Raw genomic sequence first — 57671 nt, 5'->3', positions numbered from 1 at the left:
CAGAGTGAACTCTCCAGCCGGTCTCGACCCGAGCCAGCAGCAGTAGAGGCCAACCACCTTGCTCATCGGCAGCGCTTCAGGTCCGGCAAGGTCAAGCGCAATGCTCGATGCGCTATCGGGCCGGAGAAAATGCAGGACAGTGGCGATCACGTCGTCCAACTGTACGACCTGAAGCCGACCCGTGCTGGGCATCACCGGCAACAGCGGCAATGCGGCCAGTCCGCGAAACAGCGCACTGGCGCCGAACGCCGGCCGGCCCAGCACGACCGACGGGCGCAGGATGACCCAGTCCAAATCGCGCGCCATCAACGCCTGGTCGCCAGCCAGCTTGGTGGCCGAGAAGGCGGACGGCTGCAGCCGATCGACCCCGATTGCCGAGAAGTGAATGACTTTTCTCACGCCCGCCTGCTCACAGGCGGCAAAGAGTGCCGATGCGCCGCCCGCATGCACACCGCCAGTGCTTTCTTGCGTGCTGTCCTGCAGCACGCCGGCGCAGTTAACGACCGCATCGATACCTATCAGATGCGGGCTCCAGTCCTGCGTCCGCGCCTTTGCCATGTCGAGCAAGACAGGCGGCAAGCCTGTGAAGGGCGCGGTGCCGGCACGATGCAGCACGCGAACGATTTCATATCCATCGGCGGCCAGGCGCGCGCAAAGCGAAGTTCCGATCAGACCCGACGCGCCGGTGACGAGAACCCTCATCCCGCGTGCCCTAACTGGGACGGCAGGCGCGCCTCGACCTGTCTGGACGCGGAGCCGGACGACGCCACAAAGCTGTCTTCGCAGCCCGGCCACTCGATCGGGCGGTCCGAGACCTGGTCGCCCAGGTGAGGGCTGATTGAAGCAAGCGTCCGCGCGGCGCTGGAAGCAACTGCGCCCAGAGCTCCCATCATTGTTCGCGCGGCCTTGTCCTGGAGCAAAGGCGCCGAGCGCGGACTCGGGTTGGTTGTTCCTCTGGTGCCCATCATCGGGTGCTCATCCTAAGCTGCCACGCTGTTCCTGCAAAACTTTGCTCGGCAAGTCTGAAAACTGTCAAGTCTGAAGGGTGGCAAGTCCGAGTTGGCAAAGCCAAACGGTTCGGGCTTTGCACAACCGACCAATCGGCCTAGCCAAGCACTTCGGCGACGAGCCCCAACCGACACGCGTCCTCGGCATGGATATAGCAATTGTTGGTGGCGCGTTGGTAGAGTTCTTCGGCGGTCAGCGAGCTTCCGTTGACCAGTTCCCTGAAGCCTTCCATTTCGAGCTGCTCGGCGGTTTCGAGCAAGGCGAGTTCTTCGCGCACGATCTGGATGCAGGACCGCATCGGGCCGTTGAGCGCCAGGCTTGTGTCCATGCGCCGCTCATGCACGAGCAGAACCGCGTCTTCCGTCAGGAAGCGGCAATGCCGGTCGAACGCCGCAAAGATGGTCACTCCCGCCGAGTAGACCTGCGTCTTGCCGACACAATAGGCGCGTCGCCCTGAATGCAGGCGGAACAGGCGGATTTCGAGCGCGATGCGACGCGCGGCATCGGCATCGCCGCCGCTGGTGTTCAACTCCATCAGCATGTCCTGGCCGCTGCGACGAACTTCTTCCAGCCGGCCGAGGAAGAAAGTCACCGTATCCTGGCCAATGGGCCCGTTGATGGAGATGTTCGGCTCGAAGAGCAGCCGTGCCAGCTCAGGAGCCGGGTCGGTGGGTGTGGTGCCGCCCGAGGGCGGCACGTTTCCGGCGATGTTCATGGACTGGGTCTCCCAGCAGACTGAAACGGGTCCAGCTAGGCGGCTTCCTGCAGCGCCCTTTCGTTTACGCCGGCTTGTCCGAGTTGAGTCAGCGCCTCGTCAGTTGCCTTCTCTTCCTCGAGCGTCTGCTGAAGCAGTTGGACGGCGTCATTCAAGCCGAGCAGCCCTGCCCAGGTCACAAGCGTGCCATAGCGGGCAATTTCATAATGCTCAACGGCCTGGGCCGCGGCGACAAGTCCGGCGTCGAGGGCCGGCGCCTCCTGGAACTCCTCCAGAATCTCCTGGCCTTCCTCAAGAATGCCGTCGATGGCCGGACAGGTCTTGCCCTGCGCGCGCTTGCCGAAAATTTCGAACACCTGCTGCAGCCGCTCGACCTGGCCCTCAGTCTCGTCGCGGTGCTTCTCGAACGCGGCGGTCAACTCTTGCGATTCGGCACCCCTGGCCATTTTCTTGAGGGCACTTAAGATCTTACGCTCGGCGTAGTATATGTCCTTCAAGGCTTCGTAAAAGAGATCTTCCAAGCCCTTTGTGCTGCTCTGGGCGCTTTTTTTCGTCGCCATCTCCATCTCCCACTTCGAGTTCAATGCGTCGCGGCATATGGGCTCTAACAACCAAGGCCATCCGTTGTTCCTCGCCCTCAAAGACATCGTGGGAAGCACGAGCAAGGACCCGTGGGCATCTCGCTCCGTTATGGTCGGCACAACCGGCGCCAAACGGCGCCATGTCGCCTCTGCGCCAGCCTAGCCTCGCGGCCGCTTGTTAAGCCGCCTGCCGCGCCTTAACGGCGTTCTCGCCTGGACGATCGAAGTCGATTGCAGGCCACGCTTTCGGCGATCATGTTGACAAGACGGTAGTCGGGGGGCCGCGGCGCCGGAACGACCTGCTCAGAGCTTTGTGGGCAACTGTTGTGAGAACCAGATCGCGCGGCTTTTCGGCACATATTGCATGCCGCAATGGTCGCTCGGCTGCCTCTGCCGGTCTAAACGGGACCCCGGCCTGCGCATCCGGATCGTTGAAGCGGATTGTCGAAAAGGTGTGTCGGGGGTGAAGTAGATCATGCGCTGCCATCGGTTGCGACGATCGAGCGACGATTTCTTCTACTGGTCGCCTGACCGCCGTTTCGCTTGTTCATCGATCCTGCGACACGCGTTCTTGAGAATCTTGAGTGCCTCGTCCTTGGTGAGGCCGCACTTTCGGGCAAAGTAGTTCGCTTCGATGGCCCGTTCGCGATCCGCCCGAGACCCGGTGTTCTGCTTGGCCTTCTTGCCCATCGAGCTATCGTCCCGATTATATCGCCTGCTGGTGATCGAGCGCCGGCGCCGTGGGAGGGCCACGCGCGATCGGGTCACAAATCTTGCAGCTCCACTGCCTGGCTGGAACTGTGGTTTGGCGCGATTGTTCCGAGATCGCAAAACTTCAAGAGATGCCTGGCGCCGGACTTAGCTGTGGCCATTCGGGATCTGTCATCCCATCGCTGTGACCTGCAGACGAATGCAGAGCCTCAGCAGTTTTTCGCCGCTTTCATCCCTGACCTCGACGAATAATTGCTGCCTAATCGCGCTCCTTCAGCGCCGCTCTCGCCAGATCTTTTCAAGCCTTCCAGGCCGGCGCGGCTCGCCTCCTCCAGGCCCGTGCAATCTGTCTTGCTGCTCCGATTGGAACCAACACATCGGGCGTGGATTAGCTCAGACAACATGTTCGTTCCAGCACCCGGAGGAAAAACGTGCGCGCCCAGTCTTTTTCCTATCTGGAGGCGCTCATTGCGACGCCTTCCCCAAGCGGATTCGAACAGCTCGTCGCCAAGCTCTATCGGGACAATGTCCGCGAGTTTGCAGATAAGGTGACGACCGATGTGCTGGGCAATGTGAGCGCAATCCTGAACCCGGAAGCCGGCTTTCGCGTCATGTACGCTGGGCACATGGATGAAATCGGCTTCATCGTTCATTACATCGATGAAAATGGCTTCCTGTTCTTCAACACGATTGGTGGCACCGACGTCGCTACAGAGATCGGGCAGCGGGTCTGGATACACGGTGCTGAGCGGGTTGCGGGCGGGATTGGTCGCAAGGCCATACAGGCATTCAAGCCGTCCGACTACATCGGCGACAGGCCAGTCGTTCTCGGCGCAGCCGCGGATCGAGGCCACAGCTGGAGGTATTGCCGGCCGATCCGCGCCCCCGGCAGATCGAACGGATCGATGGCGGCTGTGGCGCTGGCCTCGCTCTCTCAGTTCTCCGCGTGACTAAAGACGACGGCGCCGTTGTCTTTACGAACTTCAACTGAAACGATCCCATCGTCACCCTTACGGGTCGGGAACATCGCGATGGCATGGTCTTTTGCCGCCTTCTCCGCGTCGAAGGACACTTTGTCGACGATGCCGCGTCTTCCATACCAGATGACAGTGAAGGGCATTGGCACTCACATGCTTTCCGCTAAGCATATAGGAGATCGGCCCGTCGTGCGACAGATAGGGCGGATAAACTTCAACCGAGACAGTGCCCGGCCTAGCAGGCGGGGTGCTTGTTGAGCGATATGTTACCGGCAGACGTCTCGCTACCAATAGCATCCCCAGCTCTTTTGCGCTTCACGCCTCATATCCAAGCGTGCCTCAAGCGGAGAAGGTATTTCCCCCATGGACGAACTCCACACCAATGCGCGTGAGCGAATTTTCCGCTATCCGTATCCTCGCATCGTCTCCCGACAGCATTCAAACCGATGGATGTTGTTCCAGAAGCAGAATCCTCGTCCGCACCGGCTGCCTCGTAATCGACGAACCCCTCATGCCCAAGGAAGTCGACGATATCGATCCGGATGAGTTCGTCGTCCTCGACAACGAGCACCGGAATGGGCTGCGCCATATGGTTATACGAACAACTTCATCAACTCCACGTGCAGACTAGAGATACGCTCCGAGTGCGGGCGTCATTTCGTTGCCATTTGAAGTTTTTTTCAGACGGGCTATTTAGGTGTCGATTTCCTCTGGTCTGAAGACATGTACGTTCTGAAGCGCAACAATGTTCTGGCTCATGGCACGGGACCTAAAACGATGGTGTTTGCCCACGGCTTCGGCTGTGATCAAAACATGTGGCGTTTCGTCGAGCCTGCATTCCGCCACGATTTTCGCACCGTACTTTTCGACCAGGTAGGGGCTGGGAAGTCCGACCTGTCTGCGTACGACAGCGCTAAATACGCCTCGCTGGACGGCTACGCGGATGACCTCATTGAAATCGGTCGGGCTCTCGAATTGCGGAAAACGGTATTCGTCGGGCATTCCGTCAGCGCAATGATCGGGGTGCTCGCATCCTTGAAGGCACCCGAAATATTCGAGACCCTTGTTTTGGTTGGTCCGTCTCCGCGCTATATAAACGATGACGGCTATGTCGGCGGCTTTTCAGAGGCTGATGTCGAGGGCCTGCTTTCATCTCTAGCCGACAACCACATGGGCTGGTCGGCCGCGATGGCGCCAGCAATTATGGGGAACGCGGATCGGCCGGAACTTGCTGAGGAGCTCACCAACAGCTTTTGTCGAACTGATCCCGACATCGCTCGTGAATTCGCGCGGGCCACATTCACATCCGACAACAGAGCCGACCTGCCGAAAGTCACCGCGCGGACGCTAGTGCTGCAGTGTTCCGACGACATCATTGCCGGCGATCAAGTCGGTGAGTACGTCCGCGACCACATCGCGGGCAGTAAATTGGTTCACCTCGACGCGGTCGGCCACTGCCCAAATCTCAGCTCGCCGCAGGAAGTTGTTGCGGCGATACGGTCGTTCGTCTGACTACACAATGAACGCTGGTAACAGATACCTCGACCTTTTTGAGAACGCGCCTTGTGGCTACCTCGTTGTAGCTGCCGATGGGCGCATCGACGACGCAAACACTACTTTCTACAAATGGACCGGGTTTTCTAGGGAGGCAGTTGTCGGGAAACGCTTTCGTGACATCCTCAATATCGCCGGAAGAATGTTCTATGAGACACATTTCGCTCCCCTGTTGAGGATGCAGGGCTCCTTTGATGAGGTTGCGTTGGACGTGATGAAGTCGGATGGCGAGAGCCTGTCAGTCCTAGCCAACGCCTGGGAAAAGAGGACGCCCACTGGAGAATTAATTGAGACACGCGTGGCGCTCTTTCGCGCGACGCAGCGTCGACGCTACGAGCGAGAGCTGAGTGAGGCCAGACGCGAGCTGCAGATCGGCCTGAATTCCGCACAACAGACTGCGGAACTGCGCGAGCAGTTCATAGCGGTGCTTGGCCACGACCTACGAAATCCCCTGGCTTCGATTTCTGCTGGCGTCCACATGCTGGCCCGAAGCTCTGACACCAGCGACGAAAAAACCTCCCAAGTCCTGCGCCTCATGCTGGCGAGCGTTTCCCGGATGAGCGGCTTGATCGACAATGTCTTGGATTTCGCGAGAGGTCGACTTGGAGGGGGTCTCGGACTATCGAGGGACCGCGACAACCCGATCCAGCCCGCATTGCAGCAGGTGCTTGACGAGATAAGATCAAGCTACCCGGAGCGTCAGATCGAGGTGTCGTTCAATCTGGACGGATGCATGATCGATGCTGATCATGCGAGGATCGCGCAGCTTTTCTCGAACCTAATGGGAAACGCCATCGCCCATGGCGACCCTGAAACTCCGATCAAGGTAGCCGCGCAGGTTCAGGACGGCCTCTTTAGCCTGTCGGTTGCGAACAGCGGTAAGCCTATTCCGGAATCGGCGCTGCAACGCCTCTTTCAGCCATTTTATCGAGGAGAGGCAAAGAGCCGCCAACAGGGCCTGGGATTGGGGCTCTTCATCGCGTCAGAAATTGCCCGCGCCCATGGTGGAAGCTTGGACGTAGTCTCCGATGTGGAGCAAACGCGCTTTAGTCTCCGTATCCCCGCAAATTGATCGCACAACTATCTCATGGCTGCTCTCCACCCCTGCTGCCGGAAGGTGACGGGCTCTTTTGTGCGTTAGCGGAACTTGATAGTCGGAACAGGTTCGAAACGGCGGCAGCGTCCCCGCTGCCGGTCGAGGTCCCCAAGCCTCGGCCGAGTCCGCCTCTGCCTGCCAGTGGGGCGGACCCACTTTCGATTCAAGGCAACCTTGCTCCCAGGATGGAAGTTTGGATCGCGCTTGGTTTTCCTAGCCGAGCAGGACACCGGAAGGCCGTCACCCTCCTTCCTCACTGGCGGCCGCGAAGTCAGTCTACGATTGATGGGGAATTTTTTACCAAACTGTAAATTCAACGGTATTCTGGTAGGAGGCCAAACTGTCCAGGCGCGGATCCGCAAATATCGCCCTTGGCGTGCTACCATCCGAGGATTGGGCTGACTGGTCACTACAACCCGAGCCGCTGGCGAAGGCCATCATTGAGACCGTGGAGCGTCTGACGAGTAGACCCTGAAGGCACGACTAGAGGGGGCCTTGGCTTTGAGACCTGCCCGAAGCCGAGCTGCAAACGGGTTCCAGCCTTACGAAAAGGTTGCATGGGTTTCTCCAGGTTGGCCCGCCGCTGAGGTCACAGCGACGGGCCCTGCACCAGAGCTTGGACTTGAGGGAGGGAGTTCTCACACCAAGCACGTTCCCAACTTAGATTCCGGATGCATGTTCCTAAGGCCGGCGCAAAAACTTTATGACCCACCAAATACAACAATGCCCCTGCCAGACTCCTGGCGATTCTGCGAAAGGCCGGCATCTCGATTGAGACGTCCGCGCAGGCGGCTAGGACTCGCCGTCACACGGCGCGATGTTATCTGAGCGCGTCAAGAATCGCCGGGAAACGCGGAGCTTCAGTTCGATGCGATGGGCCCGACACGAACGTCAGGGATCTGTAAGCCAGGTCCGAATACAGGGTGGCTGCGGCATATGCCCCAAGCGAGGGCTGGATGGGGTGACAGCGAGCCGTTCCGATAAAAGCGGTAACCAAAGCGGCATACAGAATTGTGGCGGCGATGCCGACCATGCCGAAGCGTGCCAGCAGCTTGAGCGCGTCGTCGCCGGCAGACCGATGCTCAGGCACGCGCACTAGACACATACTCTCTACGCGGATGAAGGACCCTTATCGTTATGCTTGTCTCTGCCGGCGGCGCCACATTCTATTGGTGGTGGCGAGACCGCTATGACCTTCAGGGCGGGCTAGCGACTGAGCGCCTTCGAAGGTGAAAGTAATTCCCGCGTCCTCAAACGCTTGGCGCATGGCCGCGATCTTGTGGGGACGCGGATTTCGAATACCGTTCTCAAAATCTCTGATCGCCATTTCGCTGAGACTGGCTTTTGCGGCAAGGCGCACCCGCGACCAGTTCAGCAGGGCGCGTGCTGTTCTCGATTGAGCTGCTGAGAGTTGGGTTCGGCTGTCCATAGGATGTGAACATTCGATAACTCTAAAATGTTCCTTCGATCTGTGCGACGATCGGATGATCGATCTTCCCCGCGAGGGGGACGGTCGTTACGAGCGATGTCTCAGCGATGCATGTGACAGGCTACAGGCGGCGCCGGGACGAGAGTGTGGGGCAAGCAGCGGGCGGGTGAAACGAGGGCTGCGGCTTGGCGGCGTCCGCCCGCTATCGGGACCAACCCTGTCGCGGCTTGTTGACCTATGCTGGTTGGTCCCAGCACACTCCAGAACCTGCCCGCCATCTTCCGGTGGGCTTTTTGTGAATCAGCGGAACCTGATATGCTGCGGCAGGTTGAACAAGCGGCAGCGTCCCCCGCTGCCGGTCGAGGCCCCCAAGCCTCGGTCGGGTCCGCCTCTACCCGCAAGTGGGGGGCGGACCCACTGAGTCTTGCGGACCAGGCAACCTGGTTTCCGAAATCCATCATTGCTGGTCAGTGACGGGGCCTTCGCGCTGGCGCTGCTACACACCCTTGCAGGCACTCTATCGTGTCTGGGCCCGACTGAAGCCCGACATGGACTCGCAAAGGTCCGACCCTGAAACAACGGAGCCTTTTCTACATTTGGAAATGTGACCGTCGATCATCATCCCTTCGTCGGCGGTTGGCTGAGTACCCGCCACGGCTCGGTGGCGTGGTGGGTACTCATTCATGGAGAGCGCATGTGAGGTGCAGCGTGGTGAAGGCTGATGAGCCGCCTACCTTATCTAGATCGCCTGGACGATCTCGTTCAAGCAATTTCCCATCGAAGGGGAGATCCTGCGTGCGGAGTGCCAATTATTCGCTATGTCTTGGCGAAAATCGAAGAAGATCTACGGGAATGGTTGGCGGGGCCTGGGAGTTCCGAGTAGCGCGGCTTCGACTTATACTGTTTCCGGGATCCGGAAACTGGACTATCCTCCCACGGGTCTTGCGACTCCAGCCGCTCGGGCCAAGCCGTTCCTGTCCGAGGCAGCTAGTTTTCATGGCGACGAAAAATCACCGCAGCATAACAAGTACCCGCTTCAGCAAAAGCTAACGGAGCAATCTTCAGCAGCCAAGGTTCGGAACGCTGGAAGCCTCGTACTAGGTGGAAGCTTCCGCAGCCCCTCTCGCGGCATCGGCAAATGAGTGCGAGACGGCTGTTTCGCGTTCGATTTGAGCGCCCTGGGACCTGCGGCCCGCCGCCTATTGAGGCGCCGGCGGCGGACCCTGTATAAGCGGTCCATAGGGGATCGACCGCTCAGAGGGTCAATGTGCCAGATCGCTTAGCGAAGCTCTCGCATTGTCTGCTCACCGCACGTCAGGCAGGTTAGAGCTATCCTGCATGCCGCTTGCCGGGATTACGGGCCCACGATCGGGTAGCTTCGTCCTCTCCATCGAACTTTCATCGTCTAGAAGCGTTCGGTCCGCTCGGTCAACAGTGTAACGATCAGGGAAGCGCAGAGGAAAGCACGTGCGGTAACGGTTGATTCAACCATTGCTGGTAAATTAGGTGTGAGTGGCGGCTCCGGCATTCGGGCGGGCGCTTCAGTGCCGGAGCCGCCTGCGCAGTCCGGTTGGGTTTTGACCGCGCCGTCCTATAATGGGACAGCGCGGTCAATGACCCGTTAAAATGCTACGAGACTAATTAAGCGTGTGCTAAATTGAATCGCAGTTTGCGAGTCAGTTCATGCGTTTGAAGTTCATCAAGCCGCAGGAGCCTGTCCTGGCGCTGAAGCCGCCGGTTAGCAACGGCTGGCTGTGCGAAATCAAAGATGATGGCTGTTGCACCCAGATCATTCTCGATTGGGCCGGCGCGCTCACCTTCACCCGCATGGGGATAGACCGGTTGAAACGTCACCGGCCTGTCGTCACTGCCGCCGAGCAGCTGAAAGCGAAATCCTTCATTCCCGGCGGCGAGATGATCGCGCCGCAGCCGGGCGGCCGGCCGAACTTTCACGCGATGCATTCGCGCATGGCGTGGAATGCCGAGCTGCTCGCCTTCGTCGCCTTCGATATCCTGCACAAAAGTGGCGAAGATCTGCGCTGGCGGCCAGCAGTCGAGCGCAAGGCAATCCTGCGGGAGCTCATCCAGCCGGCCGAAGGCATCGTCCAGTGCAGCCAGCATGTCGAAGGCGGTGTCGAGATCTACGAAGCGGCCGATCGGATGAGCCTCAAAGGTATCGTCTCGAAGCGCAAGGTCACCCCTTACCGCAGCGGGGCAAAGGATGCAGTCTGGCTGAAGTGCTGGGACATTGATTTTGAACTTATTGGGATCAAGCGGCAGCCCGGCGAGTGGACAGAGAGGCTGTTCGCACGACACGTCAAGAATGTCGGCAAGGCGGTGATCGCCAAAACCGATGCAATCAAGAACTGGCTCTGGACACGCGAGCAGAAGGCCAAGGCCGGGCCACCGAATGGCGTTCCCACGGCGCAGGTCACGCCTGAGGTCGAATGGGTGAAGCCGGACATCAACGCTCGCGTCCGGACGCTACGCGGCGAGCCCAAGCTGCGCAATGCTCCCGTGCAGGATCTGTGGGAGATCAACAGTGGTGGCGCTGGCTGAGGAAGACAGATCGGAAAAGTTGCCCAGTTATGCCGCATCCGCGGCCGGGCTCCTCGCGGCCATGGGCAACGAGAAGCGACTTCTGTCTCTGTTCATAATGGCCAAAGGCGAAATACGGGTCCGCGATCTGGCATTTCGGGTTGGACTGAGCCAACCCGCTCTCTCTCAGCATCTTGTCATGTTGCGGAAATTTGATTTGGTTGCCAAGAGACGCGAAAGGAACACAACCTTTTATTCGTGCACCGACCGGGCTCTGAAGCTCATTCAGCTTTTGGAAAGATGGGTAGAAAACGACATGCTTTCTGACCTCAATCCGTGACAGCCAGTCGGTTTGGTGATGGCCTGTGGCAAGGGAGTTCGACTGTTCGTTTGCAAGTAGTTGGACCGCGCATTACGGCAGCGTATCAGTTTGAAATTTGACGCCGCGCTTATCGCGAACCGGGGCAGATCGTGGGCGCCCCGTCGCGACGACGTGTGCGCTCAACAGTGCACATTTTGACAGCGACGGATCGTAGGGGAGGCGCTATCGCGGAATGGCCGACGGGCTACCTAGACCATCAGGTTTAATTGCTGGATTCCTATTGTGCCGGTAGCGTAACTGAGCTGGGGCGTCCAGCACTGGCCGGCACGGCGTGGTCCACCCCCAAATTCGCAACCGTGCCGGCCTTCGTTAGGTCAGACGCTACCCCATGGCAGGGTGGCCGGTCAGCTTCCCGGCCTAGACTGAAGTGCGTTGTCGATATGTCTTGCTGCGGTGGCGGCATGACCAAACGCAACGGCAATTTGATTGAGGCCCTCGGCCACGTCTCCAATGGCATAGAGGCCCGCAGTCGACGTTTCGAGGTGTCGGCTGACCAGAACATATCCTTTGCGCGTCACACTCTGCACCGAGTGCGACGGCAAGTTTCAGAGCGCACATCAGAGCCCATTGCGGGGTACACCACATCCACGTCCCGCATTGGCGCACCGTCGGCCATGACAACGTCGAACCCGGTTGCCCGAGCGACCAGATACTCGACGGTGTCCCAGATTCGATGACGCCTGCCGAGGCCATGCCGCGAGCGTCCTCGGAAATATCCTCCGGATAGCTGGCGAGCAAGGTGACCTGACCGCTGTACTCCTTCAAGAACAGGGCCTCCTTGAGTGCCAGATGCACTGGGCCTACGACGCCGATGCGCTTGCCCACGGGCTCGTAGGCGTCGCAGACCGGACACAGTCGGACGGTGCCGGCCGCCACCGCCTCCTCCAGCTCTTCTATTGCCGGGGCCTTGTCCACAATCCCGGTTGCAAGAACCATGCGCTGTGCTCGGATGGTCCCGAAGGTGGTCGTCAGCAGAAAGGTCCCGTCGCGCTTCTCGGCGCCCGCTACACGACCGTCCACAACGCCTGCACCGTGCCTGGGCTTTGAGACGGCCGAGCAACTCTGGCCCGCCTACGCCGTCCGGGAAGCCAGGACAGTTATGCGATTTTGGAATGAGCTTGGCTCGTGCGTCGCCAGCGTCGACCAAGATCACCGAACGCAAGAATCTCGCCAGATACATGCCTGCCGCAAGTCCTGCGGGGCCGCCGCCGACAATCGCCACGTCAAACACATGACCGGAGGAAGAACTTGGCATTGCGCCTAACATTGCCCAAAGGATCTTGTTCCCTGCTTTGGCAGGGGGATGAGTAGCTGACGGTCAGGCCTTCAAGGTGGATTTTCGAGGCAACTCGTCGAGGTGTCTCTCACCGGGCGGCGGTGCGCGCCTCGATTTGATTTGCGCGGTCTGCGACACCGAGGGGTTCCAGCTTTTGCAAGGCTTCAATTCGAGGTGCCCGAAAATGCCGACATGGCATTTCACCGGCCAACTTGCCATTAGACGAGCGACCGTTCGCATTACCCGGGCCCACGCGATTGGACCGAATCGACCTAACGGGAAAACCTAGCCTGATAGTTCTGTCCTTCCGACTCGGAGTGGCGCGATGCCCACCGTCTGAAGGCCGCTCAGATTTTCTGACCAGTCGAGGTGCAGACTATCATAGTTGATTGTTGCTGCCGGTGACCTAGCGTAATCAAAGGCTCACGTAGCTTTCCAACAGAGGACGGTATGTTGTATCCAGGTGATTTTTAGAACCGAGCGATATTGTGATGCTTGCCCGTGTTTGTGAGACGGTCTGCAAAGAGCGCGGCGTACCTGTTGCTTCGCGGGCGGGAGAGCGCACGGCTGCGCACGTACTCAGGCTGTTCATGAACGGTTTGAGTGGGGAGAATGAGCTGCTCGATGCTGAGAGGAACTGGGCTCGACGGAGTGATCTGGCTTTCGAGAAGGCTGCTGTCAGCTACGATGACACAAGAGAGGCCGCGTGATTAGCTTCCTGAGAATCGAAGTAGCGAAGAAAACCGCTCGCTCCACGCGACGAGCCCCAGAGGCACCCTCTGTATAGAGCGGGGTGTTGCTGCGGCACTCTTAAGGTGAGGTAAAGCTTCCGCACGCAGCCCGATTCGTGGGCGATCGGCTCTGTTGGAAATTTGGTGGTGAGACTAAGGACAATCGACGCGTAGTGTGTTCCGGGCGATCTTCCAGGCGGACTCGACATGCCGCCGCGCTGCTGCTTCCGCCGCTTCCGGCTTGTGTGCGCGGATCGCATCCATGATCTCGTTCATCTCGGCGATCGCCGCTTCGCGCCGGTTGGTCGAGACGATTGTCATCGAACGAAGCTGGTTGATGCGGACATTCAGCCCGGAGACGATTTCCCAGGCGACACGCTTGTCGGCGGCCTCGAACAGTGCCTCGTAGAATTTGGTCGTCGCCCGCATCACCGCAGGCGGCGTCGCCGACGCCCACGCATCGAACAAATCCGCCAGCGCCCCTTCGAGCGTTGCCAACTGCTCGCCGGTGGCCGACAGGGCACAGGCTCGGGCCGCGATGCCTTCAAGCAGAGCCCGAAGCTCGTAGATCTCGTCGGTACGGCCGAGGTCCGGCCTGGCGACGGCCGGCCCATGCCCAGGGATCATCTGCACGAGCCCCTCTGCCTCCAGCTGCCGCAGGACCTCACGCACGACGGAACGGCTGACGCCGAGCTGGTCGCAAAGCGGCCGTTCGACAAGCCTTTCGCCAGGCTGGAAATGGAAATCCATGATCGCTTCGCGCATGCGCTCCAGCGCCAGCGTCCTCAAGGTCTTGGAGCTGCGGTCGATGCGAAGCGTGTCGTCTGGCATGTATGCCTCCTGCGCCGCTACGAAAACAGATTCGATGCCCGGTTGACAAGGTACTTGGCGCTCCATAGCATGGTATACCATAAGATGATAGCGGGATTGGATGTCCCGAGGCACCACCTACCGAGGAATTCCATGCAGCCCGCCATTCGTAAGATCGTTACCTATACCGAGAACACGCTGATCGAAGGCGGCAAGGCCGCCCCCCGGCCGCTGCGCCTTATCGGCGTCGCAGCGGTGTTGACCAATCCCTGGGCCGGTCGCGGCTTCACCGACGATCTGTCGCCCCAAATCCGAGCCTGTGCGCCGGTGCTGGGAGAGATCCTGACCCACGAGATCGTTGCCGCCGCCGGTTCCGGCGAGGCTATCGAGGGCTATGGCAAGGCCGCCATCTGCGGTACGTCGGGCGAGATCGAGCATGCGTCGGCGTTGATCCATACGCTGCACTTCGGCAACCACTATCGGCGTGCCGTAAGCGCCAAGACCTACCTTGCCTTCACCAATCTGCGCGGCGGGCCGAACACCCCGATCATCATTCCGCTGATGGACAAAAATGACGAAGGGCGGCGCTCGCATTACCTCACCGTGCATTTCCAGATCGGCGATGCACCGGCGCCCGACGAGCTGGTTGTGGCGCTCGGCGCCTCGATCGGCGGCCGCCCGCATCATCGAATCGGCGACCGCTACCAGGACCTCAAAGAGCTTGGGGACGTGCATGGCTGACGCTTCCGCATCGGCATGGGTTCGACGGGGTGCGGCGCCCGACGGCACCGGCTTCATCCGTGTCGGCGCGGGCGCACCGGTGCTTTTTATTCATGGCGTTGGTATGAACGCCGCGATCTGGCAGCCGCAGATCGAGCGGATGTCCGATAGCTTCGACGTCATCGCCATCGACATGCTCGGCCACGGTCAGTCGCCGCTGCCGCCGCAGAACCCAGAACTCGCCGACTATGCTGATCAGGCCATTCGCCTGCTCGACCATCTCGGCCTCGACAAAGTATCCGTCATCGGCCACTCGATGGGCGCGCTCGTTGCCCAGGAACTCGCGCTACGCGCAGCCGAGCGCGTCCGCCGCATCGTCTCGCTGAATGCCGTGTTCCGGCGGCCACCTGAACTGGCCGAAGCTGTTCGCCAGCGCGCGGTGGCGCTTACCGGCAAGAGTGACGTGACCGGCACGGCACAGACCATTGCCCGCTGGTTCGGAGATCCGGTGCCGGTCGAGCTCGAGGCGGCTGCACGGAAGACGGCCGCCGTACTGGGTGCCGTCGACCCGGAAGGTTATGCTCGCACCTATCGCCTGTTCGCTCGTGCCGACAGCGACCACGCTGACCGCCTGCCGAGGCTAGCCGTACCGGCCCTGTTCATGACCGGTTCCGAGGACAGGAATTCTTCGCCGGCAATGTCGGCCGCGATGGCGCGGCTGGCGCCGCATGGCCGCTGCACAGTGCTCTCAGGCGAGCGGCATATGATGGCGGTGGCGGATCCCGGCCTGACGACGCGCCATATCGTCGACTTCCTCAAAGAAGGCGAAGCGATCGAGCAAGACAGCGCTGCCGCGGCGAACACCGGGTTCGACGGCAGCGAGTTCCGCCGTGCGCTGGGTTCCTTCCTCACCGGCGTCACCATCGTCACCACCATCGGGCCCGAAGGCGAGCCGCGCGGCTTCACCGCCAACTCCTTCACCTCGGTGTCGCTTGATCCACCTTTGGTGCTGGTCTGCATCGCTCATAAGGCGGTTGGCCATCCTGTCTTTGCGACATCGAAAAGCTTCGCCATCAACGTCCTCAACGAGGATCAGAAGGCAGCGTCCGGCATATTCGCCTCGAAAGCGGCCGACAAGTTCGCCGCCGTTGCCTGGCGACCGGGACGAACGGGCAGCCCCGTGCTGGACGGCTCCGTCGCATCCTTCGACTGCGACATGGAGCGGCTGGTCGATGCCGGTGATCATTCGATCCTCATTGGCCGCGTCCGCGATTTCGAGCACAATTCCGCGCAGCCGCTCGGCTATTGCCGCGGCGCGTATGTCGCGCCCGGCCTCAGCCAGGACGCGCTGGCAGCCACCCAGCCCGGCACCGATGTCGGCGCCATCCTCGAGAATGGCGGCCGGATCCTGTTCCTGGACACGGCGGATGGTTTTGAACTGCCGCGCGGTCGGGGTCTGGGTGCGGCTGGCGATGGGAAAAGCCTGCGAGGGGTGCTTGCCGCGAGGGCCATCGAGGCCAAGCTGGGCTTCCTTTTCGCCGTCTGGGACGATGCCAGAGATGTTTCGCGCACACATGTCTACTATCGCGGCACGTTCGACGTGCCCGCTTCCAGCGATCGCGGCATCAGGCTGGTCGAGATCCACGCGATCGAGGAGTTGAAAATCGCCGATCCGGCGATCCGCTCGATGCTCGCACGCTATGTCAAGGAATGCTCAGTGGATGCATTCGGCGTCTATGTCGGCAACGATGTCGAAGGCGAGGTCCGGCCGCTCGCCAGGACCGCCGGTTCCACAGCACCCAACACAGGTGACCAGCGATGAAATTCTCGCTCTTCGTGCATATGGAACGGTCGGACCTCGCCAAGCCGCATTCCGAGCTCGTGACCGAGCTCGAGGAGTTGGTCCTGATGGCCGAACAGGCCGGATTCGAGACCGCCTGGATCGGCGAGCATCACGGCATGGAATTCACCATTTCGCCCAATCCTTTTATCAATATCGCTTATCTCGCGGCCAAAACCAGCCGGATCCGTCTCGGTACCGGAACCGTGATCGCGCCCTTCTGGCATCCGATCAAACTTGCCGGCGAAGCGGCGATGGCCGACGTCATTAGCGGTGGTCGGCTCGACATCGGCATCGCGCGCGGCGCCTACAGTTATGAATATCAGCGTATTTTTCCAGGCCTCGACGCCTGGGGCGCCGGCCAGCGCATGCGTGAGATCATACCGGCGATCCGCGGCCTCTGGGAAGGCGACTTCGAGCTCTCAGGCGAGTTCTGGCAGTTCCCGCCCACCACCTCCTCGCCCAAGCCGCTGCAGAAACCCTACCCCCCGATCTGGGTGGCGGCGCGCGATCCGAACTCGCACGATTTTGCCGTTTCCCATGGATGCAAGGTGCAGGTGACGCCGCTGGCTTCTGGCGACGACGAGGTGGCGACCCTGATGCAGCGCTTCAACGGAGCCTGCGCCGCGCATCCCGAGATCGAACGGCCGGAGATTATGCTTTTGATGCACACCTTCGTCGCCGAGGACGCAGCCGATGCCGATCGCCTCACCCAGGACCTGTCGGCCTTTTACTGCCAGTTCGGCGCCTGGTTCCAAAACAAGAAGCCGGTGCACCAAGGCATATTGGAACCGCTGACGGAGGACGAGATCGCGGCCATGCCGCAATACGCGCCGGACAGGATCAGGCAGAATCTGGTGATCGGCGAAGCCGACGAAGTCCTCGCTCGACTGAAGGCTTATGAGGCGCTCGGCTACGACCAGTATTCGATCTGGATCGACAGCGGGCTTTCGCATGAGCGCAAAACGAAATCGCTGAAACTGTTCATCGACCGGGTAATGCCGGCTTTCCTCTGATCGCGAGCCCATGACCGACGCTGTTTTCAGGAACTTCATCGACGGCCGCTTCGACGAGCCATCAGCCACGTTCGACAGCGTCGACCCGTCGACCGGCGCGGCCTGGGCCAGGATGCCGGTGGCGAGCGAAGCCGATGTCGACCGCGCCGTCGAGGCGGCGCACCGCGCATTGCGCTCAGACCCATGGCGAAGGATGACAGCGACAGAGCGTGGAAAGCTGCTTGTCAAGCTCGGTGACCTCGTCGCCGCCAATGCCGCGAGCCTTGCCCAACTCGAGACACGCGACACCGGCAAGATCATCCGCGAAACGCGCGCCCAGATCGCCTATGTCGGCGACTACTACCGCTATTATGGCGGGCTCGCCGACAAGCACGAAGGCGCGCATGTGCCGATCGACAAGCCGGATCTCGACGTCACCATTCGTCGCGAGCCGATCGGCGTCGTTGCCGCCGTCGTGCCGTGGAATTCGCAGCTGTTCCTTTCGGCCGTCAAGCTCGGCCCGGCGCTGGCCGCGGGCTGCACAATCGTGCTCAAGGCCTCCGAGGATGGTCCGGCGCCGCTGCTCGCTTTTGCCGAACTCGTCGAGGAAGCCGACTTTCCCTCCGGCGTCGTCAACATCCTCACCGGCTTCGGCCATGAGTGCGGCCAGCGCCTGACCAGCCACAAACTGGTCTCGCGCGTCGCCTTCACCGGCGGCCCCTCGACGGCGCGCGCCATTGTCAGGAATACGGCGGAGAACCTTGCCTACACGACGCTGGAGCTCGGCGGCAAAAGCCCGATCGTCGTCTTTGCCGACGCCGACCTCGACAGCGCCGCCAATGCGGTTGTCGCCGGCATTTTCGCCGCGACCGGCCAGAGCTGCGTCGCCGGGTCACGGTTGCTGATCGAGCGTTCGGTAAAAGATGAGTTCCTCGTCCGGCTGAAGCGCAAGGCCGAAGCGATCCGCATCGGCGACCCACAGGATCCGGCCACAGAAATGGGGCCGCTCGCCACGCTGCGCCAGCGAGACTGGATCGAGAAGGTCGTCGCGGAGAGCCTTGCCGCGGGCGGCAGACTGGTCACCGGTGGAACGCGGCCAACCGGCGACGGCTTCTACTACGCGCCGACTATCATCGACGCCGGCGGCAGCGACCTGCCTTGCGTGCGCGAGGAATTGTTCGGGCCGGTGCTCAGCGTGCTTGCCTTCGACAGCGAGGCGCAGGCACTGGCGCTCGCCAACGATACGTCCTTTGGCCTGGCTTCGGGCGTGTTCACCAGCAATCTCGGCAAGGCGCATCGCATGGCGCGTGACATCCATGCCGGTGTTGTCTGGGTCAACACCTATCGCGCCGTATCGCCGCTCGTTCCCTTTGGCGGTTACGGCCTGTCGGGTCTCGGCCGCGAAGGCGGGCTCGACGCCATCAGAGATTACACGCGCTCGAAATCCGTCTGGATCAAGACGTCGGACGAGCCGATCCCGGATCCCTTCGTCATGCGCTGAGGGGTGTGGGGCGCAGGTGCATTGAGAAAAACAAGAACAGACCAACAGAGGAGAATATCATGAAATTGTTTCTGACCGGCTTGCTGGCCGGACTGCTCGCCGCCACCGCTGGCAAGGCCGATGAAATGGCCTTCACAAGTTGGGGTGGCACCACGCAAGAGGCGCAGACGAAATCCTGGGCAGCCCCCTTCGAGGCCAACTCCGGCATCAAGGTCCTGCAAGACGGACCAACCGATTACGGCAAGCTCAAGGCCATGGTCGATGCCGGCAACGTTACCTGGGATGTCGTCGACGTGGAGATGGACTTCGCCATCAAGGCCGCCAAGGACGGGCTGCTGGAACCGATCGACTATTCCCTGGTGCCCAGGGCCGATCTCGACCCGCGCTTCAGCAATGAGCATGCCGTCGGCAGCTTCTATTATTCCTTCGTGCTCGCGTGGAACAAGAGTGCCGTAACGGGCGAACCGACCGGCTGGGCCGACATGTTCGACACCAAGAAGTTTCCCGGCAAGCGGACCTTCTACAAATGGTCGGCGCCCGGCGTCATCGAGATCGCGCTGCTCGCCGACGGCGTGCCGGCGGACAAGCTCTATCCGCTTGACCTCGACCGTGCCTTCAAGAAACTCGACACCATCAAGTCCGACATCGTCTGGTGGGGCGGCGGTGCTGAGTCACAGCAGCTGATCGCTTCCGGGGAGGCCGCCTTCGGGCAACTGTGGAACGGGCGCGTCTTTGCCCTTCAGCAGGATGGCACCGATGTCGGAGTCTCCTGGAACCAGAACCTCACCGCCGCCGACGTGCTCGTCGTGCCGAAAGGCGCCAAGAACAAGGGCAGTGCGATGAAGTTCCTTGCCGCTGCGTCCAGCCCGACCGGCCAGGCGAAATTCGCCGAGGCAAGCGGCTATGCGCCGATCAATACCAAGGCCAAGGCTGAGATGCCCGCCGATGCCGTCAAAGCACTCCCCGATGCCCATGTTGAGGGACAGATCAACCTCGACATGAACTACTGGGCCGAGCATCGAGATGAGATCGCCACGCGCTGGTATGCCTGGCAGACCAAGTAACGCCGTTGCAGGTGACGGGCGCGCGGCTTGCGCGCCCCGTTTCGGGACAGGACCGCTCGATGCAAGGAATTTCTTTCAGACGCAGCTCAGTCGCCGGCCTGCCGGCCGGCAGCGGCAGCGCCTTGCCGGCTCTGCTGCTGGTCGGCCTGTTCTTCATCATGCCGGTGGTGGCCCTGCTGCTGCGCAGCGTAACCGATCCTGAACCGGGCCTGCAGAACTACGCGACCCTGTTCGGCAGCGGCACCTATGTGCGGGTGTTCCTCAACACTTTCCTGGTCGCATCGGTCGTAACCGCCGTCACCATCCTGGTGGCCTTTCCCGTTGCCTGGATGCTGGCGATCATGCCGCCGGCCATGGGATCGATCGTCTTCGGCATCATCGTGCTGTCGATGTGGACCAACCTTCTCACCCGCACCTATGCATGGATGGTGCTGCTGCAGCGTACGGGGGTGATCAACCGGGCACTGATGGGGCTCGGCATCATCCACGAGCCGCTGCCGCTTATCAACAATCTGGCCGGGGTCACCATTGGCATGGTCTACATCATGCTGCCCTTCATGATCCTGCCGCTGGTGGGCACTTTGCGCGCCATCGACCCTATGACGCTGCGCGCCGCCGCCCTTTGCGGCGCAAGCCCGTTCGAGGCCTTCCGCCGCATCCTCTTACCGCTGTCTCTTCCGGGCGTCGCCGCCGGCGGTCTGATGGTCTTCGTCATGTCGCTCGGCTACTTCGTCACACCGGCCCTGCTCGGCGGCACATCGAACATGATGCTGGCAGAGATGATCGCCCAGACGGTGCAGTCGCTACTCAACTGGGGGCTCGGCAGTGCGGCCGCCTTCGTCCTGCTTGTCGTCACCATGGCGCTCTACGCGATCCAGCTTCGCCTGGTTGGTGCCAGGCGCGCCGGGGGAGGGATCTGACATGCTGCTCGACTATGAACGGCTCGGATGGCTGCGGGTGGCGCTTGTCGGCTTCACGGCGGCCGTCGCGGCATTCCTGCTGCTGCCGGTGGTCTTCATCGTGCTCCTGTCGTTCGGTTCGTCGCGCTGGCTGGCCTTTCCGCCACCCGGCTGGACGCTGAGATGGTATCAGCAATTGCTGGGCGACCCGACCTGGATCGATGCCGCGCTGACCAGTGCCCGAATTGCCGCCATGGCCGCTATGCTGGCCGTCATCATCGGCCTGTTCGCTGCCTTCAGCCTGGTCAGGGGTGAGTTCCGCGGACGCCAGGTCCTGCGCGGATTGCTGTTGACGCCGATGGTGCTGCCGGTCGTCGTTTTCGCCATCGCCATCTACGCTTTCTTCCTGCGCATCGGCCTCGCCGGCACCACGGTCGGCTTCGTCGTCGCCCACACCATCCTGGCGCTTCCCTTCGCCATCATCCCGATCACCGCTGCGCTCGAAGGTTTCGACAAATCCATCGAGGATGCAGCCATCGTCTGCGGCGCAAGTCCGTTTCAGGCGCGGCTGAGGATCACCTTGCCGTCGATCAGGATCGGCATCTTCTCGGCGGCGATCTTCTCGTTCCTGGCCTCGTGGGATGAGGTCGTGGTGGCGATTTTCATGGCAAGTCCGACCTTGCAGACCTTGCCGGTTAAGATCTGGGGCAGCCTGCGCGCAGACCTCAGCCCGGTGGTCGCCGCCGCCTCCAGCCTGCTCGTTGGCCTGACGTTTTGCCTGATGATTGTGACCGCACTCCTTCGCAGAAAATTGTCCAGATGACCCGGTCCTTCCTGTCCATACGCGCGCTAAGAAAGACGTTCGGCGCCTTCGTCGCCGTCCACGACGTGACCATCGATGTGCCCAAAGGTGAATTCCTGACATTCCTCGGCCCGTCCGGCTCCGGCAAGTCGACGACGCTCTACGCCATTGCCGGTTTCCAGGATCCGAGCTCAGGCGATGTGCTTTTGGAGGACATGTCGCTGCTTTCGGTGCCGTCGCACAAGCGCAATATCGGCATGGTGTTCCAGCGCTACACGCTGTTTCCGCATCTGAGCGTCGCCGAGAATATCGCCTTTCCGCTGCGCGTGCGCCGCCGGCCCGATGCTGAGATCAAGCGCAAGGTTGCCGACATGCTGGCGCTGGTGCGTCTCGAAAACTTCGCCGACCGCCATCCGGGCGCGCTGTCTGGCGGCCAGCAGCAGCGCGTGGCGCTTGCCCGCGCGCTCGCCTACGACCCGCCGATCCTTTTGATGGACGAGCCGCTATCGGCGCTTGATAAGAAGCTGCGCCAGGAAATCCAGGCCGAGATCCGCCGCATCCACCGGGAGACAGGCGTCACCATCCTCTATGTCACCCACGACCAGGAGGAGGCGCTGCACCTATCCGATCGGATCGCGCTGTTCAGGGAAGGCCGCATCGAACAGATCGGCACCGGCGAGGATCTTTACCTCCGGCCGGCGAGCGAATTTGTTGCGGGCTTCATCGGCAACTCGAATTTTCTGCCGGCTGAGCATTTGCAAACCGCGCGTGGCGCATCCACGATCCGCCTGGCCGACGGCTCAATCGTGACCGGTATCAAAACGACAACATCGTTCGGCCAGGGTCAGAGGGTCCGGCTGATGGTGCGCCCGGAAGCCTTCCGCCTCAAGCCTGGAGCCACGAGCGCGGCGCTCGCCGTCGAGATCATCGACACGGCCTTCTTTGGCGACCGCCGGCGCGTCATGGCGCGCACGGCCGCCGGCGACGAAATTGATGTCAGGCCAGCCTCTGACGCGGAGGGAGCAGACAGCGCCACAACATCAGGCAAGCGTATCTTTTTTGATCCCGGATCGGCCTTCTTGTTTCCGGCCTGAAGGGCCGGATTGGTCAGGTCACGTCGATGTCTGTGAAGGCCCGAAGAACCGCTTCTTAAAATCCGTGTCTGAACGCTGCCGATCCGCTCCTGGCCCAACGCCGCCGGACTGCTTTGCGCCTCATGGTCGTAAGGTCGCTTTTGCCATCGCCTGAAAGCTGACGATCGCAGGCGACTGCGCTGGAAGCCGTGGGACAGTGGCCATCGCCCGATGGCGTTCAGGATCGTGCTGGCAAAGCCGCAATCAGCGAAGCAACAAAAGGGGCGGTTTGGCCGTTCTGATGAGTCGCATTGGCGGCTGGGGCATTCGAAGACATGACGACGCAGCAAATTTTGTCATTTGCCGTAACCTTCGTGATGATGGCAGCGTTCGTGTGGGGTCGCTATCGTTATGATCTGGTCGCGGCCGCGGCACTGTTGCTTGCTCTCGCGGTTGGCATTGTGCCTCTTGACGAAGCCTTCAGCGGGTTCAGCGACGATATCGTGGTTATTGTTGGCAGCGCTCTGCTGGTGAGCGCAGGGATATCGCGCTCGGGTATCATGGAGGCCGCCATCAAGCGCTTTGCTCCGAAATTATCGGGAGTTCGGTCGCAACTGGCGCTGCTGGTGATCGTGGTCACGATCCTCTCTGCCTTTGTAAAGAATATCGGGGCGCTCGCTATCATGATTCCGATCGCCTTCCAGTTCGCGCGCCGGTCTAACATTTCACCCTCGATATTTCTGATGCCTATGGCGTTCGGGTCACTGCTCGGCGGTCTCATGACGCAGGTGGGAACATCTCCCAACATCGTTGTGTCCCGAGTACGAGAGGAACTGACCGGAACCGCCTTCACAATGTTCGACTTCACACCTGTTGGAGTTGCCATAGCCGCTGCCGGAACGATCTTCCTTCTGTTTTTCTATTGGTTGTTGCCGGTGCGCGAAAAGCTTGGCGGATCACTGAACGAAGCCCTCGACATCAAGAACTACCTTACGGAGGCTCGAATTGTCGCCGACTCCACGGTGCTTGGGAAAACCGTCGCAGACCTCATGAAGCTCGCCGGCGGCGATGCAATCGTGACGTCGATTCTGCGCAATCGCACGATGCGGATGACGCCACTGCCCGACGCGATCCTCAAGGTGAATGACATCCTGTTGCTCGAGGGCGACCCAGAAGCGCTGGATCGCCTTGTCTCACAGGGCAGGCTCAGCGTGACCGGGGATAGGGTTGGTGGTGACGACACCACCAACGAAATGGTCGCTATCGAAGCCGTAATCGGTGAAAGCTCCTCTTTGATCGGCTGGACCGCCCAGCGCCTTGCCCTTTACGATCGCTTCAATGTCAACCTCCTGGCTGTCAGCCGTCGCGGGGAGCGCCTCGACCGCAGGCTGGCCGAAGTCGAGCTGAGGCTCGGGGACGTTGTCGTTTTGCGGGGCATTGCAGCCAGGATGCCTGAGATACTTCGTGAACTCGGCTGCTTACCACTGGCAGAAAGGGCAATCCTTCTTGGTAGCGTCCGCAAGGGTATCGTGCCGGTAGTAATCCTTGCTCTCGCCATGGTGGCGACGGCGTTTGGGCTGCTGCCAGTCTCCGTCGCTTTCTTCGCGGCCGCTGTCGCGGTTGTGCTTTTCAAGGTCATTCCGCTCCGCGACGTCTACCAATCGCTCGATGGGCCTATCCTCGTGATGCTGGCCGTTATCATTCCAGTAAGCGATTCGCTACGCAGTACAGGGGCGACGGGAGTAGTTGCCGGCGAGCTCGCCAAACTAGGGACCATTCTTCCGGCGTCCGGCGCACTGATGCTCATCCTTGTCGCCGCCATGGCCGTTACGCCATTCCTCAACAATGCCGCCACCGTCCTTGTCATGGCGCCTATCGCCGCCGAATTTGCTAGTGATCTGGGCTACCGGCCGGAAGCATTTTTGATGGCTGTCGCCATTGGCGCCGGCTGTGACTTTCTCACCCCGATCGGACATCAGTGCAACACGCTTGTCATGGGGCCGGGTGGCTACCGCTTCAGCGACTATCCCCGTCTGGGACTGCCCCTATCTTTTCTCGTAGTCATTGTTGCCGTGCCGATGCTTATGATCGTTTGGCCAGTGGACTGACATCGATATTCGGATGCCCTCCTTGGAAATCCCACATGACACTACATTCCGGTTGGTGTCGCCAACGGTGGCCCTCTCGTCCCGCCCGCGGCGATAGACACTTTGTTCCAGCCGTTTATCGGGGCGAAGGGAAAGCAAGCAAAAGTCGGCACAAGGCGTGTTTTGCGCAGCGGCAGGGCCATGGTGAACGGCAAGCCGTCACAACGACATTCGATCTTGCCGCTAACCTGAGATACGAGCGTTGCACATCGCGCAGGGCGGACGAGGGCGGCCTGTTAGCCGCCCAGTCATTTCATCTCACACGTTGCGACGCCCTCTGGCCCCCTCCAGGTCATCACCTGTGTAGACATCAGCCGTTGGATCGAAGCCGGTCCAACCGCCTGCTTCGTATTCGTTTCGACGGCGGGCGATGTCGACGGAATTATATTGCTTCAGTATCTCTTCCGCGTCGGGGACTAGGTCGTCTTCGACCCTGGCTGTGACCATTGTTCCCCCACGCCGAACGCCTTCGGCATAAACATGTGCGTCGTTTTCCGGCACACCGGACTCTGTCATCGCGCCGATGATGCCACCAGCTGCGCCACCGACCACGGCACCGCCGACAGCGCCGACCGCAGTCGCTGCCAGCCAGCCCGCGGCAACCACGGGGCCGACACCAGGTATGGCCATCAGGCCGAGGCCGGTGAGCAGGCCGCCGGCCCCTCCGATAACGGCGCCGACACCAGCCCCCGCCGCCGCATCCTCGCCAGCCTCCGACGCTTCGCCCGTAAGCCGGCCGCTCGAATTGCTCGCCACGATGCTAATATCGTCGTGCGGAACGCCGGTGGCTTCAAGCTCACCCACAGCGTCGCTTGCTTGATCGTAATTGTCGAAGAGTCCTGTTACGGTTTTCATCTGATTTTTCCTTGCTTGGTGATCAATTCTTGCCGGCAACGACGTTGCCTTGAAAGTCGAGGGCGATGGGCGCTGCTTTGCCGTCCTTGCTGGCGGTTCCACGCCAGATCCCCTTGTCGTCCTTCGTCAGGGCGGAGACGTCCGAGTAACCCGCCTTCTCGATGGCGCTCTTGGCCTGGTCCTCGGTGAAGCTGTTGGCACCAGGCACCGGCGCCGCAGAATTTGTGGTGTCTGCATCGGAGGCGGCTGGCGCGGAACTGTCGGGGGCAGGAGCGGCAGCCGCGACCTTGCCGATCATCTCCTGATGCATCTTAAGTGTCGGCAACGTCTCGCTTGCAAACGACTTGAGAGCGGAATTGTCGCCATCCTTGGCGTAACTTTCAAACATGCTCACAGCGTCGGCATGCGCCGTCCTCTGCATGTCGGCATAGGGTGCATCGACTGGCGCCGCAGCTGAGTGCAACTTGTCGACGTCGCTCTTGTGGGCAGCGTCGAGGTCGGCGGGCACCTGCAATTTCTGTTCGCCGGCAATACTCTCGAGCTTGGCGTTCGCAGTGCCATGGTCGGAGATCATCCTCTGGGCGAAATCCTTAAGGGTCGGATCTTGGAGCTTGTCTTGAGCGACCTTGCTGGACTGCACTTCGAACATCCCGCCGATCGCGGCCTTCGTGACGAAGTCCTGTGCCCTCTCTGCTGACAAGGCAGGCAGTACAGCGGTCATTACGGTCGCGATCGAGAGCGATGCCATGCGTAGTTTGGTTCTCATGCTGAGGTTCCTTGGTTGAGGAGGACGATGAACCCCAATCTCCTGGCGCTACCTTTGTTCCGGACGTTGACAAATGTCGGACATTTCGGGGCGCCGTTCCCGTCGTCGTGAAGCTGGCGGAGCGTCACCGATCCCATTGTCCGGGACCTCAGACCGATCGAAGAGTTGCCATTGCGCGCAGAGGGAGCCTGATGGCGAAAAATCCAACGGTGAAAAGTTCGGTGTGCGATCCGGCAAGAGCCTGAAGCAGACGCGCCCGGTCAGAAAAGCACCACAAAGGCGGAAAGACGTCGGTCGCGCCCCAGACTCCGCCTAACCGGCATGCCGGCGGGTAGGCAGGTCGACATGCGTGACCTCCGCCAAGTGATCGCGCGAACGGCCAAGGCACCCGCCGCTGCTCGTTTCTGATTATGAAAGCCCGCCGCCCCATTTGCGAAGCGGCGGGCTTCATCCGCCCCAACTTGTCAATGCAACTTTGATGCCAAACCTTTTTGGCTCTCTATAGGACAATGGGCCTGTCCGACAGCGATCAAACAGACATCCAAAATGCCAGCAGCAGGGCGCATATGGATGAGACGAAAGCAGCGGTGGCAAAAAGCACGCCCTGCCAATCTGGCGGTGGATCGGACACCAACTTGTCGGGGGGCGGATGATTGTCATTCATGATAAGCAATTTTGCGATGCCAAGTTTGGTCCCGCTAATCCTTCAGGTTGTCGGCGGAAATGGCCGCCCTACCGAAGGCCAAAGAACTCAAAATCGCCAAGACGACGACCACCGGACCGACTAGCCAAATGATATTGTTCATGATCTCTCTCCTGTTGCTTTCGAAAGTTCGCGCCTGGCAGCGCCGATCGTTCGGGACGCCTCTGCTTCGAGTTCTACAAGCTTGTCCCGGATCTCCTCCGGCTCGGCGTGCTCCAATCCGACAACGTCATTTCTGGTTTCATTCAGTGAAACGATGATCTCATCGAGTTTGGCGTGAATGGCGGCGGTGTCGCGATAGCCTTGTAGAAGGACAACACCAGTGATCACGATGGCGGCAACCGACAGGGCGTAGGCAGAGTTTTCCGCTCAGCAAGCCAGTCCAGGAGTTCAAGGACCTTCAGGGCACGATCTGTGCACGAGTAATACGCTTTTTGACGCTCCTGCTTCCGCGTGACCAGCCCAAATTCTCGCATTATGCTAAGGTGTTGGGAGAGTGCGGAGTTGCTAAGCCCTAATCGCGACGCCAGATCAGAAACGGATATTTCTGCGTCGGCAAGAATGACTAGAGCGAGAAGGCGCTTTTCATTAGCCATGGCAGCGAGCAGCTCCGCGGACGGCGCATAAATGCTGTGGTTTTCGGGATCCATGATGTCTCCCTCACTCACGCGTCGAGCGGGCCTTGCGCAGGCCGAAATGTAAAGAACTCTGAACTCGCCTCCCATTTACCGCAGCGGCGGGCCAAGGATGACGTGCCGGGATCGTCGGGCGCTCCGGCGCGTTAGAACTATTAGCGTAGCGTAATGTTCCATCAGAAGGGCGTCGCTGTCTGACGGCCGGCGTCGGCGGCTAAGCGCCTTAGCTCCTGGATCGACCCTTCTTCGAAGCCTGGGAACCTTTGGCTTCGGCAGCAAGGCGTTGTTCTCGAAGTCGCGCAGTTTTTAAAAAACGCGCCTCTCTCTCGGCCGCGTTAGCAACTTTTGCCTCGCGGTCTGCGCGATCCAATCGGTCTTTGTCGATGCTTCGCTGGGACACTTTGGCCTCCTACCAGAAGACCGTTGAATTTACTTTTCGCTAAATTGTTCCCGTCAATTCGGCGACTGCCTTCCTGACGCTTGCGGCACCAACAAAGCAAAACACCGCCACCGGCGTAGCGGGCTCTTGAAGAGGCAGGCAATTGGAGGGTACTGACAAACTAGGTACCGCCACAGTGCTTCCGGCATCAAAGGTGCCGGATGCAACGCCGCATGCCGACAGCATCGATGGGCCGGAGATGAACGGCAAGGACGCCTGTGCAGTTCGCCAAGCACCTTCGGGTCCGGAGAGCCTGCACTGCAGCCTAGCAAGCTCTTCGAAACAGGCCGCGAGATCGTCATCAGCATTCGCCGGCTCTGAACATTGGTGATGTTGTGGAACCCACGGTGATGTTGTGGAACCCAGCGCAAGCCTCACATCGCTGCTTCCTGCTCCATCTCTTTCATGTCCTGAAAGCGGTCCGCAATCCGTGGGTGAACCCGGCCGCCGTCCGCAGCACCGATGGCAACGACAATCTCGTCGGCAGCCGGGCCGTCGGCGATCTGGAAGTTGGCGGTGATGAAATGCGAGCGGCGACCGTTCTCGATCTTGTGCATCATCGGCAGCGATAGCAGCGCGCCCGGCGCGTTGCGGGTGTTACAGAATTCGAGATAGGTCGTGCCGCCGACGGCGTCGCGGAAGACATTGCCGAAGCGCAGCGTATGGATCATGGCGGAGGCATGCTCGATCTCGCCGGCGGTTCCGACGGCGGCCGCCTTGCCGTAGCTTTCGATGCGTTCCGCCTGCATCAATCCAATCAGGCGGCTCGTGAGTTCCTGCCCCAGCCGGGGCGCTATGGCGACAATCTCCGGCTGCAAATCCTCGACGAAGCCGCGCCCGGCCCATGGGTTGCGCAGGACGGCTGCCACCACGATCGACGTTACCGGCCTTGCACCCGCTTTGCCGCCTTCGATGTGCACTTCCTCGATGAAGGTGCTGACTTTTCGCAATTCCATGATTTGGCCTCTCCAGGTGGAAGCTCAAGCTAATGCACGCCAACCGTCGGGTATTCCTCCGGTTCGTAGGAAGAAACGGCGTGCGTCCCGCTTGGAAGCGGTGTAGCGTTCGTATATCCGCGACGGCTTAAATTCGCCCTTCGCGAGCGGCGGAAGATCAGGCGTGGACCACGAGTCGCAAATTCTCTCCTTGCGGGATGCCGCCAGCCTCATCAATTCGGGCGGCGATCTCCAGTCCGTGCTGCGCCATCTCGTGCTGGCGGCCTGTCGTCATGCCCAATGGACTCTAGGCTCGATCATGGGCATCGACGCCCCCCACGGCCACGCCTATGTCATCGTGCGCCACGACCCGACGCTCATTCACCGCACGTTGCCGGACCGTTGGGAGCTGGCCACCAGTCCCTCGATCGTCGCGCTCAACCGCAACGAGCCGGTCTACATCAGGGACGCGCGCGTATCGGAGGAGTTCCCGGGCTACCGCCGAGAAGCCTTCGAGCGCGACTACCGCAGTGTTCTGGTCATGCCGATGAACTGCGTCGACGAAGACGGCCGGCCGATGGTGCTGACCGTCGTTTCCCGCGAGATCACCGAAGTGACGGCGCAGGATATCGCCTTCATCGGCATGATCGTGCATCTGGGTGAGATCGCGGTCGAGAAGCAGCATCGGCTGCGCCAGGAGAAGCAGGCCGGCGAGCGTCTGCAGCGCGCCCTCTCGGCGCACACCTCGCTTCTCCAGCAAGCCTTGTCGGACGGATCGGTGGCCTCGCTCGCCGAAAAAGTCAGCGAGCTGCTACCCAATCCTGTGGTGGTGATCGATTTCCATGCCAATCTGGTTGTCGCCGGCCGTTCCCCGAGCGAGGCGCATTTCGACACCGCCTCCTGGCAGCAGGCGGTGAGCGGAACGCTCAGCCGGCAAATCTTCAAGATAGCTCGCGGCGCGTCCGACGGGCGTCACACCGACACGCTGTTCGTCGATGACGGCAAGCGACAGCTCAAGCTTTCGGTGCGCATCGAGCCGCTTAGCATCGACGCCGAAGTGGTTGGCGCACTGATGATTTTCCCGACGCCTCACGAGTCTGGTCAACTCGATCAGATGCTGCTCGACAGCACCAAATTCGCCCTCAGTGTGCAGATGATGCGCAGCTTCGTGCGCTTCCGTTTCGAGACGCGCTCGCTGACCGAGCTTTTCCTGGAGGTGGCGGAGCGCCGCTGGCGCGACGAGGCCGATATCGTCAATCGCGCCCGCCGGCTGGGGCTCGACTTGACCGTTGCACAGAAGATGATCGTCGTCGACCTCGCCGAACAGGACGGTGCCATCGGCCTTGCCGATCCGCATCATGAGGTCATGCGTCTGCTGCAGCAGGCCGGCATTGCCGGCACGGCAATCGCGGTGGAGGATGGGCTTGTCTGTCTTGTCCCGGCCGATACCGGGCAGGATGGCGCGCGCTTCGCGAAATTGCCGCACAAGATTGCGGCCGGGCTTGGCCGCTATTTCGAAGGTGAGCCGGTGGTTGTGCTTTCCGAGGCCTGTGCCGCGCTGGTCGATTATCCCATCGCCTGGGAGCGGTGCCGCCGCATGATCCGGATCGGCCGTTCCTTCGGACGCACCGGCGTTTTTGCCGGCCAGGATTTCGGTCCGTTGCCGATATTGGTCGCCGCTGCCGACGCTCCGGACGTGCGCGGCTTCGTCGACGAAAGTGTCGGCGCCCTGATCGCGCATGACCGCGAGCACGGCACGCCCTATCTGGAGACGTTATTTGCCTATCTGCGCGAGGGCTGCCGCAGCCAGGCCTGCGCCGACGCCATCGGCCTGCATGTCACCACCTTACGCTATCGCCTGTCGCGCATGGAGGACCTGTTCGGCATCCGTCTCGACACGCCCGAACAGCGCTTCGCGGTTGAACTCGCGATCCGTCTCAGCGGCATCATCGACAGCCGCACGCCGACAGCCCGTTAGACTCTGTTGACCTCGCCACCACTGTTTCGACGCGGCAGCCGCCGCAAGTGCAGGCGCGCTGCGCCTGCACTTGCTCGGGATGGCAGCAGCACGCCCCGACATCTTTCCTACAGACCGGAGGAAGAAGGCCGGCCGTCTCTTGCCTAGCTTTCATCCGACACTATGGGAGGAAAGCAATGGCGGACGCGGTGGTACACAGGACGATCGACCCGATCGCCTTGCGTCGTGCCTTCGGCACCTTCGTCACCGGCGTGACCGTCATCACCACGCGCGACTGCGACGGCAATCCGCGCGGCATGACCGCGAACTCCTTTACCTCGGTCTCGCTTGACCCGCCGTTGCTCCTGGTCTGCGTCGCCAAGGCGGCGGCGAGCTTTCCCGCATTCAACGAAACACGGTCCTTCGCGGTCAATTTCCTCCATGAAGGCCAGGTCGACGTTTCTTCGGTGTTCGCATCCAAAGCGGCGGACAAATTCCAGTCGGTCAACTATGACCGCGCCCACACCGGCGCGCCGATCCTCACCGACAGCCTGACATGGTTCGACTGCACCGTTCACAACCGCATCGAGGCCGGCGACCACATCATCCTGATCGGCCAGGTCCAGGCTTTCGGAACCAGCCCATCGGCGCCGCTCGGGTTTTGCCGCGGCCGTTACGCCAGCGTAAAGGATCCGCTGCCTGCCGGCTGGCTGGCCTCGCAGGACATGATCATCGGCTATCTTGTCGAAGCCGGCGACCGCATCCTCTTGCGCACCGATGGCAAGGGAAGTTGGGTGCTGCCGACGGCGCGGCGCCGCAAGGCCGACAGTCAGCTCGTCCTCGATGGCGGCGAGGCGCTGACCCTCGTCCCTGAAAACACCTTCCTCTATTCGGTCTTCGACGTCGCCGACAGCGACCCGGGCTATCTCATCTACCGCGCCGAACTGAGCCGTGAGAGCGCTGAAGCAGCACTTCCGGATGGCCACGCCTTCTTTTCCGTCGACGCGCTGCCCTATGAGCGGGTCGCCACCCATGAATTGCGCGCCATGCTGCGCCGCTATGCGCGGGAGCGCCAGGACAATCGCTTCGGCATTTACATCGACACCGGCGACGGCGGCCGCGTCGCCATGATCGACGGCCAGTCGCAATCGTGGACGCAAGCCGCATCCGAATGATGCTTCACCCAGGACAGACAGCATGAAAACGACGGTCGAATCGCTCGAAGGCTCACGCCAGAACCTGTTCATCAACGGCGCGTTCGTGGCGCCGAAAGGTGGCCAATACATCGACAGTTTCGATCCGACCACCGGCAAGCCCTGGTACCAATTCGCAGAGGCCAATGCCGAGGATGTCGGCGCGGCCGTGGAGGCGGCGCGCCTAGCTTTTGCCAATCCAGTCTGGCGACGCATGACCCAGACCGACCGCGGCACGCTGGTGCGCCGTTTGGGGGAACTGGTGCTGGAGCACGCCGACGAGTTGGCGCTGATCGAGACCCGTGACAACGGCAAGCTGCTCAAGGAAATGCGGGCGCAGATGCGCGCCATGCCCGACAGCTACACCTATTTCGCAGGGATGGCCGACAAGCTGCTCGGCGACACCATTCCGGTCAACAAGCTCGACATGCTCAATTTCAACCTGCGCGAGCCGATCGGCGTCGTCGGCATGATCACGCCATGGAACTCGCCGCTGATGCTGCTCACCGGCACGCTGGCGCCATGCCTGGCGCTCGGCAACACGGTGGTCGTCAAGCCGTCCGAGCATGCCAGTGCCTCCACGCTCGCGCTGGCCGAGCTGATCATGGAGGCCGGCTTCCCGGCCGGCGTCGTCAATGTCGTGACCGGCACCGGCGCCGTGGCGGGGGACGCGCTGACCCGGCACCCTGGCATCGCGAAATTCGTCTTCACCGGTTCGACGGCGACGGGCCGGCGGATTGCCGCCAATGCGGCTGAGAACCTCATCCCCTGTTCGATGGAACTCGGCGGCAAGTCGCCACATGTCGTCTTCGACGACGTCGACATCGACCATGCCGTCAACGGCGTCGTGTCCGGTGTGTTCGCGGCGGCTGGGCAGACCTGCGTCGCCGGTTCGCGCTGTTTCGTCGAGGCCAGCGTCTACGATCGGTTCGTCGAGGCGCTGGTCGAACGCACGCGGCGCGTGCGGGTCGGGCTGCCGATGCTGGAGGAAACCGACGTCGGACCGCTGGCGCTGTCGGTGCAACTCGCCAAGGTGGAAGGCTACGTCGCCTCGGGCGTGCGCCAGGGCGCGCGGATTGCGGCCGGCGGCAAGCGGCCGCAGGCGGATGAGCTTGCAGGCGGCTGGTACTTCGAGCCGACCGTGATGACCGATGCCGACAACGGCATGGACTTCATGCAGGAGGAGCTGTTCGGTCCTGTCGTCGGCGTCATCCCGTTCTCGTCGGAAGACCAGATGATCCGTCTCGCCAACGACACCCGCTATGGCCTCGCCTCCGGCATCTGGACCCGGGACATCAACCGCGCGCTGCGTTTCGCCAGGAATGTCGAAGCCGGCACCGTCTGGATCAACACCTACCGCGCCTCGTCCTTCATGTCCGCCAATGGCGGCTTCAAGGAGAGCGGCTACGGGCGGCGCGGCGGCTTCGACGCCATGGAGGAGTTCTCGCGCCTGAAGAACGTCGTCATCGACTACTCGGGCGCCATGCAGGACCCCTTCATTATCCGCCTTCGCTGACCAACCCGACGCACTGGGGAGACCGACATGAAATTCGCCGTTTCGCTGACCATGGAACGCTTCTCGCCCGACATGCCGATGTCGAAGGTGAAGAGCAATCTCCTCGAGTTGGCGCGCCTGGCCGACGAGGGTGGCTTCGAGACGCTGTGGACGGCGGAGCATCACACGATCGAATGCACGATCTCGCCCAACCCCCTGATGACGCTGACCTGGCTTGCCCAGCATACCGAGCAGATCCGCCTCGGCACCTCGACGCTGGTCGCGCCCTACTGGAGCCCGATCCGGTTGGCAGGGGAGGCGGCACTTTGTGATCACCTGACCGGCGGGCGGCTGGAGTTCGGCATCGCGCGCGGTTCGTACCAATATGAGTTCGACCGCATGGCCGGCGGCATGCCGCAGCAGGAAGGCGTTGCCTATCTGAAGGAGCTGGTGCCGGCGGTGAAGAAGCTGTGGGCACAGGATTATGCCCATGACGGCGATTACTGGAAGTTCCCGCTCGCCGCCGGCGTGCCGAAGCCGCTGCAGACGCCGCATCCGCCGATCTGGGTGGCCGCGCGGGACCCGGGAACCTTCGACTGGGCGGTCGGCATCGGCGCTTCGATCCTGTCGACGCCCTTGTCGGCGCCGGCGGCCGAGATCGCCGTGCTCGGCGAGAAATTCCGCAAGGCCGTCGCCGATCATCCGGAGGTGCCGCGCCCGCGCCTGATGATGCAGCGGCGCACCTGCGTCTACGAACGAGCGCAGGACTGGGAGATCGCGGTCGGGCATGCCATTGACTATGGCCGCGCGTTCGAGAACCTGTTCCAGAACATCGGCACCGTGCAAAACGGCTTTCCCGAAGCTATCCCCTACGAGAGCGTCAAGGGCAAAGATAATTACAATCCCGAGAACATCCGTCGCAACCTGATGTTCGGCACGCCCGACGAGGTGATCGAGAAGCTGCTCGACTATGAAGCCGCGGGCGTTGACCAGTATTGCCTCGGCCTGACGTTCAACCTGCCGTTCGAGCTGCAGAAGAAGACGATCAAGCTGTGGGTCGACGAGGTGATGCCGGTCTTCGCCGCGCGCGAGCGCGACAGGGCGCGCCAGGCGGCGAGGGCGTGACCATGGCGCGCTCCGGCCAGCTCGATGTCGAGGGCGTGCTGCTCAACTGGCGCCTTGAGGGTGAGGGTGGGTTGCCGCTGGTCTGCATCCATGGAGTCGGCTCCTATCTCGAAGCCTGGAGTGGCGTGGCGGGCCAACTGAAAGATCGCTTCTCGGTTCTCACCTTCGACCTGCGCGGCCATGGCCGCTCCAGCCGGATCAAGGGCCGTTACGAGATCGATGATTTCGTCAAGGAAACGCTGGCGCTGGCCGACCATGTCGGGTTTGCCACCTTCCATCTGGCCGGGTTTTCACTAGGTGGCCTGATCGCACAGCGCCTGTCGCTGACGCATGCCGAGCGCCTGAAAAAACTGGTGTTGCTGTCGACGGTCGCCGGCCGCACGCCCGAGGAACGGCACGCGGTGCGTGGCCGGCTGGCGGCGCTGATGGCGAGCGATGCCTCAGTGCATCATGCAGCCTCGCTGTCGCGCTGGCTGACGGAGGATTTTCAGGACAGCAACCCGGAGGTCATCGCCGAGTTGCGCCGGCGTGACGCTGAAAACGACCGCGACTGCTATGCGGCCGCCTATCGCGTTCTGGCCGAGACCGATTTCGGCGGCATTCTCGACCGCATCACCTGCCCGACGCTGATCGTGACCGGGGAGGACGATCAGGGCTCCAGCCCGCGGATGGCACGGCTGATGCACGAACAGGTGCAAGGGTCGCAACTCGCCATCCTGCCCGGACTTCGTCATTCGATCCTGATCGAGGCGCCGGCTCGGGTTGCCACCCTGATGGGCGATTTCCTGATGGACGCTGACCGCGGGAAAGGGGGCGGCGCCGATGAATAGCAGCCTTCGCGATGCGAAAGCGAACGCCGGACACCACTGGCTGCACGACACCTCGCAGGGAGCGGGCCGAGACCTTCCCTGTGATCGGGGGAATGGCGACGGCTAACATCCTCCGCGACATCGGAAGACCGGACCGGCCACGACGTCGCTAAATCGGCGGGCCTTTGGGAGAGGACGCCGACCAGGTCGGCACGAAATTGGGACGTCACGACCGGCTGAACGGAAGTGACTGCAAGGAACTGAACAACAACAGGGGAATACGGATATGACATTCTGGAACAGACCACAGCTGACGTTGGCCGCGATGGCGCTTGCGCTTGGCGCATATCCTGCTCACGCAGGCGCGGTGCTCGACCGCGTTTTGGCGGCCGGCACGCTCAAGGTGGCGACCGATGCCAACTGGGCGCCGCAGTCCTTCGTGAATTCCAGCAACGAGCTGGACGGCTTCGATGTCGACGTCGCCAAGGCCATCGGCAAGCACCTCGGCGTCAAGGTCGAGTTCATCACGCCCGGCTGGGACATCATCACCGCCGGCCATTGGGCGGGGCGCTGGGACATGCATGCCGGCTCGATGACGCCGACCAAGAAACGCGCCGAGATCTTCGATTTTCCGGCGGTCTACTATTACACGCCGGCGGCCGTTGCCGTGCACAAGGACAGCAAGGCCAAGACGCTGGCAGATCTCGACGGCAAGGTGGTCGGCGCCACCAGCACCTCCACTTTCGAGGCCTATGCCAAGAAGGATCTGACGCTCGACGCCGCCGGCGCGCCGCCATTCGAGTACAAGCTCAACCCGAAGGAGGTCCGCTCCTACGAGAATTCGACGACCGCCTTTGACGACCTCCGCCTCGGCGACGGCGTGCGCCTGGACGCGGTGGTCTCTTCGCTACCGTCGATCCTCGACGCCGAGAAGGCCGGCTACCCGATCAAGCAACTAGGCGATCCGGTGTTTTACGAGCCGCTGGCGATTGCCATCGAACGCGGCGATCCCGAACTCTCCGCCAAGATCGGCGACGCCGTGAAAGCGATGAAGGAGGATGGCACGCTGAGCAAGCTCTCCGAAAAGTGGTACGGGCAGGATTATTCGAAGACCAACTAGCCCCTTTCAAAGGCGGCCTGCCCCCCGGCAGGCCGCCGAACAGCCGGTGCTCAAAGATGCTCTATCCCGATACCGTCGAAGCCGAAATCCTCGTCCACAAACCCTGGTTCGTGGCTACGATGTTCGGCGTCGTTCTGCTTCTCTTCATGGCTTTCAACATGTCGAGCACCAGCTTTGCCGAACTAATGCGCCCCGTGATCGGCGAACCGTCGGTGAGTGGCTTCTACGGCCGCTTTGCCATTGCTTTCGCCATAGCGGTGATCTTCACCTTGAACGTCGTGCTGATCGGCTTCGCGCCGCTCAAGTTCCAGATCGGCATCGTCTGGCTCGAACTGCTGCTCCTGTTCATCGCCTTCTTCGAAACGTTCCATCTCAGCCTGCCCTTTATCAGGGAGAAGCTGCCGTTCCTGATTAGCCAGGGCGTTGTCACCACACTCTACGTCTCGGCCATTTCGATCGTTATCGCTTCCGTCATCGCCGTCGCCGGTGCGGTGGCCAAGCTTTCCAGCAATGGCTTCGCCTACGCCATCGCCAGCTTCTACACCTCCTTCTTCCGCGGCCTGCCGCTACTCATGCAGGTCTATCTGATCTATCTCGGGCTGCCGCAGCTCGGCTTTGTCATTGATGCGGTTCCGGCCGGCATCCTGGCGCTATCGCTCTGCTACGGCGCCTACATGACCGAAATCTTCCGCTCCGGCATACAGAGCATCGATCGCGGCCAGTGGGAGGCGTCGCGCTCCATGGGCTTCGGCTTCACGCTGACCATGCGTCGCATCATTCTGCCGCAGGCATTGCCGGTCATCATTCCGCCAACGGGCAACCAGTTCATCTCGATGCTGAAGGATTCCTCGCTGGTCTCGGTCATCGGCGTGTGGGAGCTGATGTTCCTGGCGCGCACCCTCGGACAGAAGACCTTCCAGCACATGGAGATGCTGATCTCGGCAGCCATGATCTACTGGATGCTGTCGATCTGCCTCGAACTGGTCCAATCGCGGATCGAACGGCATTACCACAGGAGCAAGGTGCGATGAGCGCTCCGGCCATCATTGAAGCCAAGTCCGTTTCCAAATGGTACGGCCAATTCCAGGCGCTGAAGAACATCAACCTGATCGTCCACAAGGGCGAGCGGATCGTGATCTGCGGGCCCTCGGGTTCCGGCAAATCAACGCTCATCCGCTGCTTCAATCGCCTGGAGGCGCATCAAGAGGGCGACATCGTCGTCAACGGCGTTGCCTTACATGGCAAGATGACCAACGTTGCCGCCGTGCGCTCCAACGTCGGCATGGTCTTCCAGCACTTCAACCTGTTTCCGCACATGACGGTGCTGATGAACTGCATGGCCGGCCCAATGTGGGTGAAGGGCGTATCGGAAAAGCAGGCGCGCAAGACCGCACTGAAGTTCCTTGAGCGGGTCCGCATTCCCGAGCAGGCGAACAAGTTCCCCATCCAACTGTCCGGCGGACAGCAGCAGCGCGTGGCGATTGCCCGCAGCCTGTGCATGGAACCGGCTGTCATGCTGTTCGATGAGCCGACCTCCGCCCTCGATCCGGAAATGGTCTCCGAGGTGCTAGAGACGATGACGGGATTGGCTCGGGACGGCATGACCATGGTGTGTGTGACGCATGAGATGGGTTTTGCGCGTGCGGTTGCCGACCGGGTGATCTTCATGGACGCTGGGCAGATCGTCGAGGAGGGCACGCCCGACGGGTTTTTCGGCCACCCGCGCCATGATCGAACCAAGTTGTTCCTCAGCCAGATACTGAAGCATTAAACTTCCAGAAAAAAGCTGCGTGGATGCGCTGGACGAACGGCCCGTGCCTTTCCTCAACCAGCAGCGCGCGGGTGCCGCCGATCCTTGCGGATCGTGTCTGCCAGCGCGACGCTGACGTCGGACGCTTTGCTAGCCTCAATGCCAATCACCAAGCTGCTCAACAATATCGATGCGGTAGGCGCCGGATTTTGCGTACCCACAGTGTTGCCGATGCCTTGCAAGTCAGCCGGGGAACCATTGAAAATCCTGGCCGTTACGGTGGTCCTGGTCCGCGCGAGAGGGCACTTTGGAAACAGATGATGCATCACCGATCACTTCTGGCGTCGAGGGTCTCGATTACATCCTGAGAGGTGGTTATGCCAAATACCGGTCACACCTGATCGAGGGCAGGCCTGGATCCGGCAAGACGACGCTCGGGCTGCAGTTTCTGATCAACGGCGCACAGAACGGAGACAGGTGCCTTTACATCACACTTTCCGAGAGCAAGCGTGAACTTCTGTCGGTCGCCAATCGTCATGGGATGTCACTAGACGGCGTAGACATTCTGGAACTGGTACCCCCGGAGCTCAGCCTCGATCCGTCTCAACGCCAGACACTGGTGCACTCCTCCGACCTTGAACTGGGTGAAACGGTCCAATCCGCACTGGATGAAATAGGCCGTCTTAAGCCGGATCGTGTCGTTTTCGACTCCCTGTCGGAGATACGCCTCCTATCCCAGGGCTCCTTGCGCTACCGGCGGCAGGTGCTGGCGTTGAAGAGCTTCTTCCTTCTTAACGACGCAACGGTTCTGCTCCTTGACGACCTGACCGCCGAATTTGACGATTTGAACCTGCATTCTATCAGCCATGGGGTCATTCGCATGGAGCAGCTGTCACCCGTGTATGGGGGGGAACGCCGCCGCTTGCGGGTCATCAAGATGAGAGGTGTGGAAATTCGTGGCGGATACCATGACTTTGTCATCCGGCCAGGTGGGGTATCGGTCTTCCCCCGGCTCGTGGCCGGCGAACACGAGGAAGGGAAGCAGGGCCCGCCAGCCCTAAGTGGCACTTCCCTCGACAATCTATTGGGCGGCGGGCTGTCACGAGGCACCAGCACCTTGTTGATCGGGCCATCAGGTGTAGGCAAGTCTACGATTGCTTCAACATTCTGCCACGCCGCGCTTTTGCGCGGCGAGACGGTGCTGGTGCTTCTTTTCGATGAAACGAAGCGTATCTTCCTGGCGCGCGCAGCCGGGCTTGGATTGGACCTGGAACCGTTCATCAAGAGTGACATGCTTCTCCTGGAGAAAGTCGAGCCTGCTGAACTGTCACCCGGAGAGCTGTCGTCTCGGATCCAAGCCGCCGTGGACCATTCGAATGCGCGGCTTGTGGTGATCGACAGCCTAACCGGCTACTTGAATGCGATGTCCGAGGAACAGCATCTGGTGTTGCAAATGCACGAGATCCTTACCTACCTCAATCAAAAAGGCGTCGTCACAATCCTTCTGCTCGCCAACCACGGATTGCTCGGGCAAATGGTGGCGCCCGTGGACATGACATACCTCTGCGATTCGGTCATGTTGTTGCGCTTCTTTGAGAATGACGGGAGGTTGAGGCGCGCGATCTCAGTAGTGAAAAAGCGCGTCGGCGCCCATGAAGACACCATTCGCGAATTCAAGATCAGCCCCGCCGGCCTCGCCGTGGGGGAACCTCTTGAACAGTTCCGAGGCATCCTGACGGGGGTGCCCTCCTATCAGGGCAAGCAGGGCGATCTTCTCAAAGATAAATCATCGTGATGGCAACGGATCCCGGAGTGCTCATCCTCTCACCGACCGGCCGTGATGCAAAAATCGCGGCATCAATCCTCGCGTCGAAGGGCATTGTAACGCATGTCTGCAGCACTCTTGCTGAGACGTTGCCGCTGCTGGATATGGCACAGTGCCTAGTCGTTGCAGAAGAAGCATTGCTCACTTCGGATCGCAATCCATTCGCCGCCTGGCTTGAAAGCCAGCCGGCCTGGTCTGATTTTCCGATCGTTCTGCTCACGATGCGTGGCGCTGAGTTCGACGAGCGGCTGAGATTTCTCGACCGCTATCTCATCGTTCTGGAGCGGCCGTTTCTGGCATCAAGTCTAGCCAACTCCGTGCGTTCCGCGCTGCGCGCCCGCACGCGGCAGCTCGAAGTCAAATCCTTGCTCGAGCACAAAGAGGAAGTGGCGCATCGTCAGAAGCTGTTGATCCGGGAGCTTCATCACCGCGTCAAGAATACTCTCGCTAATGTGAGAGCGATGATGGGGGCAACAGCCCGCTCAAGCAGCAATGTGGATGATTTCGTGCGCAATTTCTCGGCCAGGCTGGTATCTCTGGCTGACACCCATTCGATGCTGACAGATGATTATTGGCAGACCGCATTTCTGCACAAATTGCTGGAAACCGAGCTTCGGCATTACGACACGACGGACAGGTCACGCATTCTCTTGGAAGGGCCTGATGTCGCGCTTGTCGCGGATCTCGCAATACCCGTGGGCATGGCTTTCCATGAGCTGGCGTCGAATTCGTCGAAATTCGGAGCGTTGTCCTGGCCTCGGGGACGGCTTGAGGTACGCTGGTCGGTGGCGCAATTCAAAAATGCTCAAGTGGTTCATCTTGACTGGCGTGAACGCGATGGCCCTGAGGTGCACCCGCCCCAGCGAAGTGGTTTTGGCACAACCTTGCTAGAGAGGGTTGTCGCCGTGCAGTGCGACGCAAAGGTTGAGCTGCAATACCACCCCAAGGGGTTAAGATTTGCAATGGACTTGCCCCTTCGAGACACCAGGCTTGTCCCTGCCTACTAGTCTGCGCGGGCCGTTTCGGGGGCGCCCTATTGGCGGCAAAAGGCCTATCTGGCGAGCAATCGCGGGGACTTTGCATCTCCACACTATTAGAGCTGGGAGCGTAGCCTGCTGGCAAAGTAGTCGGTGACCTTTTCGCTCACCGGACGTGCTTGCCACTCTTCCAGCCTGACTTGCCTTGATCGTTTCAGGTCCTCGTTGAAGATGTCTATTTGCGTTCGCGCGAATTCCATGCCGTAGACGTTCAGACTGGCCTCATCGTTGAGGCGCAAGGAACGCTCATCCAGATTGGCCGAGCCAACGCTCACCCAGACATCGTCGACGATCAAAAGCTTGGGGTGGTACATTGTGGGTTGAAACTCAAAAATGCGCACACCGGCTTTGAGCAATTCGCCCCAGAAATAACGTGAACCCTTTCGCACTATGGGCACATCCGTCAGCCAATTGGGAACGATGACATCGACCGAGACGCCTCGCTTCCTTGCATCAAGAATCTGCTGCAGGGCTATGTCGTCGGGCACGAAGTAGGCCATGCCGATGCGCAGATGATCCTTGGCCGCGGCTATTGCTGCCAACATCATCAACTCCATGTTCTCCGAGCCGTTTGGCTGCGAAGAAAGTATCAACTGGGCATCGAGCCCACCAGCGGGCGCAACTGCAGGGTAGAACTTTCCGCCCTGCAATGTCTCGCCGGTCGTCTCAAGCCAGTTTTCCGCGAACGCCGCTTGGAATGCGGACACGGCGGGTCCTTCGATCCGGTAGTGCGTGTCGCGCCATTCATTTGAGTTGCGTGCGTTCCCGCGCCAATTATCGGCAATGCCGACGCCGCCAGTGAATGCTACCCGGCCATCGACGATCAGCAGTTTGCGATGAGTTCGGTTGTTCACACGGTCCAACGTATACCAGCGTAAAGGCCGATAGCGTTCGAACTTCACACCGGCAGTGGTCATGATGTGGATCAAGTCCTCGTCGAAGGGAAGGCTGCCAACCCAGTCGACGTTCACACGGACTTCGACGCCTTCGCTGGCCTTCGCCGCCAATGCGATCGCGAACTCGTAGCCGATGGCTCCTGACCAATAAATATATGTCTCCATGTCGACGCTGGATCGAGCCGTCCCGATTGCTTGCAGCATAGACGGAAATATTTCGTCTCCGTTGATGAGAGTTTGGACCGCATTGGAATCGAACATCTGCCCTTGCGAATAGCTGCTCATCGTCTCGGAAAATTGGGGATCCGTAGCGTCGAACCGATGGGGGACGATTGATCGTAGAACGCGCGGCTCTGGAGTAAGATTTATGATCAACACCGTGAGCAGGCTGGCCATGGTGGCGATGGCCAGATAGATGAGCACCTTTCGCCAAAGCTCAATGCCGGAGGTCTTCTTGCGGGCGCCTGACGCGACAAAACCGAAAGGCTGCACGTCAATCGCCCCGCTGCTGGCGATGGCGATGCTTTTCGATCTCCTCGGGCTCTTCATCATCGATCCGCGTGATTGCGGCTCCGTGCCAATCCAAGCTCTGTCGCTCGAAGATCATCCAAAGAATTGCGTAAGCCAACAAGATCAGGAACGCAGCGGGACGAGAGGTCAATGTGCCAATTGAGGTAAGCACGCTTGTGACCGTATGGTTTGCCATTCCAAAGAACTCGCGGCAGTGCCCCTGGTTCCCATGAGGCATCATGCCGCCCCGCCGTGCCTACAGTGGCTTATGGGTAGGCCACTTGAGTACATCGCCTCTGGCCAGTCGTTACTTTCGATCGAGCACCTTTCGGACCTTCTCGGCCAACTAGTCGATCGTGTAGGGTTTCGTCAAAAGCTCCGTTCCAAAATCGAGCGTGCCATTGTGACAGCGATACATTGTCCTGCCCATTCGTTCGAGCATCAAAAATCCCGGAGCATTCTGGCAGCCTGGAAAATGCGAAAATGAATTCGTGGTCCAATGCCGTCGGTATTTAACTTGGGCGATGCAGCTATGTTCCTGCTTTTGCAAAAATTGCGCAGCCTCGTACGCGATGCAAGGTGCGTCTGTCCGTGTCGCCGGCGGAATATCCGCTGCCGAGATCGTGTTACCTATTGTGATACGTATTGTGATACAAACGACACCCGGCAAGATGGAAAATGTAACAAAAACAGCTAGTGACGGGCTGAGTGATCCCAGCCAACGGTACCATCGGGTTTTTCCTGTAAGTAATTGATTGGTTGGACGATTTTACGGAATTGCTCTGGCCCTTGAGCCATTTTGGCGGTTTTGTGATACCTATTGCATTCCGGCCTTCGCGCTCAAGGTTCAGACCAGTTGGGCCGGCCTGCGAATAAGCATGCTCGCCAACGATTTCTCGGGAACTGCTTGCAACACTCGCCAGGCCGGCGGTTTCAGGACTCATTGTCCAGGGCTCTTCCAAACCCGCGATCTGCCGCCGTCCTTGTCGGCAAGCACTAGCTGACGATCAATCTCCTCGCGTGGTATCGACATTTCACGGCGGCCAGATATCGCTGCCCAGATCTCGCTGCCAGCGTGGACCGGATGTCGCCGCAGCATACCAAGAAGGACGGTGCTCTTTGACAATCTTCCCCTTCACCGAAGCCACCTCGATCCAGTTCCAGCAGCCGCTGCCGAAGACCTCGGAAGTCGTGATCATCGGCGGCGGCGTCATTGGCGTGACCACGGCACTGTTTCTGGCGCGACGGAACGTCTCGGTGACGCTGCTGGAAAAGGGCCGCATCGCCGCCGAGCAATCCTCGCGCAATTGGGGCTGGATCCGGCAGCAGGGCCGCGATGCCGACGAACTGCCGATCGTCATCGAAGCGCAGCGCCTCTGGCGGCAACTGGCGCAGGAATGTGGCGAGGACATAGGGCTGAAGCAGACGGGCGTTACCTACCTTGCGCGGACAGACAAGGAGATGGCCGGTTTCGCGAAGTTTCTCGATATTGCCCAGGCTCATGGCGTCGACACGCGTCTCCTCGACCAAGGTGAGTTGGCAAGCCTGATCCCTGCCATGTCGCGCCCGTTCAAAGGCGCAATGATCACCCCGTCGGACATGCGGGCGGAACCTTGGGTCGCGGTGCCCGCGCTTGCTCGCCTGGCGGCCCGCGAAGGTGTGACGATCATCGAGAATTGCGCGGCACGTATGCTCGACATCTCCGCGGGACGCATCAGTGGCGTCTGGACCGAGAAAGGGCACATCGCGACCTCGAGCGTCGTCGTCGCCAGCGGCGCGTGGACGTCGCTCTTTCTGCGCGCCCACGGCATCTCGATTCCGCAGCTCAGCGTCAGGGCGACCGTCGCCGCGACAGCACCGATGCCGGAAATCCACACCGGTGCCGCCGCGGATGAATGCATCGCTTTCCGGCGCAGGCAGGATGGCGGGTATACGCTCGCATCGGGAGGCAGCAGCCAACTCTACATAGGGCCGGACGCATTTCGCCATGCGGGCAAATATTTCAGCGCCCTGATGGCCAATCCCTTCGGCACGCGCTACCTGCCGGCCGCGCCGCGAGGATACCCGGATGGCTGGTCGACGCCGCGCAGATGGAACGCGGATGAAGAAAGCCCTTTCGAACGGATGCGGGTCCTCAATCCCGCTCCCGAGACGTCGGCGCTTCGCGCCATCGACCGCGGGTTCAGGGAGCTTTTCCCTCAGTTCACGACTGTGCCGATCAAGGCGAGCTGGGCGGGCATGATCGATGCGATGCCTGATGTCGTGCCCATCGTCGATCGCGCCGCTGCGATCCCAGGTCTCGTCATAGCGACCGGGATGAGTGGTCACGGCTTCGGCATCGGACCCGGCATTGGCCGTGTGCTGTCCGACCTCGTCCAAGGCAACGAGACCGGGCACAACCTCCACAGGTTCCGTCAATCCCGTTTCAGCGATGGCAGTCCGATCCGATTGGGGCCATCGCTGTAAGCGTTCCTGCCGCCCGCCAGCCCATGCGCTCTGGCCTTGAACAACCGGACGAAGGGTTCAGGTGCCGCATGCCCCGGCGTAGGCCTCGATGCTCCGCCGGACGTGACCGATCGCGATCTCCTCGACGTCGCAGGCGCGGTCAGCCCATGTGACTGCAGAAGGCAGGTGCTGGAGAAACAGCGTCACCGGCACCTTGCGGCCGTTCAACGTATCGAAGAGACGGTTGCAGGCGGCACGGGCTTGCGGGATCGCCCAATAATATCGGATGCGATCGGAATAGGAGTAGTGGCGCAGCGTCCGCTTGTCGGCATCGCTTCCATGATAGTGGCTTGCCCAATTCTTGGGGGTGCCTTGCATCAGCTCTTCCATTGCGTGGTAAAGTGGCCGCTCGCCATAGCCAGGCACCAGGTCGGAAGCGATCAGGTCGAGCGCGTACAGCGCCTCGCGCAGCTTGAAGGTCAGCTCGGGTCCGACCTTGAGGACGGCGAAGCCGTCCTCGACGAGTTCACGCAACGGCCTCTCACCTTGATAGTCCGTCGAATGGGCTTCGAAAATAAGCGACGGCAATCTGTCGAGGGTTGCCGCCAGGTCGCGGGCCTTTGGCCGATCGTAGAAAATCACATTCTGGTTGCCGAACTCCACGCCCGGCTGCACCACAAGCCCGATGACGCGGGAAAATGCGCTTTCAAGCCCGGCGGTGTGGAATGCCTGGGCATGAATGGCATGTGTCTGGCGAGCGGCCTCCGGACTGGTCGGGGTGATCGCATCCAATGTGTGATCGGCGCCGCCGGGCGGCGGCACTTCCGTGCCGATGATGTAAACCGGGCTTGCCCCGCCGCTCTGCGCTGCCGCCTGCTCCGCGACGCCTGCCAGCCTGGCCGCGCGCCCGGCCACCGTGTGGTCGTCTAGCGCCGCCGGTTCACCCGCGCAGCCCATCGAGGCATCGAGGTGGATCTTGCGGAAGCCGGCGCGGACATAGGCATCGATCATCGTCCCGGCCTGCGCCATCGCCTCCTCGGCGGGCCGGTCTCTCCAGGGATTGGGGCCGAGATGATCCCCGCCAAGCACGATCAGCTTTTGCGGGCACTGCTCGGCTGCCGCGAGCGCTTCCACCATCGCCGCGAAATCGGCCGGCGTCATGCCCGTATAACCACCCAGATGATTGACCTGATTACACGTCGCCTCGATCAGGACGGTGGTGCCGGTTTCCCGCCCGTGGCGCAGTGCGGCTTTCAGCACCAGCGGGTGCGCCGAGCACACCGAGGTCACCCCGATTTTCTTCCCGTCCCTGTGCAGGTCCGGCAAATCGTCGATCGCCACACGCATCAATTTCTTCTCGCCGTTCTTGCCATGAAATCCTCCAGCTCGGCCGGCGTGCCGGCTCCCTCCATGGGACCGAGGCGTGTGACGTTGCGCGCCCCTGCCGCGTTGGCGAATTCGAGCGCCGTCTGCAGCGCCATCCCCAGCCGCCGGCATGCGACATAGGCTCCCCCGAAACAGTCGCCGGCGCCGGTGGGGTCCGTTTCCTCGACGATGAGGCCGGGGCAATCGGCGCGGGCTCCGGTGCTTTGACGGGCTGACGCGCCATGTTCGCCGCGCTTCACGGCGATCTCCTTGACCCCTCGTCTGAACAGCGCCTCGATCGCGCGTTCCTCCCCGTCCGTGCCGGCGGCCAGGAACAATTCATTGCCCGACGGCAGCAGCAGGTCCGCTTCGTCCACCAGACCGGCGAATTTCTCCTCGGTCTGGCCGTGCGCCAGCAATTCCTTGCGCAGGTTCGGATCGAGCGACATCGTGCCGCCGCGTGCCTTGATCAGCGGGATCGCGCGTTCGGTGATCGCCCAGGCTGCGGGACTTGCGAACACCGTTCCCATGACATGGATATGCCCGCAACGCGCGATCAGCGCCTCGACCTGCGGGCTCCATTCCAGTCGGGCGGCGGCGGATTTGGCGATGTTGTAGACGAAATCGCGGCTTCCGTCCGTGCGGTAGCGAACAAAGGCGCTGCCCGTCGGATAATCCGGGGAAACAGCGATGGCCGAAGTGTCTACGCCGTCCCGCTTCAGGCGCTCCATGTTGACGACGCCGAAATCGTCGTCGCCGACCACGCCCACCATTGCGGCCGCTCCGCCCATACGTGCGCATTGATCGATGAAGATGGCGGGCGCGCCGCTCGGAAAGGGACCAATGAGGTCGATAGGTTCCCGGAAGCCGGTGCCCGTCTGCCTCGCGACGATCTCTACCAGGATTTCTCCAATCGTCACGGTTGGCCCGAGCGAGTCCGCTGCAAGTGTTTGGGGGAGGTCGTTCATCAAGCGTCCAATCCTGGGTGTGGTGTCGTTCGCGGTTTCACGACGCCGAGGCGCAAGAGGATTCCTACCGGATCGATGTGAATCGATCAGCTGCCATCACGCTACAAACCTGCATGCATGGTCAAGCGCACACTTGGAACGACGCGCAAACCCTCAGCCGGGAAACAGGTTCAGGATCGACGACAGGCGGTTGGTGCTGAGATCGACGTCGCCGAGCAGGCCGCCGCTGGGGAGATAGCCGACCACGAACAGACCGGCGGCTCGTGCTGCCTTAGTGCCGGTGCGGCTGTCTTCCACGGCCACCACCGACCCTGGAGCTACGGCGAGCTGCCGGCAGGCCTCGCGATAGGGCGTGGGGTCGGGCTTGCCGGCCGACACGTCGTCGAGGCTGATTGTGAGACTCATATGGTCGAGCACGCCGAGCGCATCGAGATTGGCATTGACGACTTGCCGGCCGGAATTCGAGACGCAGACCTGCGGGACGCCGCGGTCAGCCAGGGTCCGAATCGTCTCGACCGCCTCGGGGATCGGGACGGCGTTCGCCCGGTTCGCGACGTAGTGGGCATTGATAGCGGCGAGCCACTCCGCCTGGTCGAGCCCGACCGGGAGACGCGGACGCAGCGTTGTCCAGACGTCGCCCATATGGATGCCGCGAAAGGCTTGGTCGGGCAGGTCGTCAAGATCGACGTTCCAGTTGCGGCAGCCGGCGAGGAGGGATTGATGATGCAACGGCTCGCTGTCGATCAGCGTTCCGTCGATGTCCCAGGCGACGGCGCGATACATCACGATGACGATCCCGCTCTGGTCGCGCCAGGAGCCGACAGGCGCGCATAAAGATCGCGATAGCGGCGATAGCCGTCGCGGTAGATGTCAGCCTTGCGCGGGTCGGGATCGAGCCGGTCGGCGAAGCTGACGAAACCGGAAACGCCCGACCAGTCGTCGGTCAGGCCGACGCCGATCGCCGCCGTCCAGGCAGCGCCGATACAAGAGCCGGGGTGCCCGGTCAGGCGTTGGACCGGCTTTTGCAGGACATCCGCGACAATCTGCATCCAGACCTTGCTGCTTGAGCCGCCGTCGGAGGCGAGATAGCGCTCGGTCCGGTGGCCCATGTCGTTGAGCACCTCGATATGATGCGCGATGGCAAAGGCATAGGCCTCGAGCAAAGCGCGCCAGACATGGCCGATATCGTGCGACAGCGTCAGCCCATCGATCACGCCACGAGCCGCTGGATCATGGATCGGCGTCTTCTCACCGAGGAAGTAGGGCAGGATGGTGAGGCCATCGGCACCGGCGGGACGCTCTGCCGCCAGCGCATCGAGCCGCTGGTGTACCGAAATACCCTCGGCCTGTGCCGTGGCCATCTCGCCGCCGGCGAAATTGCGTACGAACCAGTTGAGGCCCGAGCCGCCGGTCGACATGCAGCCATTGGGCATGAACAGGCCCGGCACCAGGTGGTAATCGAGATACATGCGGGGATCTGGCTTGATCTGATCGGTGGCGATCAGGATATCGACCGAGCCGCCGAATTTCAGGAGGACATCGCCTGCTTTGGCAACTCCGGCGCCGAGCGCGGAGGCGATCATGTCGGCCGCACCACCGACGACAGGTGTTCCCGCCATCAGGCCGGTCTCATCCGCGGCCTTCGCCGAGACGGAACCGAGGATCTCATGCGAGGCGATCTTTCGTGGCACGGCCGAGCGCGGTATGTGGGCGAGCGCCACCAGGTCGTCGTCGATCCGGTGCGTCGAAACATCGACGAAGCCGGCCTCCAGCGCCCAGTTCTGCTCGACCGCACGTTCACCGGTGAGGCGCCAGTTGATATAGTCATAGGAGCCGAAAACGGTGGCGATGCGGCTGAACACCTTCGGCTCGTGACGCTCTATCCAGCGCAGCTTTGCGGTGACCAGCTGTTGGTTGATGCCGTTGCCGGCCTTGGCGATGAAAGCCGCCTCATCGCATTCGGTCCGCAGTTCGGCAACTTCGGCGCCACAGCGGCCGTCGCTCTGCTGGATGCTCGGTCGCAGCACCTCGCCCTGGTCGTCCAGAAGAACGACCGCCGGCAGCATGCCGGTGGTGCCGATCGCCACGATCTCTTCGGCCTTGATGCCGCTGGTCCTCAGCAACTCCTGCACGATGTCGCGGACATTGGTCCACCATTGCGCGGGATCTTCCTCGGCCCAGCCCGCATGCTCGGAATGCAGCGTGACGGGGCGCGAGGCGAGGCCCAGCACCTGATCGGGAAGCCGGATCAGAATGCCGATCGTCGAGGTGGTGCCGATATCGAGACCGAGAACGAACGCCATGTCGAATCCATTGAAATGCCGGGAAGGGCAGGCGGGCGAACCTGTCTGCCTCGTCGTGTCCCGCTGCTCGATACCAGTCGATCATTCCGGACGCCGGCCCGCAACGATCGATATGATCACCGCGAGCCGGCGCGATGGCCGGCATCGCCGTGGAAGCCGTTCTCAGCGCAAAGTGGCGACAACGTCCATGAAGCGTTTGACCCGATCGCCGTCGACGGCGTTCCAGGTATTGCCATCGATCTTGAAATGGGTCCCGATCACGACGCCGCTCGCCAGCGAAAGGACATCGCGGACATTGTCGATGTTCACGCCGGTGTTGGCGAAGACCGGCACGTCCTTGATCGTCTCGCAGACGCTGCGCAGGTGGGACTGGTCGGCCGGCTGGCCAGTGATCGGACCGGAAACGAGGATGGCGTCGGCCATCGACGAGAACACCGCGCTCTTGGCGCGCAATTCAATAGGACGCTGGTCGAGCGAGTGTGCGAACTCTGCATTGATGTTGAAGAGAAGCTTCATGTCGTCGCGGCCAAGATTGTGCCGCAGGCGCGAGGCGGCGGCGCAATCGGGCTCCCACAGGCCCATGTCGGAAGCAAACAGGCCGGTGAAGATCTCGCGCACGAAACGGGCTCCGGTGGCTGCCCCGATCGCGACGCTGGCAGTCGGGTCCCAGAGATAATTGACGCCAAACGGCACCTTCAGCTCGGGTTTCACCGCCTGGACGATCGCGGTCATGGCGGCAATGCCTTCGGGCGGCGCCTTGAAGACATAGGGGCGGTCGTTCTCGTTGCCGAACATGATGGCATCGACGCCGCCGCTCTGCAGCTTGCGGATGTCGGAGAGCACGCCATCGATCAGCTTGTCGAGGCCGCCATCGGCATCATAGAGGGGCGTTCCCGGCAGGGCACCGATATGTGCCATCGAGATGACAGCCTTCTTCTTGTCGCCGAAAAATTCAAATACCATCGAGTCGTCTCCTTGGGGATAAAGTGAAAATGTTGCGCCTCAGTCGCGCGTCAGCGGCGGCGCGATGCGCAGGTCGACCTTGGCCGCGGCGAGCGCCGCGGCGATCTTGGCCGGCGGCTCGGCATCGGTGATGAGGATGTCGACGTCCGACAGTGGCGCTATCCGCACCAGCGACATGCGCAGGAATTTGGCGGAATCGCAGAGCACGATCTTGGTGCCTGAGCGTCTCAGATAGGCGCGCTTCATATCGGTATCATCGAAGGAATAGTCGAAGAGGCCGTCCGCCGTGATGCCGGAGACGCCGATCACGGCGACATCGAACCACAGCGCCTCGAACTGGGCGATGGCCGCGGGCCCGCCGGTCGACATCTCGTCGGCCCGTACACGGCCGCCGGCAACATAGACTTCGGGCACGCCGCCGTTCAGCGCCGCCGCGATCCTGAGGCTGTTGGTGAACACCTTGGCGTGCGGAAGGTCCTTGAGGTGCTCGGCCATCAGATAGGTGGTGGTGCCGACATCCAATGCGATCGTGCGGTATCCCGAAACCAAGGCGGCCGCGGCGGCGGCAATCGCGGCCTTCGGGTCACGGCGCTGGCGCAAGCGCGAATCGAAACTCGGCTCCTCACTGTCCATGGCGACCAGCGGCGGGTTGTCCGCCTCGATCGCACCTCCGTGGATTCGTACAAGCCTGCCCTCGCGCTCCAATTCGACCAGATCACGGCGGATCGTCATGTCGGAAACGGCGAGTTCGGCCGCTGCCGCAGCGACGGTGAGCGACCCCGTGCGGCGCAGGAAAGCCAGGATGCGTGCCTGTCGATCGTGCGCGAGAAGGCGCTGACGATCGGCATCACGCGGTGCGCCATGCGTGGACGATAGGGGAGAGGCGGTGTCGTCGGCCATCGATGTATCCGGTGGGTAAGCCGCTGACGAAGCGGTCTGCAACTTCGACTCTACCGCATGATCAAACATTTTCAAACAAAAATATGTTTGCAGTGTTCGAATTTATTGGTATGCATCTCGATATTAACAGAACGCGTTCCGCCACCAAGCAGAGAGATTACGATCATGCCGGCTGCCTCCGTCATTCCTCCAGTGCTTGCCGAACTCGCGGGCAAGCGTGCCTTTGTGACGGGTGGCGGCGCGGGGATCGGTCGCGCGATCGCGACCGCCCTGACGCGGCAGGGTGTCGCCGTGGCGATCGGCGATCTGGATCCCGACGCGGCGCGCAAGGCGGCCGAGGAGATTGGCGGCGGTGCCGCCGCCGTCACGGTCGATGTTCGCCGTCGCGATTCCGTCGAGGCGGCCTTTGCCACTGTGCTGGAAGCGCTAGGCGGCTGCGATATCCTGATTGCCAATGCCGGCGTGTCCACCATGCAGCACGCGCTCGATCTGACCGACGAGGAGTGGGACTTCAACTTCTCGGTCAATGCGCGCGGGGTATTCCTCGCAAATCAGATCGCTGGACGGCATTTTGTCAAGCAAGGCACGGGCTGCATCGTCAACACCGCCTCGCTTGCCGCGAAGGTCGGTGCGCCGCTCCTGGCGCATTATTCGGCATCCAAGTTCGCCGTGCTCGGCTGGACCCAGGCCTTTGCCCGCGAACTCGCGCCCAAGGGAATCCGCGTCAATGCCGTCTGCCCGGGGTTCGTCAAGACCGGCATGCAATCGCGCGAAGTCGAATGGGAGGCGCATCTGCGGCAGGTCACGCCCGAACGGGTGGTCGCCGACTATATCGCGCAGACGCCGCTCGGCCGGCTCGAGTTGCCGGAGGATGTCGCCGACGTCGTCGTGTTCCTCTGCTCGGATCAAGCCCGCTTCATGACTGGCCAGGGCGTCAACGTGACCGGCGGCGTCTACATGACCTGACGGCTTTTGGCGGCTGTAACCGGATCCTGATGCTGGCACGCGCCATCCAAAAAAGTGAACACATATGATCAGAAGGCAGGCTTTCAATGTTACATTTTGTTCTCTAAGATGACCGTTCGCTCGACTTCGGCCTTCGGCGTTCAGCCGGGTCAGACGGGTTCATGAGGAATGTCTATGGCGTCTATCGAGCTCGATCGCGTTTCCAAGCTCTACGGCAATGGCAATTACGGGGTGCATGAGGTCGATCTCACCATTCCCGATGGCGAATTCGTGATCTTTCTCGGCCCGTCGGGATGCGGCAAGTCGACGACGCTGCGGATGATTGCCGGCCTGGAGAGTATCTCCTCCGGCGATCTTCGCATCGGTGGCAAGAGCGTCGCCAATGTCGCGCCGCGCGACCGCAACGTCGCGGTGGTTTTCCAGAGCTACGCGCTCTATCCGCATATGTCGGTGCGGCAGAACATGGCTTTCGGGCTGAAGATGCGCGGCACCGACGCAGCAGTGATCGATGCCAAGATTGCCGACGCCGCGAACCTGCTCGGTTTGCAGAATCTTCTCGGCCGCAAGCCGGCAGCGCTTTCGGGCGGCCAGCGTCAGCGTGTCGCGCTTGGCCGGGCGATCGTTCGCGAACCGGCGGCCTTCCTGCTTGATGAACCGCTGTCCAACCTCGATGCGCAGCTGCGTGCCGAGATGCGGCTCGAACTCGTCAAGCTGCACCGACGCCTCGGCCGCACCATCGTCCATGTCACGCACGACCAGGTCGAGGCCATGACCATGGGCGATCGCATATGCATCATGCGCGATGGTCGCCTGGTCCAGGCCGGCCGGCCGCTTGAAGTCTATGCCGACCCGGTCAACACCTTCGTCGCGCGCTTCCTGGCGACGCCGCCGATGAACCTCATTCCGGCCACGCTTCAGGCCGCACCTGGCGGAGGGCTCTCCGTCCTGACCGATAGTGGTGCCGTGCTTGCCGTCCCCGCCCGCCACCGCAACGCTTATGGCGAGCGTGTCGGGCGCCGCGTCATTCTGGGCGTGCGGGCCGAGGATTTCCACGAAAGCCCCGACAAGCCGGACTGGCAAAAGATTTCCGTACGGGTCGTGGCCGTCGAAGCTCTCGGCGCCGAGAACGTCCTGATCGGCCAGATTGCCGGTCAGGCCACCGGCACGGACGATGCCCACCCCGCCGGAGGCGGCAAGCCGTTGGAGATCGCCGCCCGCCTGAGCCGTTATTTCACGGCGCCCGTCGGCTCGATCGTCGAACTCTACATCGACCCGCTGCCGATGCACCTGTTTGATCCCGAAACCGAACTGGTGATCGCGCGGCCGAGCCTCATGGGGGCCACTCGATGACCAGCATGGACAGAAACGAGCGGCCGGCCTTTCGTCGCCGCTTCGGCCTGCATTTCGGGCTGATTGTCGTTTGCGCCATCGTGCTGCTGCCGCCGCTCTGGGTGCTGCGGACGAGCTTCGTGCCCGAGCAGCTATCCTACAGCAACGAGCTGATGCCGGCCTTTACGACGGACAATTATTCGGCGCTCCTGTCGAGCCGCTTCGGTCAGTCCTACCTCAACAGCCTGATCGTCGCGCTCGGCTCGGTTCTACTCGCATTGCCTTTTGCCGCCACCACCGGTTATGCCTTCGCCCGTTTCCGTACGGGCGGTCGGTGGGCGCGTTTTGCCGTTCTGGCGACGCAAATGCTGCCGCCCGTGGCGCTGGTGCTGCCGACCTTCACGCTGTTCCGAAGCCTGGAGCTCAGCAATTCGCTGACCGGGCTGATCATCGTCTATGCCGCGCTCAACCTGCCTTTCCTGACCTGGATCCTGATGGGCTTCTTCGAAGGCATTCCAGTCGATCTGGAGTGGGCGGCCCTGACCGACGGCGCGACCGCCTGGGGCGCCTTCTGGCGCATTGTACTGCCGGTGTCGATGCCCGGTATCGCGGCCGCCGGCGTCCTCGGCTTCATCCTGGCGTGGAATGAGTTTTTGTTTGCCCTGGTTTTGAGCGGGCCGAAGACGGCGACCATACCGGTTGCGCTCGCCGCGTTGCAGACCTCGAACGGCGTCCAGATCGCCAAGGTCTCTGCCGGCGTCGTCCTTGCCATCCTGCCGCTGGTCGTGGCTTCCCGCTTCATCCAGCGTTTCATCGTCCAGGGCTTGACGTTCGGCAGCGTGAAATAGGCCGGCCGCTCCGAGAGCCGACATGGCTCGCTAGCCGGTTATGAAATCGTGACGGGATCACCGCCGCGTCCAGAGGGAAAGAGGAGTAGAGAGTTATGACTTGGAACAAGCAGACCTTGATCAAAATGCTGATGACGGCGGTGAGCGGGGCAGCGGTTGTCAGCGCATCGCTTCCGGCCAGGGCGGCTGAGCCCATCACCTTGCACGCCTTGATGGAGGACGTGCCGGAAACCAAGATCATCGAAGCGCTGTTGCCCGAATTCGAGAAGCAGACCGGCATCAAGGTCGAGTTCGAGAAGATCGGCTATCCCGACATGCACGACAAGCTGGTGTCGCAGCTGACCGCGCCGCAGAGCTACTACAATGTGCTCGAGGTCGACTTCCTGTGGGCCGGCGAATTTCCGGCGGCCGGCTGGCTCGCCGATCTGAAACCTTTCGTCGGGAAATCCAAATACGATCTGAGCCCCTTCATCCCCTCGACGCTTGACCTGCTCGGCCGGACCAAGGATCAGCTGTTCCTGGTGCCCATGTACAACTACTCGATGGGCCTCCTCTACCGCACGGACCTGATCGGCGACGAGAAGCTCAAGGCCGCCTACAAGACGGCAACCGGCAAGGAACTCGCTTTGCCGACGACCCTCGAAGACTATGTGGCGATTTCCAAATTCATGAAGGCCAATGCCGGCGTCGCCGGAGCCGCGATGCAGGGCCAGCGCGGCGATCCCAACAGCATGGAATTCTCCAACTACCTGTTCTCCGCCGGCGGCAGCTATCTTAATGCCGACGGCAAGGCGAGCCTCGACACGGCAGAGGCCAAGAAGGCGCTCGATCTCTATGTCGACAACATCCAGCATGGCGCCCAGCAGGGTGCCATATCGGCGACACTCGATGACACCATGCGCCTGATGTGCAGCGGTTCCGCCTTCAGCATGGTCACCTATTGGTGGATGCTGCCGCAGATGGACGATGCCGTGAAGTGTCCGACGGTCGCCGGCAAGGTCGGCCTGTCGGTGATGCCGGGTGGCCATGGCGAAAGCGGCGGTTGGGGCTGGGGCATTCCCAAGAACACGTCGCCGGAAGAGCAGGAAGCCGCATGGACTTTCATCCAGTGGGTGCAGAGCAAGGATGTTTCGGTGAAGCGCGCGCTCGAGGGCCACGCGCCGGTGCGCAGCGATGTCTATGCCGATGCGGCGGTGCTGGCGAAATATCCCTTCTACAAGACCGCCGAGGATGTGGTGGCGACCGGCAAGTCGTTTCCGATCTTCACCTATTCGGCGCAATACGAGGATCTGCTCGGTACCCAGCTCTCGCTGGCGGCTGGCGGCCAGGCGACATCGGACGCGGCGCTGAAGGCGGCTTCCGACGGCTTGCAGGGGCTCCTCGACAAATAGCGGTCCGGCTCGGCAAGGAGATCCGGCGCGGCGGTGCCAGCCGCGCCGGATCTTGTCAGACCCCGGATCTTGACGAGATCAGCAACCGACCAAGGCTCGGCCACGATGCACAATGCGATCAAAAAAGGATGGGCTGCCCGTGGCCGCGAGTGGCGGACCGGCTGGGCCTTTGCCTTGCCCGGCCTGTTGCTGCTGGCGATCGTGATGGGCTTTCCGCTGGCCTATGCCTGCATCCTCTCGATTTCCTCGATGACCTTGATCAAGCCGCAGCTTCTGCCGCTTGTCGGGTTCAAGAATTTCGCCTCGATGATCGGTGATGAGCTGTTCTGGAACGCGCTCTGGCTCACCGTGCGCTATTCGGCGGTGACGGTGGTCGGCGAGTTCGTGATCGGGCTCGGCATTGCCCTGATGCTCAACCGGACGGTCCGGATGAAGCCGGTCTATTTCGCGGTTCTGACCATTCCCATGGCGATGTCGCCGATCAGCGTCGCCCTGATCTGGCGCATGCTGCTCCAGCCCAATCTCGGCATCGCCAATCATCTGATGGAAACGTTCGGCCTGCCGCGCCTCGACTGGCTAGGCACGCCAGGCATGGCGCTCTGGACGATGGCGGCGATCGACATCTGGCAGCAAATGTCCTTCGTCGTGCTGATCCTCGCCGCGGGGCTCGCAGCTTTGCCGCGAGATCCCTATGAGGCGGCTGAAGTGGACGGCGCACGCGGCTGGCAGCAATTCTTCTACATCACCCTGCCGATGCTGCGGCCGGTCGCGGCGATCACCATCATCATCCAGCTGATCAACGAGTTCCGGACCTACGATCTGCCCTATGTCCTGACCAAGGGCGGGCCTGGCAACGCGACCGAAGTGCTGAGCTTCTTTGCCTATCGCCGTGCCTTTCTCGGCCTTTCGCTCAACGAAGGCGCGGCCGCCGCGTTCGTGCTGCTGCTGATCGTCCTTCTGCTCACCGTGATCTTCTTTGCCGTCCTCGAACGCTCGCAATCGGGAGAGGGCCGGAGGTAGGCTGTTAAGCCTTGAGCAATCTATACGGCCTATCCTGGCTTGCAGATTGTCGAGGGAACATGAAACGCCAGCCGCTTCTGCTTTTCGCCTTTCCGTTTCTCATTCTGGCGGTCCTGGCAGGGGAGCGCATGGCGACCTTGTTGCTGGGCACCTATCCGGCCAGCCCCACCGCATGGTGGCTATGGCTTGAACTGCGCCCTCTGTCGACGGTGCTTTGGCAGCAGGTCGATGTCTGGCTGGGCGGCTCCATGGCTATCGACGCCGTCATTCCTGT

The 57671-nt window shown here is 61.5% G+C and carries 51 protein-coding genes and 1 pseudogene (1 of these 52 running past the window's edge); 32 read left to right on the top strand and 20 right to left on the bottom strand.

Annotated elements, in window-relative coordinates; genetic code table 11:
* The 4 genes from EN749_RS00275 to EN749_RS00260 all read right to left on the bottom strand — a co-directional run.
* Positions 1-702, bottom strand: the 5' portion of a protein-coding gene (locus EN749_RS00275; RefSeq protein ID WP_128362373.1) for an SDR family oxidoreductase. Its footprint begins 582 nt before the window's first position; 702 of the gene's 1284 nt are visible here — the first part of the coding sequence; the start codon lies at positions 700-702; its stop codon lies off the left edge, out of view.
* A 403-nt stretch (positions 703-1105) separates the two neighbouring features.
* Positions 1106-1723 carry an ATP-dependent Clp protease proteolytic subunit gene (locus tag EN749_RS00270; protein ID WP_127395299.1) on the bottom strand — a complete coding sequence of 206 codons (618 nt, stop codon included), beginning with the start codon at positions 1721-1723 and terminating at the stop codon, positions 1106-1108.
* Positions 1724-1758: 35 nt separating this feature from the next.
* Positions 1759-2283 (bottom strand): ferritin-like domain-containing protein, encoded by a 525-nt coding sequence (locus tag EN749_RS00265; RefSeq protein ID WP_127807842.1) that lies wholly within the window; start codon positions 2281-2283, stop codon positions 1759-1761.
* Between the two features lie 537 nt (positions 2284-2820).
* Positions 2821-2994: a hypothetical protein gene (locus tag EN749_RS00260; RefSeq protein WP_127395301.1), complete on the bottom strand. Its 174-nt coding sequence runs from the start codon at positions 2992-2994 to the stop codon at positions 2821-2823.
* A 452-nt stretch (positions 2995-3446) separates the two neighbouring features.
* Here EN749_RS00260 and EN749_RS00255 point away from each other — a divergent pair, with 452 nt between their 5' ends.
* The gene (locus EN749_RS00255) at positions 3447-3965 is read left to right on the top strand and encodes a hypothetical protein (RefSeq protein WP_128362372.1); all 519 of its coding nucleotides are present in this window, start codon (positions 3447-3449) and stop codon (positions 3963-3965) included.
* Here EN749_RS00255 and EN749_RS00250 read toward each other — a convergent pair.
* Positions 3950-4135 carry a hypothetical protein gene (locus EN749_RS00250; protein ID WP_127332018.1) on the bottom strand — a complete coding sequence of 62 codons (186 nt, stop codon included), beginning with the start codon at positions 4133-4135 and terminating at the stop codon, positions 3950-3952. The genes EN749_RS00255 and EN749_RS00250 overlap by 16 nt on opposite strands.
* A gap of 580 nt (positions 4136-4715) precedes the next feature.
* On the opposite strand from EN749_RS00250, the gene EN749_RS00240 reads away from it, so the two are divergent.
* Positions 4716-5504 carry an alpha/beta hydrolase gene (locus tag EN749_RS00240; RefSeq protein ID WP_127380181.1) on the top strand — a complete coding sequence of 263 codons (789 nt, stop codon included), beginning with the start codon at positions 4716-4718 and terminating at the stop codon, positions 5502-5504.
* Positions 5505-5511: 7 nt separating this feature from the next.
* Positions 5512-6618: a PAS domain-containing sensor histidine kinase gene (locus EN749_RS00235; RefSeq protein ID WP_128287421.1), complete on the top strand. Its 1107-nt coding sequence runs from the start codon at positions 5512-5514 to the stop codon at positions 6616-6618.
* A 1159-nt stretch (positions 6619-7777) separates the two neighbouring features.
* Here the strand turns inward: EN749_RS00235 and EN749_RS00225 are convergent.
* Entirely contained in the window at positions 7778-8071 is a 294-nt protein-coding gene (locus EN749_RS00225; RefSeq protein ID WP_127319055.1) for a helix-turn-helix transcriptional regulator, read from the bottom strand.
* Between the two features lie 1683 nt (positions 8072-9754).
* Here EN749_RS00225 and EN749_RS00220 point away from each other — a divergent pair.
* Entirely contained in the window at positions 9755-10630 is an 876-nt protein-coding gene (locus EN749_RS00220) for a DNA ligase (protein ID WP_127807837.1), read from the top strand.
* On the top strand, positions 10614-10949 hold the full coding sequence (locus EN749_RS00215) for a metalloregulator ArsR/SmtB family transcription factor (RefSeq protein ID WP_245463759.1): 336 nt from the start codon (positions 10614-10616) through the stop codon (positions 10947-10949). Before EN749_RS00220 ends, EN749_RS00215 begins: the two co-directional genes overlap by 17 nt.
* 386 nt (positions 10950-11335) lie before the next feature.
* On the opposite strand, the gene EN749_RS39525 is transcribed toward EN749_RS00215, so the two are convergent.
* Positions 11336-11509: a hypothetical protein gene (locus tag EN749_RS39525; RefSeq protein WP_348629331.1), complete on the bottom strand. Its 174-nt coding sequence runs from the start codon at positions 11507-11509 to the stop codon at positions 11336-11338.
* Between the two features lie 271 nt (positions 11510-11780).
* On the opposite strand from EN749_RS39525, the gene EN749_RS37495 reads away from it, so the two are divergent.
* Entirely contained in the window at positions 11781-12038 is a 258-nt protein-coding gene (locus EN749_RS37495) for a hypothetical protein (RefSeq protein ID WP_164781581.1), read from the top strand.
* Between the two features lie 1113 nt (positions 12039-13151).
* On the opposite strand, the gene EN749_RS00200 is transcribed toward EN749_RS37495, so the two are convergent.
* Positions 13152-13829 carry a GntR family transcriptional regulator gene (locus EN749_RS00200; RefSeq protein ID WP_127268588.1) on the bottom strand — a complete coding sequence of 226 codons (678 nt, stop codon included), beginning with the start codon at positions 13827-13829 and terminating at the stop codon, positions 13152-13154.
* A 132-nt stretch (positions 13830-13961) separates the two neighbouring features.
* Between EN749_RS00200 and EN749_RS00195 the strand changes: the two genes are divergently transcribed.
* The 9 genes from EN749_RS00195 (at position 13962) to EN749_RS00155 (ending at position 24810) form a co-directional block, all read left to right on the top strand.
* Positions 13962-14549 carry an amino acid synthesis family protein gene (locus EN749_RS00195; protein WP_127268589.1) on the top strand — a complete coding sequence of 196 codons (588 nt, stop codon included), beginning with the start codon at positions 13962-13964 and terminating at the stop codon, positions 14547-14549.
* On the top strand, positions 14542-16350 hold the full coding sequence (locus EN749_RS39355; protein ID WP_128287424.1) for an alpha/beta fold hydrolase: 1809 nt from the start codon (positions 14542-14544) through the stop codon (positions 16348-16350). The genes EN749_RS00195 and EN749_RS39355 overlap by 8 nt, the downstream gene beginning before the upstream one ends.
* Complete coding sequence (locus tag EN749_RS00185; protein ID WP_127397114.1) at positions 16347-17384, top strand: LLM class flavin-dependent oxidoreductase; 1038 nt, start codon at positions 16347-16349, stop codon at positions 17382-17384. The genes EN749_RS39355 and EN749_RS00185 overlap by 4 nt, the downstream gene beginning before the upstream one ends.
* A 10-nt stretch (positions 17385-17394) precedes the next feature.
* The gene (locus tag EN749_RS00180; RefSeq protein ID WP_128362371.1) at positions 17395-18864 is read left to right on the top strand and encodes an aldehyde dehydrogenase; all 1470 of its coding nucleotides are present in this window, start codon (positions 17395-17397) and stop codon (positions 18862-18864) included.
* A gap of 59 nt (positions 18865-18923) precedes the next feature.
* Positions 18924-19928, top strand: coding sequence for an ABC transporter substrate-binding protein (locus EN749_RS00175; protein WP_127320393.1), 1005 nt, complete (start codon positions 18924-18926; stop codon positions 19926-19928).
* A gap of 59 nt (positions 19929-19987) precedes the next feature.
* Positions 19988-20848, top strand: coding sequence for an ABC transporter permease (locus tag EN749_RS00170; RefSeq protein WP_127320394.1), 861 nt, complete (start codon positions 19988-19990; stop codon positions 20846-20848).
* Position 20849: 1 nt separating this feature from the next.
* On the top strand, positions 20850-21650 hold the full coding sequence (locus EN749_RS00165) for an ABC transporter permease (RefSeq protein ID WP_128362370.1): 801 nt from the start codon (positions 20850-20852) through the stop codon (positions 21648-21650).
* Positions 21647-22723 carry an ABC transporter ATP-binding protein gene (locus tag EN749_RS00160; RefSeq protein ID WP_128362369.1) on the top strand — a complete coding sequence of 359 codons (1077 nt, stop codon included), beginning with the start codon at positions 21647-21649 and terminating at the stop codon, positions 22721-22723. Before EN749_RS00165 ends, EN749_RS00160 begins: the two co-directional genes overlap by 4 nt.
* A 314-nt stretch (positions 22724-23037) precedes the next feature.
* Entirely contained in the window at positions 23038-24810 is a 1773-nt protein-coding gene (locus EN749_RS00155) for an SLC13 family permease (RefSeq protein ID WP_128362368.1), read from the top strand.
* A gap of 297 nt (positions 24811-25107) precedes the next feature.
* Here the strand turns inward: EN749_RS00155 and EN749_RS00150 are convergent, their stop codons facing one another.
* The 5 genes from EN749_RS00150 to EN749_RS00130 all read right to left on the bottom strand — a co-directional run bounded on the left by EN749_RS00150 (position 25108) and on the right by EN749_RS00130 (position 29203).
* A complete protein-coding gene (locus tag EN749_RS00150; RefSeq protein ID WP_127398531.1) occupies positions 25108-25704 on the bottom strand; it encodes a general stress protein in 597 nt (198 codons plus the stop codon).
* Between the two features lie 22 nt (positions 25705-25726).
* Positions 25727-26470, bottom strand: coding sequence for a DUF4142 domain-containing protein (locus tag EN749_RS00145; protein WP_128362367.1), 744 nt, complete (start codon positions 26468-26470; stop codon positions 25727-25729).
* Positions 26471-27272: 802 nt separating this feature from the next.
* A complete protein-coding gene (locus EN749_RS00140; protein WP_245491213.1) occupies positions 27273-27521 on the bottom strand; it encodes a low affinity iron permease family protein in 249 nt (82 codons plus the stop codon).
* Positions 27500-27823, bottom strand: a complete 324-nt coding sequence (locus EN749_RS00135) for a metalloregulator ArsR/SmtB family transcription factor (protein ID WP_145990869.1) — start codon at positions 27821-27823, stop codon at positions 27500-27502. Before EN749_RS00135 ends, EN749_RS00140 begins: the two co-directional genes overlap by 22 nt.
* Before the next feature lie 798 nt (positions 27824-28621).
* Positions 28622-29203: an amino acid synthesis family protein gene (locus tag EN749_RS00130; RefSeq protein WP_128362366.1), complete on the bottom strand. Its 582-nt coding sequence runs from the start codon at positions 29201-29203 to the stop codon at positions 28622-28624.
* Between the two features lie 163 nt (positions 29204-29366).
* On the opposite strand from EN749_RS00130, the gene EN749_RS00125 reads away from it, so the two are divergent.
* The 10 genes from EN749_RS00125 (at position 29367) to EN749_RS00080 (ending at position 41463) form a co-directional block, all read left to right on the top strand.
* Entirely contained in the window at positions 29367-31160 is a 1794-nt protein-coding gene (locus EN749_RS00125) for a helix-turn-helix domain-containing protein (protein ID WP_128362365.1), read from the top strand.
* 176 nt (positions 31161-31336) lie between these two features.
* Positions 31337-32314, top strand: coding sequence for a flavin reductase family protein (locus tag EN749_RS00120; protein WP_127396695.1), 978 nt, complete (start codon positions 31337-31339; stop codon positions 32312-32314).
* A 22-nt stretch (positions 32315-32336) separates the two neighbouring features.
* On the top strand, positions 32337-33848 hold the full coding sequence (locus EN749_RS00115; RefSeq protein WP_127332292.1) for an aldehyde dehydrogenase: 1512 nt from the start codon (positions 32337-32339) through the stop codon (positions 33846-33848).
* Positions 33849-33875: 27 nt separating this feature from the next.
* The gene (locus tag EN749_RS00110) at positions 33876-34952 is read left to right on the top strand and encodes an LLM class flavin-dependent oxidoreductase (RefSeq protein WP_127332290.1); all 1077 of its coding nucleotides are present in this window, start codon (positions 33876-33878) and stop codon (positions 34950-34952) included.
* A gap of 2 nt (positions 34953-34954) precedes the next feature.
* The gene (locus tag EN749_RS00105; protein ID WP_127811247.1) at positions 34955-35782 is read left to right on the top strand and encodes an alpha/beta hydrolase; all 828 of its coding nucleotides are present in this window, start codon (positions 34955-34957) and stop codon (positions 35780-35782) included.
* Between the two features lie 265 nt (positions 35783-36047).
* The gene (locus EN749_RS00100) at positions 36048-36881 is read left to right on the top strand and encodes a transporter substrate-binding domain-containing protein (RefSeq protein WP_127332357.1); all 834 of its coding nucleotides are present in this window, start codon (positions 36048-36050) and stop codon (positions 36879-36881) included.
* Between the two features lie 56 nt (positions 36882-36937).
* Positions 36938-37912 carry an amino acid ABC transporter permease gene (locus EN749_RS00095; RefSeq protein ID WP_127332355.1) on the top strand — a complete coding sequence of 325 codons (975 nt, stop codon included), beginning with the start codon at positions 36938-36940 and terminating at the stop codon, positions 37910-37912.
* Positions 37909-38652 carry an amino acid ABC transporter ATP-binding protein gene (locus tag EN749_RS00090; protein ID WP_127321601.1) on the top strand — a complete coding sequence of 248 codons (744 nt, stop codon included), beginning with the start codon at positions 37909-37911 and terminating at the stop codon, positions 38650-38652. Before EN749_RS00095 ends, EN749_RS00090 begins: the two co-directional genes overlap by 4 nt.
* A gap of 286 nt (positions 38653-38938) precedes the next feature.
* On the top strand, positions 38939-40426 hold the full coding sequence (locus EN749_RS00085) for an ATPase domain-containing protein (RefSeq protein WP_128362364.1): 1488 nt from the start codon (positions 38939-38941) through the stop codon (positions 40424-40426).
* A complete protein-coding gene (locus tag EN749_RS00080; protein ID WP_128362363.1) occupies positions 40423-41463 on the top strand; it encodes a sensor histidine kinase in 1041 nt (346 codons plus the stop codon). Before EN749_RS00085 ends, EN749_RS00080 begins: the two co-directional genes overlap by 4 nt.
* Positions 41464-41549: 86 nt before the next feature.
* Here EN749_RS00080 and EN749_RS00075 read toward each other — a convergent pair whose 3' ends face one another.
* On the bottom strand, positions 41550-42941 hold the full coding sequence (locus EN749_RS00075; RefSeq protein WP_245491209.1) for a phospholipase D-like domain-containing protein: 1392 nt from the start codon (positions 42939-42941) through the stop codon (positions 41550-41552).
* 1077 nt (positions 42942-44018) lie between these two features.
* Here EN749_RS00075 and EN749_RS00065 point away from each other — a divergent pair.
* Positions 44019-45365 carry an FAD-binding oxidoreductase gene (locus tag EN749_RS00065; protein WP_128362362.1) on the top strand — a complete coding sequence of 449 codons (1347 nt, stop codon included), beginning with the start codon at positions 44019-44021 and terminating at the stop codon, positions 45363-45365.
* A 57-nt stretch (positions 45366-45422) separates the two neighbouring features.
* Here the strand turns inward: EN749_RS00065 and EN749_RS00060 are convergent, their stop codons facing one another.
* From EN749_RS00060 to EN749_RS00035, 6 genes are all read right to left on the bottom strand, one after another.
* Positions 45423-46691 carry a D-tagatose-bisphosphate aldolase, class II, non-catalytic subunit gene (locus tag EN749_RS00060; protein WP_128362361.1) on the bottom strand — a complete coding sequence of 423 codons (1269 nt, stop codon included), beginning with the start codon at positions 46689-46691 and terminating at the stop codon, positions 45423-45425.
* Positions 46691-47677 (bottom strand): sugar kinase, encoded by a 987-nt coding sequence (locus tag EN749_RS00055; RefSeq protein ID WP_127395308.1) that lies wholly within the window; start codon positions 47675-47677, stop codon positions 46691-46693. The genes EN749_RS00060 and EN749_RS00055 overlap by 1 nt, the downstream gene beginning before the upstream one ends.
* Before the next feature lie 153 nt (positions 47678-47830).
* Complete coding sequence (locus EN749_RS00050) at positions 47831-48460, bottom strand: HAD family phosphatase (RefSeq protein ID WP_128362360.1); 630 nt, start codon at positions 48458-48460, stop codon at positions 47831-47833.
* Positions 48460-49980, bottom strand: a complete 1521-nt coding sequence (locus tag EN749_RS00045) for an FGGY-family carbohydrate kinase (protein ID WP_128362359.1) — start codon at positions 49978-49980, stop codon at positions 48460-48462. Before EN749_RS00045 ends, EN749_RS00050 begins: the two co-directional genes overlap by 1 nt.
* Positions 49981-50142: 162 nt before the next feature.
* On the bottom strand, positions 50143-50943 hold the full coding sequence (locus tag EN749_RS00040; protein WP_023809131.1) for a BtpA/SgcQ family protein: 801 nt from the start codon (positions 50941-50943) through the stop codon (positions 50143-50145).
* Positions 50944-50982: 39 nt separating this feature from the next.
* Positions 50983-51843: a DeoR/GlpR family DNA-binding transcription regulator gene (locus EN749_RS00035; protein ID WP_127395311.1), complete on the bottom strand. Its 861-nt coding sequence runs from the start codon at positions 51841-51843 to the stop codon at positions 50983-50985.
* 165 nt (positions 51844-52008) lie between these two features.
* Here EN749_RS00035 and EN749_RS00030 point away from each other — a divergent pair, with 165 nt between their 5' ends.
* From EN749_RS00030 to EN749_RS00005, 6 genes and pseudogenes are all read left to right on the top strand, one after another.
* Entirely contained in the window at positions 52009-52809 is an 801-nt protein-coding gene (locus EN749_RS00030; RefSeq protein WP_127318852.1) for an SDR family NAD(P)-dependent oxidoreductase, read from the top strand.
* A 174-nt stretch (positions 52810-52983) separates the two neighbouring features.
* Positions 52984-54159 carry an ATP-binding cassette domain-containing protein gene (locus EN749_RS00025; RefSeq protein WP_128362358.1) on the top strand — a complete coding sequence of 392 codons (1176 nt, stop codon included), beginning with the start codon at positions 52984-52986 and terminating at the stop codon, positions 54157-54159.
* Positions 54156-54986: a carbohydrate ABC transporter permease gene (locus EN749_RS00020; RefSeq protein ID WP_127395313.1), complete on the top strand. Its 831-nt coding sequence runs from the start codon at positions 54156-54158 to the stop codon at positions 54984-54986. The genes EN749_RS00025 and EN749_RS00020 overlap by 4 nt, the downstream gene beginning before the upstream one ends.
* 95 nt (positions 54987-55081) lie before the next feature.
* Positions 55082-56377, top strand: coding sequence for a sugar ABC transporter substrate-binding protein (locus EN749_RS00015; RefSeq protein WP_128362357.1), 1296 nt, complete (start codon positions 55082-55084; stop codon positions 56375-56377).
* A 105-nt stretch (positions 56378-56482) separates the two neighbouring features.
* Positions 56483-57397, top strand: coding sequence for a sugar ABC transporter permease (locus tag EN749_RS00010; RefSeq protein WP_128362356.1), 915 nt, complete (start codon positions 56483-56485; stop codon positions 57395-57397).
* A 59-nt stretch (positions 57398-57456) separates the two neighbouring features.
* Positions 57457-57671 (top strand): annotated as a pseudogene (locus EN749_RS00005) (hypothetical protein); the annotation flags it as partial.

The organism is Mesorhizobium sp. M7A.F.Ca.ET.027.02.1.1 (assembly GCF_004022985.1).
Classification (GTDB): domain Bacteria; phylum Pseudomonadota; class Alphaproteobacteria; order Rhizobiales; family Rhizobiaceae; genus Mesorhizobium.
Note: the sequence above shows the minus strand (reverse complement) of the source record. Positions and strands in the feature narration are given on the sequence as shown.

Bases quoted from the DNA above. Each gene is read 5' to 3' on its own strand.
- EN749_RS00270 (WP_127395299.1), bottom strand. From the start codon at position 1,723: ATGAACATCGCCGGAAACGTGCCGCCCTCGGGCGGCACCACACCCACC.
- EN749_RS00265 (WP_127807842.1), bottom strand. From the start codon at position 2,283: ATGGCGACGAAAAAAAGCGCCCAGAGCAGCACAAAGGGCTTGGAAGAT.
- EN749_RS00260 (WP_127395301.1), bottom strand. From the start codon at position 2,994: ATGGGCAAGAAGGCCAAGCAGAACACCGGGTCTCGGGCGGATCGCGAA.
- EN749_RS00250 (WP_127332018.1), bottom strand. From the start codon at position 4,135: ATGCCCTTCACTGTCATCTGGTATGGAAGACGCGGCATCGTCGACAAA.
- EN749_RS00240 (WP_127380181.1), top strand. From the start codon at position 4,716: ATGTACGTTCTGAAGCGCAACAATGTTCTGGCTCATGGCACGGGACCT.
- EN749_RS00235 (WP_128287421.1), top strand. From the start codon at position 5,512: ATGAACGCTGGTAACAGATACCTCGACCTTTTTGAGAACGCGCCTTGT.
- EN749_RS00225 (WP_127319055.1), bottom strand. From the start codon at position 8,071: ATGGACAGCCGAACCCAACTCTCAGCAGCTCAATCGAGAACAGCACGC.
- EN749_RS00220 (WP_127807837.1), top strand. From the start codon at position 9,755: ATGCGTTTGAAGTTCATCAAGCCGCAGGAGCCTGTCCTGGCGCTGAAG.
- EN749_RS37495 (WP_164781581.1), top strand. From the start codon at position 11,781: ATGCACTGGGCCTACGACGCCGATGCGCTTGCCCACGGGCTCGTAGGC.
- EN749_RS00200 (WP_127268588.1), bottom strand. From the start codon at position 13,829: ATGCCAGACGACACGCTTCGCATCGACCGCAGCTCCAAGACCTTGAGG.
- EN749_RS00195 (WP_127268589.1), top strand. From the start codon at position 13,962: ATGCAGCCCGCCATTCGTAAGATCGTTACCTATACCGAGAACACGCTG.
- EN749_RS39355 (WP_128287424.1), top strand. From the start codon at position 14,542: ATGGCTGACGCTTCCGCATCGGCATGGGTTCGACGGGGTGCGGCGCCC.
- EN749_RS00185 (WP_127397114.1), top strand. From the start codon at position 16,347: ATGAAATTCTCGCTCTTCGTGCATATGGAACGGTCGGACCTCGCCAAG.
- EN749_RS00180 (WP_128362371.1), top strand. From the start codon at position 17,395: ATGACCGACGCTGTTTTCAGGAACTTCATCGACGGCCGCTTCGACGAG.
- EN749_RS00175 (WP_127320393.1), top strand. From the start codon at position 18,924: ATGAAATTGTTTCTGACCGGCTTGCTGGCCGGACTGCTCGCCGCCACC.
- EN749_RS00170 (WP_127320394.1), top strand. From the start codon at position 19,988: ATGCAAGGAATTTCTTTCAGACGCAGCTCAGTCGCCGGCCTGCCGGCC.
- EN749_RS00165 (WP_128362370.1), top strand. From the start codon at position 20,850: ATGCTGCTCGACTATGAACGGCTCGGATGGCTGCGGGTGGCGCTTGTC.
- EN749_RS00160 (WP_128362369.1), top strand. From the start codon at position 21,647: ATGACCCGGTCCTTCCTGTCCATACGCGCGCTAAGAAAGACGTTCGGC.
- EN749_RS00155 (WP_128362368.1), top strand. From the start codon at position 23,038: ATGACGACGCAGCAAATTTTGTCATTTGCCGTAACCTTCGTGATGATG.
- EN749_RS00150 (WP_127398531.1), bottom strand. From the start codon at position 25,704: ATGAAAACCGTAACAGGACTCTTCGACAATTACGATCAAGCAAGCGAC.
- EN749_RS00145 (WP_128362367.1), bottom strand. From the start codon at position 26,470: ATGAGAACCAAACTACGCATGGCATCGCTCTCGATCGCGACCGTAATG.
- EN749_RS00135 (WP_145990869.1), bottom strand. From the start codon at position 27,823: ATGGATCCCGAAAACCACAGCATTTATGCGCCGTCCGCGGAGCTGCTC.
- EN749_RS00130 (WP_128362366.1), bottom strand. From the start codon at position 29,203: ATGGAATTGCGAAAAGTCAGCACCTTCATCGAGGAAGTGCACATCGAA.
- EN749_RS00120 (WP_127396695.1), top strand. From the start codon at position 31,337: ATGGCGGACGCGGTGGTACACAGGACGATCGACCCGATCGCCTTGCGT.
- EN749_RS00115 (WP_127332292.1), top strand. From the start codon at position 32,337: ATGAAAACGACGGTCGAATCGCTCGAAGGCTCACGCCAGAACCTGTTC.
- EN749_RS00110 (WP_127332290.1), top strand. From the start codon at position 33,876: ATGAAATTCGCCGTTTCGCTGACCATGGAACGCTTCTCGCCCGACATG.
- EN749_RS00105 (WP_127811247.1), top strand. From the start codon at position 34,955: ATGGCGCGCTCCGGCCAGCTCGATGTCGAGGGCGTGCTGCTCAACTGG.
- EN749_RS00100 (WP_127332357.1), top strand. From the start codon at position 36,048: ATGACATTCTGGAACAGACCACAGCTGACGTTGGCCGCGATGGCGCTT.
- EN749_RS00095 (WP_127332355.1), top strand. From the start codon at position 36,938: ATGCTCTATCCCGATACCGTCGAAGCCGAAATCCTCGTCCACAAACCC.
- EN749_RS00090 (WP_127321601.1), top strand. From the start codon at position 37,909: ATGAGCGCTCCGGCCATCATTGAAGCCAAGTCCGTTTCCAAATGGTAC.
- EN749_RS00075 (WP_245491209.1), bottom strand. From the start codon at position 42,941: ATGATGAAGAGCCCGAGGAGATCGAAAAGCATCGCCATCGCCAGCAGC.
- EN749_RS00060 (WP_128362361.1), bottom strand. From the start codon at position 46,691: ATGCGTGTGGCGATCGACGATTTGCCGGACCTGCACAGGGACGGGAAG.
- EN749_RS00055 (WP_127395308.1), bottom strand. From the start codon at position 47,677: ATGAACGACCTCCCCCAAACACTTGCAGCGGACTCGCTCGGGCCAACC.
- EN749_RS00050 (WP_128362360.1), bottom strand. From the start codon at position 48,460: ATGTATCGCGCCGTCGCCTGGGACATCGACGGAACGCTGATCGACAGC.
- EN749_RS00045 (WP_128362359.1), bottom strand. From the start codon at position 49,980: ATGGCGTTCGTTCTCGGTCTCGATATCGGCACCACCTCGACGATCGGC.
- EN749_RS00040 (WP_023809131.1), bottom strand. From the start codon at position 50,943: ATGGTATTTGAATTTTTCGGCGACAAGAAGAAGGCTGTCATCTCGATG.
- EN749_RS00035 (WP_127395311.1), bottom strand. From the start codon at position 51,843: ATGGCCGACGACACCGCCTCTCCCCTATCGTCCACGCATGGCGCACCG.
- EN749_RS00030 (WP_127318852.1), top strand. From the start codon at position 52,009: ATGCCGGCTGCCTCCGTCATTCCTCCAGTGCTTGCCGAACTCGCGGGC.
- EN749_RS00025 (WP_128362358.1), top strand. From the start codon at position 52,984: ATGGCGTCTATCGAGCTCGATCGCGTTTCCAAGCTCTACGGCAATGGC.
- EN749_RS00020 (WP_127395313.1), top strand. From the start codon at position 54,156: ATGACCAGCATGGACAGAAACGAGCGGCCGGCCTTTCGTCGCCGCTTC.
- EN749_RS00015 (WP_128362357.1), top strand. From the start codon at position 55,082: ATGACTTGGAACAAGCAGACCTTGATCAAAATGCTGATGACGGCGGTG.
- EN749_RS00010 (WP_128362356.1), top strand. From the start codon at position 56,483: ATGCACAATGCGATCAAAAAAGGATGGGCTGCCCGTGGCCGCGAGTGG.